Here is a 57,671-nt window from a genome sequence, read left to right on the forward strand (position 1 = left end):
ACGCGTATTATACCGTTCTTCTGCAGGGCCTCGAAGACCTTGTCCAGGGTGCCGTTCTTCGACCATCTGTTCATCCTGGTATAGACCGTGTGCCAGTTCCCGAACCGTTCCGGGAGCGCACGCCACTTGCAACCCTGCTCGGCAACATACAATATGGCGTTCAGGACATCATGGTCCGAAAGTCTCACGTTGCCGCGTTTCACGGGCAAATGAGAGCTGATCGTTTCAAATTGGGTATCCGTCAATTCCATTTAACAAAGATACCTATTTTGTGTTAACACGCCCTAATAATTGTGATCAATGACTCCGTTACGTCGGCTCATTTTAGAAACTAACGGGCCACATTTTCTAAAATCACTGAAAACCATGAAGGCCCCTTGTTTTTACATCCTTACATTTGAAAACGATACGATACCGTTTCAAAGCCAAAGTGGTATAACACAAAACGGGTACTTTACAGATACATATGCCAGTTAACGGAACCATTCCTTACGAACCGTCCCTTTTCGGGACTCAGATAAACATACATCTGGTACTGGAATACGCTGCCTTTTTCGTCGCTTTTCGGTATTATGTATACCTTAGAAAACACCGTACGGACACGATTTCTTCCAACAACCGATTATCGATCATTATAGGAGCCATCTTTGGGGCCTTGTTCCTCTCCCGCTTGGTGGCGTTCATGGAAAATCCCCCCGTACACCTGCAACAGGGATGGATAGCGTTATTAAACAACAAAACGATTATGGGCGGGCTCTTTGGGGGACTTTTGGGCGTAGAACTGGCGAAAAAAGTCATTCGGGAAAAACAATCCTCGGGCGATTTGTTTACGTTTCCCATTATACTTGGCATTATCATCGGGCGTATCGGGTGTTTTTTGAGCGGAACCAAGGAATTTACATATGGTAAGGCCACAACCCTATTTCTCGGCATGGACCTTGGCGATGGCCTGCTCCGACATCCCATTGCTTTGTACGAGGTCGTTTTTCTAATACTACTGTTCGCCGGCTTAAAGCGGTTTGAAAAACGGTTCATCCGTTTTGAAGAAGGATTGCTTTTCAAGGTTTTTATGATCGCCTACTTTCTGTTTCGATTTTGTATCGAGTTTTTGAAACCCAATACATTTTTTATCTCAGGGCTCAGTAGCATCCAAATATTATGTTTAATTTGTTTACTGTATTATCAAAGAACCATACGCAACGCGCTATCCCATGGCTGAAAAAAACTATACCTATTACGATTTTACGTTGAGCCTATGCCCGGAATGCCTGCGTAGGGTGGATGCAAAAATCGTGTTCGAAAACGAAAAGGTGTACATGCTGAAGCATTGCAAGACCCATGGGCGCAGTAAGGTGCTCATTGCGGACGATATTGAATATTACAAGAACATACGCAATTATAACAAAGCTTCCGAATATCCGAAAACCTTCAATACCAAAACACACTATGGGTGCCCTTACGATTGTGGGCTTTGCCCGGACCATGAGCAACATTCCTGCCTTACCGTGGTAGAAGTTACCGACCGCTGTAACCTTACCTGCCCTACCTGCTATGCGGGATCGTCCCCCACTTACGGAAGACACCGGACCTTAGCGGAAATAAAATTGATGCTCGATGCGATCGTAAGAAATGAAGGAGAGCCCGATGTGGTTCAGATCAGCGGGGGGGAGCCTACGATACATCCAGAATTTTTTGAAATTTTGGACTATGCCAAATCGCTTCCGATACGCCATTTGATGGTCAATACCAATGGAATTAAAATAGCCAAGGACCTGGACTTTGCTAAAAAACTGGCGACCTATGCCCCCGATTTTGAAATATACCTGCAGTTCGATTCGTTGGACAATGCCGTGTTGCAAACGCTTCGGGGCGCCAATCTGGCGGAAACAAGGTTGCAAGCTTTGGAACACCTCAACCAACTCAATCTTTCCACCACCTTGGTCGTTACCTTGCAAAAGGGACTGAACGATCTTGAAATGGGGAAAACCATCGATTTTGCGGTCAAACAAAAGTGTGTTCGGGGCGTTACTTTTCAGCCCACACAAATTGCGGGAAGGTTGGAAAATTTCGATGCCGGGGAAAACCGGATCACCCTAACGGAGGTGCGCCGGAAAATTTTGGAGCAGTCCCCTATTTTTGAACCCGACGACCTGATTCCCGTACCCTGTAATCCTGATGCCCTGGTAATGGCCTATGCCCTAAAAATCGGAAACGAAGTGAGCCCCTTGACCCGCTTCATTAACCCGGACGACTTATTGAACGAGGGCAAGAATACCATTATCTATGAGCAAGATCACGAGCTACATGGTAAAATGATAGAGCTGTTCAGCACCGGTAATTCCGTGGAAAAAGCCTCGGAAAACCTGAAAAGCATCATGTGCTGTTTACCGGAAATCGATGCTCCGGAACTGGGGTACGATAATCTGTTCCGAATCATCATCATGCAATTTATAGATGCCCATAATTTTGATGTAAGGGCCATCAAAAAGTCCTGCGTACATATCGTGAACAAAGACTATCAAATTATACCCTTTGAGACCATGAACCTGTTCTACAGGGACGATAAGGTCGCGTACTTAAAACAACTACAGAACGAAATCGTATGAGCGCTATATTTCTTTTGTTGTTCGGACCGGCCTTGATATTTTTTATCGTTGCCCTGGTGAGTTTGGTCAAAAAGAAGAAAAAACGGGCAAAGATTTTTTTTATCCTTACCGGGGTCTACCTATTAATCAGTTTGGGTACCTGTGGCATCATGCTCGCCAACCTTTCGTTGGACGTCAAATAATAAAGATATGCGTATCCATTTGCCATTAGAGCTCTATTTTAGCGATGCCTTCGTTTTTGGAGTAGTAATGTTACTGCCCGGGTTTTTGTTTTTATTGATTGCCATCATCCTGTTGTTCACAAAAGATAAAAAATCGGCAAAAACGTTATTCATTATAGCGGGAATATGTTTTTTGGTATCGCTTGGGCTTTGTAGCATTGGAGGAATGTAGTTTAAGGGACCGATTACCACGCCATGCCCTTCAACTGGGGTTTTTAAAACGCTCGGCTACTGAATCGGTTCGGTAGTAAACTACCCCCCCCGGGGAAGCCCACGAGGCATTCGCAGGAAGCAAACGTTTAATTTCGAGGCAAGCCTTGAGGAATTAAATCCTTTGGCGGTGCCAATAAAATGTTTATTAAAATTGAGAACACATGTATATTGGTATTCCCTTGGAGGTAGGCAACCTTGATGGCTTACTGACCATCATTTTTCTAATCATGCTCGGACCGCCTTTGGTCCTTGTTTTAATAGGGGTTCTCTCCCAAAAAAAGAATAAAAAAATTGCCAAGGTATGCTATATTTTGGCGGGTGTCTATTTAGTGGTCAGCTTGGGAATATGCAGCGGTGCCCTGGGAGGGTTTTAATATATATCGGTTCATGGAAAAGGAATGAGATTCTTTTTAAACATTGAACTCATTTAGACTTTTTGGATTGAAGCGAAAATTATCCATTTTAAGTCCTGTTGAAGACTTTTTTGAGTTTCATAGCAGGGCTACGGGAGGAAAAAAAGACAGGGCCGAAAGAAAAAGCCAATGATTTGGCTTTTGATGAGGAGCCGGCCGGCGCGTCGAGCGAAAAGGGCAATTTTTTAGCCTCCCGACAGTTCGGGGAAAAAAGTCTAAATGAGTTCATTGTATCAGCGTAGTGGTAAAAAGCTGGCAGTAAAATGTTTAGTGATTCGTAAAGGTTGCCGAGGTATTGAAAATTATTTATTCCCAATACTCGTGGAGGAGAGGGTTTCGCTAAAGTGCAGGTTTTTAGCTAACGCCTGTGAACAACGAAGGGGTTTTACCATTTTAACTTTGAAATGGTATTAGATGCGTTTTTGTTCATCTACTTTTTTAGATTTCTTGTTGTTTTTGATGCCCGAGTCCCCAAACCGATACCGGAAGGCCAGCCGTAACAGGCGGTTTTCCCGTCTGATACTGGCGCTGTTATTTTGATCCAAAAATTGCCTGGTATCCAATAGATTGCCCTGATTAAAAATATCGACCACTTCGAGGGAAAAACTTCCTTTTTTGTTCCAAAGTGTCTTTCGAAATCCGATATTCAAGCCACTATACCCGTTTTGGCGGGTGTTTCCGACGATAACGGGAGTCTTATAAAAATAGAGAAGGTCGGCGGTCAAACTGCGATCTTCCAAAAATGAAAATGTATGGTTCGTTCTAAATGTCATAAGAACAATATCATTGTCGACTATCGTTCCCGATGTCAAATCCCGAAATCGGTTCGAATATGACGACCCCGACAGGGTCAGATAGGAACTCAACCGGTTTGTAAAATTCTTATTGATGGAAAAATCCGCCCCATAGGAAATATTGCGGATCAAGTTGGTACTTATAAACCGCAGCAAATTGGTTTCGTTGTCCTGAAAGACCTGGTTTCGAAATTGGTTTTTCTGAACTCTATAAAAAACATCAATGGTATAACTGCGATCAAACGTGTACCCCAGTTGTACATAATTCCGCACCGCGGGCAATAGGTTGGGGTTTCCCTCCTGAACGGAGTTGACGCTCTGAAAATACTGAAAGGGGTTGATAAGATTATATCTAGGCCTATTGATGCGCCGATAGTAGTACAGCAAAATACTGTTCTTTTTGCTGGGTAAAAAGTTTACGGAGAACGAGGGGAAAAGTTCAAAGTAGCTTCTACGATTTGTTTCCATCGCCGTGTTCAACTGCCCAACGGTTTTGGTAAACTCACCCCTAAGACCCATTTTTAGCTTCCATTTTGCCCAACTGGCATTGGTACTTAAATAGGCGGCATAAATATTTTCATCATAGTCAAAAGTGCCCGATTCGGTAGGGTCTATTCCTGGCTGGTCACGATCGAACCCTTCCTGTGAAATGGTACTCTGGGAATAGATTCCCGCATATCGCAAACCGGAAGTAAGCCTCCAAAAGGTATCCAATTTCACATTATAGTTGGACTGAAGGCTCCACAGATCGATCTTTTGCCGTGTTCCGGTCACAAAATTGTCTTGATCTGTAAGGGTACCGTTCGCATCAAAAAAATCGGTATCCAATTCCTGCTCCCGACTATCGTCATAACGGGTATAATGGGAATTCACCGAAATCGTTCCCCCTCCCTCTCCGGTACGGTGTGTCCAATCCAGATAGACCGAGTTATTCGATCTGTCGCCGGGCGTTTCGTTCAGACTGTTAAAGCTACGTTGCAGGTTTCCGTTAGGGTCATCGATCAGCGTTTCCGATTTGGCCATTTGATCTACTTTGGGCGCGTAGGTATTTATGGTAGAAATTCCGATGGTATTGTTTTTATCCACGGTAATGTCCAAAAAAGCGGTCAGGCTATGTTGGTTCTGCCTTCTTATGCGTTCTTGCTCCGTGGTCCAGGTCGACGCCACCGATCCGTTTTCGATAAAGTTGGCAACATCGGTATAGCGGGTCAGTTTCTTTGAGGAACCGTAACTGTAATTGATAGAAAGGTCCGTTTTGTTGCCCTTAAAATAATGGTCGGTACCAAGGGTGTATTTTGGAAAGACACCTTGGTCAAAACGCTTGAAAACAGATCCATTATACCTTGCTGTCAGGTTTTTGCTCATTTTAATGTTGATAAGCAATGCCCCCTCTGCACTATAGTTCGCCGGCGGGTTGGTAATAATTTCAATGGCCTCCACACTACTGGCGGAGGTCCCCGATAGCAGATCGATGAGTTCCTCCTTGGGCAGGTTTACCGGTCTGTCGTTGATCAGGACCTTAATGTCATCTTGCCCTTTCACCACAATTTTGTCCTGTAAGATCACTACCGAAGGAGTCCGTTTCAAAACGTCCCAAACATCGCTGTCCGTTAAGGAAGTATTAGCAATGGTAAAAACCAGGCGATCTACCTTCTGTTCAAAACGGGGCTGTTGCGAAACCACCACCACTTCGTCCAGCACCTGATTTGGCCGTAGCACAATTTCAAGTGCAGCCAAATCCTTTGCAATTTCCAAGATTTCCGGTTCGGATTCGTTTTCAATATAACTCGCTTTAATAAAATAGCTGCCCGGAACAATTTCCCCAATACTAAAAAAACCGTTTTCATCGGCAGCGGTCCCTTTGGCCACGGTGGTGTAACTGCTATCCAAAAGAAATATACTGGCAAAAGGAATGGTCTCCCCAGCTTCATCGACCACCTTACCTGAAATTTGGTGCAGCTGGGCCTGAAGCGAACAGCTTAACAGACCCGTAAAAAAAAGTGTTAATACAAAATTTCTCACATTTCAATATAACATGACATTAAAACTAACGTATTTTATCCGTAATTACCTACGTAAATGGTGGTCATTTTGAAAAATGGGGCTTTGCTCCCAATATTTGATATTATTGAAGAGGCCTAGCAATACCCTTTTGTTTTTGCGCTATCTTTGCAACGCGCATAAGCCCCTGCACTCGAAGCGTATAACATATGAAGCATATTCGTAATTTTTGTATCATCGCCCATATCGACCATGGGAAGAGTACCCTGGCGGACCGACTGTTGGACTTTACCGGTTCGGTGAGCGATCGGGAAAAAAAAGAACAATTGCTCGATAGTATGGATCTCGAGCGCGAACGGGGCATTACCATAAAAAGTCATGCCATTCAAATGGAGTACACCTATCAGGGCGAAGAATACGTTCTTAACCTTATCGATACTCCGGGACACGTAGATTTCTCCTACGAGGTTTCCCGTTCCATTGCGGCATGTGAGGGAGCACTTTTAGTGGTCGACGCGGCACAGAGCATTCAGGCACAGACCATTAGCAATCTTTATTTGGCGCTTGAAAACGACTTGGAAATTATTCCGGTACTCAACAAGGTAGATTTGCCCAGTGCCAGTCCGGAGGAAGTGACCGACGATATTGTGGACCTGCTCGGGTGTAAGGCCGAGGAGGTAATTCCTGCCAGTGCCAAAACGGGTATCGGCATCGAAGAAATATTGCAAGCGATCATTGAACGGATTCCCGCACCGGAAGGTGTTTCCGACGAGCCGTTGCAGGCATTGGTCTTTGATTCGGTCTACAATCCCTTTCGCGGTGTAGAAACCTATTTCAGGGTCATCAATGGCGAAATAAAAAAAGGACAAAAGATAAAGTTCGTTGCCACCGATAAAAGTTACTTTGCCGATGAGGTAGGTACCTTAAAACTGCAACAACACCCCAAACAAAGTATCAAGGCCGGGGATGTTGGTTACCTGATCACCGGTATAAAGGATGCCCGTGAGGTGAAAGTGGGCGATACCATTACCGATGCGGCACAGCCCACGCAAAACGCCATTGCCGGGTTCGAGGATGTAAAACCCATGGTCTTTGCCGGAATTTATCCTGTGGACACTGAGGATTTCGAGGAACTGCGTTCCTCTATGGAAAAACTACAGTTGAACGATGCCTCCTTGGTATTCTCCCCTGAAAGTAGCGCTGCCCTAGGTTTCGGATTCCGATGCGGTTTTTTGGGCATGCTCCATATGGAAATCATCCAAGAACGGCTGGAACGCGAGTTCAATATGACCGTTATCACTACGGTCCCCAACGTTAGCTATCATGCGTATACCCGAAAAGACCCGGACACCGCTTTGATCGTTAACAATCCTTCGGACCTTCCCGACCCTTCAACCATTGATCGCGTAGAGGAACCTTTTATAAAGGCAACGATTATTACCAAGTCTGATTTTGTGGGCAACGTGATGTCCTTATGTATCGATAAAAGAGGGTTGATCACCAACCAAACCTATTTGACCACGGATCGCGTAGAGCTCTCTTTCGATATGCCCTTGGCAGAAATCGTTTTTGATTTTTACGACCGCTTAAAAACGGTTTCAAAAGGGTACGCATCTTTCGATTATGCCCCTATAGGACTTCGGGCTTCCAAATTGGTACGGGTAGATATTTTATTGAACGCGCAGCCCGTAGATGCCCTATCGGCCCTAATCCACTTCGACAATTCGGTAACCATCGGAAAAAAGATGTGCGAAAAGTTAAAGGAACTCATTCCACGGCAACAATTCGATATCCCGATCCAAGCTGCTATTGGATCTAAAATAATTTCGCGGGAAACCATTAAGGCCCTTCGTAAGGACGTTACCGCAAAATGTTATGGTGGGGATATTTCCCGAAAACGAAAACTGTTGGAAAAGCAGAAAAAAGGAAAAAAACGCATGCGCCAAGTGGGCAATGTAGAAATCCCACAGCAGGCATTTATGGCGGTGCTGAAATTGAACGATTAAAAAAAAGGCCACTCTCAATTGAAAAGTGGCCCGAATGCTATTTCTAAAGTGGGTTGGATAGGACGTTTAACGCCTCGCATGTGCTATCGCCCAGCTGTTTTGGCGTTAAGCCTTCCAGTTCCGATTCTTGTAAGGTTTGCCAAACCCCGTCAACCGTTGGGGTGTAGGTGCCGTCTCCATTATCACAAATTTCAACAGAAACTTCCTGTGCCATGCAAGATTCACAACTGTAGCCACCATCAACATCACTGGAACAAGTACTAAAAGCAAAAGTTGCCGCTAGGGCCAAAAACAAAAATGATTTTTTCATAAGAATGGTATAATTGGTTTGAATTTTGCTCCCCATTAACAGGCTCATTACTACTATATTGCTTAAACGATTCCGTTTTTGATAATCCATCCGTAATTTTGAGAGGCTTTAATTAAGGGTCGGGCAATATTTCCTTTCCGAAAAGGTTATATATTGAGTTTTATTTTCCCCGATAGCTATGACATTTTATATTGCCCAGTTTACAGCAAAACATCGTATTATTCAATTGCCACAACATTCCGTTTTTATATGGAAACAAGAAAGTGGCGATGTTGATCTTCCCTTATTAAAAAACAAAATTAAACGGGAGTCCGCCGTTCATTTCTTTCAAATGGTCGCCGGGGAAACCTATCCGATAGCCGATGAGGACATTTCCGTCTCGGTAGAAAAAACCGCTCCTTTCTCGGGGTAAGGATGAGTACTTTACGTTAGCTTCTCTTGTTAAAATAAAGAAGTCCATGAACCAAACATCGGTGGTGTTAAGGATGGTTATTTATGCGTATTTCTGGTAATCTACAAGGCCCTTAATACTGCTATTAGGAGTTTTACGTCAAATTTCACACAAATTCCAACTTTTTGTCCGAAACCGAGAAAACCGACCGATGTTCCGGTATGAAGTCATTTTTAAAACGTTTCGCCGGGAAAGGGGCGTTAAAAAGGATGAAATAAAAAGAACTACCTTTAAACACCAACGCTCAATACGATTTGTAATGGTCTTTCTCAAATATGCTGTGATATGGTGTGTGCCCTTCGCGCTCTTTTCCCAAAACACCGCTCCCAAAATTCCACAGTGGAATACCGTGGAATTGAACTTAAAGGCTGAAAACAACTACAACAACCCCTATACGGATGTAGATGTCTGGGCACAATTTTACAACGCAAAGGGCGACACGCTCGTACGCCCCGCCTTTTGGGACGGTGATAATAGTTGGAAACTCCGCTTTTCGCCACCTGATTCAACAGGACGATGGCAATGGCGCTCGAGTTGTAGTAATGACCAAGATAAAGGCCTACACGGTGTTTCCGGTGCTTTTTTTGCTACAACATATTTGGGTGAAAATAAGCTGTTAAGGGAAGGACCTTTACAAATATCGCCCGGGAAGCGAAACCTGATACATGAATCCGGAAAATCATTTTTAATGACCGCGGACACCCCGTGGGCCCTTCCTTTTAGGGCAACAAAAGAGCAAGCACGCATATACGCAAAAAATAGAAGGGAAAAAGGGTTTAACATGGTGCTTTTAATGACCCTCCAACCCGACACCCAAGCAAAGGGACCAAACAAGAGAAATACGGACCAGGGCTTTAAAAGAGCTTTCAAGGATATTTCCCTAGGGCATCTCAATCAAATAAACGTATCTTATTTTCAGTATTTTGATGGCCTCGTCGATATCCTTATCGCAAACGAACTGGTTCCGGTCTTTCAACCTGTTTTTCAAGGTTTCGGATGGAAGGGGTTAGCCGTCTTGGGCACCAGCGTGCAACCGGAGGAATACGTTCGATATGTAAAGTACCTTCTGGCCAGATACGGCAGTAACCCGGCCCTTTGGTTAATTTCAGCAGATCATGATGGCAACGATCCTGGGGTTGAGCTGAGTGGTGAAATGTTACAGCAATGGGATTGCTACCAACAGCCGGTGGGCCTCCATTATAGCCCATGTGATGATTTTGTGGCCGAATGGTCAAAAAACGACCCCAACAAACGTTGTATGCACTTTAACAAGTCGCATCAGGACAAAGAATGGGTCGATTTTCAATGGGCACAGACCGGCCACGGCAAAACACATCAATACCATAAAGTAGCGGCGATGTACGATAATGTCCCCACAAAGGCCGTTGCCAATGGAGAACCCACTTATGAGGGAATGAACGGCGGCCAAAACGGTTGTGGGTGGTGGCAAGGGCAAGACGCATGGATGCAACTCATGTATGGCGGTACTATGGGCATCGTTTATGGGGCGGCGAGCCTTTGGCAATGGAAAATTACCGGTGCCGAAACCGGATGGGACCCTTGGTCCGATCAAATGGTATCATGGGAAGAGGCTTTGCACCTTGATGGTGCGACTTATGCTGGAACGGTCGGTAAAATTTTAAAAGGTGTCGATTTTACGGACATCCAAAAACGATGGGATATGGCTAACGGAAAACCATTACTCATGAAAGAGGGGGAAGTATACCTGTCATATCTCGAAAACGGAGGGAAGATTACGATAGAAAACGTTCCGCAAAAACTAAATTACCGATGGATCGATCCCAGAACAGGAATTCCCAAAAAAATAGGGAAGGTTACCAGCAACACCTTTAGTGCTCCCAATACCGATCCTTGGGTGCTTTTAATCACGTTCTAGCTGTTTCAAAACTTATTCAGTTTCCCGAAGATTCTTCTACCAAAAGTTCCATGTCGAATACCTTGCCCATATAAACCAATTTAAACCCTTCGGTAATATTGTCGATTTCAGTGGCGTATGAAGGAATAATAATCAAATTGCCATCCGGTGTCTTTAGAAAGATAGGGATGATGTCGTCGTCGTCTTTGGTAAAGGCGATAAGTTCCTCAAAATGTTCCTGATTCTTTAAATCGATTTCATTTATTGCAGGATAGTTCCGTGTAGCCTCCATAAGCTTTATAAAATCATCGGTATGTGAAAAAAGGCCCTCCCTAGGGTTATTTTCCGGATCGTTCATTTCGTCAGCATTGACTAGGCGGAAAAACCCGTTCTCGCCGAATTGTTCCTTGAACCGATCGATAGCGAATTGATTGATATCCGAATTGCCGGTAAGGGCCATCAAATAGCCTACGTTACTAAGCTCGAGGTTGTCCGAAAGATTATCGGAATAAATGTTGGCGTTTACAGCTTGTAATCCCAACTTTTTGGCTTTTTCAATATGGTTCCGGTTGTTATCGATCAACACGACATGTCGTCCGTTCTTATGAAGATATTCCGCTATCAAACGGGAAACTTTGGAAGCCCCGATAATCAATATCCCCTCCGATTTTCTTAAAAACACTCCGATCGCCTTGGCAAACAACCTAGCGGTAGTGGCGTTTAACAGTACCGTTCCCAAAACGATCACGAACACCAAGGGCGTAATATACTCGGCACCGGGTTCCCCGTTGGCAAGCAATTTGGAACCGAACAGGGATGCAATTCCCGCAGCTACGATACCCCTTGGTCCTACCCAACCGATAAACAGTTTTTCATTAAACTTTAAATTCGATCCTGCCGCACTCAAAAAAACGCCCAAAGGTCGGATGACGAACACAATGATCAAAAACAGTCCCAAAGTTTCCCAATTGTAGATCAACTCCAAATCGCTGATATTAATATTGGCCGCCAACAAAATGAACAAAATGGAGATGAGCAACACGCTAAGGGATTCCTTAAAATACAACAGTTCCTTTAGGTTCGGCAAATTCATGTTTCCCATCACCATTCCCATGACCACGACCGCCAAAAGCCCCGATTCGTGTGCAAAAATATCGGACTCCACAAATACCAATAACACTACCGATAACGATACTACGTTCAATAAATAATGCGGAATAAAGTTCTTTTTAATGGCAAAGGCCAAGGCATGGGCAAACGTGAAACCGAAGGTAAAACCGAACAATAAAATTTTTCCAAACTCGATAAGGGCCATTTGAGTATACCCCTGCCCCTCGCCGACACTGATAAACTCGAACACCAGCACGGCCGCCAAGGCCCCGATAGGGTCTATTAGAATACCTTCCCATTTCAAAACCGCCGAAACATCCTTTTTCAAGGGAATATTTCTTAAAATAGGGGTGATGACCGTAGGACCGGTAACAATGATCAATGCGGAAAACAAAAAGGAAATCTGCCAACTGAGTACAAAAATATAATGTGCGGCAAGTCCGGCCCCAAAAAAGGTGACCAAACTGCCCAAGGTGATCAATTTGGTAATTACCGGGCCTACATTACGGATTTCCGACTGCTTTAACGTCAGGCCGCCCTCAAACAGAATAATACTAATGGCCAAGGATACGAAATAATAAAGGCCATCACCGGGGAAAAGTCCGGCGCTCCCGTTCCATATCGGTTCGATCAATTTTTGCCCATCATCCGTGTAGAGCGTGGCGAGCGGCCCTACTAAAAGACCGATCAGTATTAGAGGTAAAATAGCCGGTAATTTCAGCCGCCAAGCGACCCATTGTGCGATAATTCCTAAAATAATGATTCCGGCAAGCTCGAGCATGGTTCCAATTTTAAACTAAAAATAGTGATTTCTGGCCTAGTGTTCACAGCGAAAGTACAGCCAAACAGCCTTTGGGAAAGAAAATAAAAAAGTAGCGCCTGTTCGTTTAGTCCCGCATGGTCAACCGCAATACCGAACAGGCCGATTGTTCGGTAAACCGGTCCTTCCCGGTCCCGAACAGCACGCTAATCCAATTGTCCTTTTGTGGAGTACCCAAAATCAGCAGATCAAAACTTGCCGATTTTTTAGAGATTGTGGCAATAGGATCGTCGTCCTTTTCGATGACGACCTTGCTTTTGGTGTCCACTTTTTTCAATAAGGTAGTGGCATGTTCCTCCATGGCGGTAATTTCCGCATCCGGTGTTTTTTCCGGAACTACATGCAATAAGGTTAAGGAAGCGTTGTAAAAGTGGCAGATACGATCTGCCACGGCAATAAAATTCTTGTCTTTTCGCCCTGGACGCAATGCCAATAAAACTTTACCGATATGCCGTACCCCATCATCCTTAAAAAGGGCAAAATCGGAATTGATATGGGTCAGCAACCAACCGATAGGGTTGCTCACTAAAATACCGCTATGGGCACGACCGTTCCACCCCATGACCAACCAATCGCAATGGGTCTGATTACTAAGCTCATGAATGGTATCGGACATTTCATGGGTTACCGCCGACTCAAAATCGATGGCCACCTCCTTGGCCTCCGCCAATCTGGAAATCCGACGTTCCAACGACACCACTTTGGGGTTCTCCTCTGCCATGGCATCCAAAAAGGTCTGGTTGGGAACCTCGGTGATGTTCACTACCTGAACCGTATCCCGCTTATTGATCGCGGTCGCAATTTCTACCAACATTTCGGGAGAAGCCTCATTCCCGAGCAAGGGCACCACCACCCCGGCATTGGACATCAACTTTCCGTCCAAGTTTTTGTTTTCGTTGTTTTGGTTGCTGCGATAGGTAATCTCCTGTTGTCCCTTTCTTTTGTAAAACAGATACAATGCCGGCCTGTGGCCATATTTTCTTAAAATTCCCGTACGGGTGGCATTCTTTCCAAACTTTAAATAAATGATCGCGCCCAACACAAAAATGGCTACGATGGCCAGCATTGGCCCAAGACCCAGAAAAATAAGGAGCGCCACACCACTAAAGATACCGAACAACTGTACAAAGGGATATAAGGGTGAACGGTACGGAGGGCGATACCATTGCGCGGAGGTTTCCCGGAGCACGATCACACATGCATTTACAAAAATGAACATCATCACCATAAAGGCACTGGCCAATTTTGCGATTTTTTCGACATCCAGAAACAAAATTACCAAAGCCATAACCGTACAGGTCATGATAATGGTCACCACAGGGGTCAAGTATTTGGAATGTATCTTGCCCATCCAATCGGGCAATAACTTGTCTATGGCCATGGCGAATGGAAAGCGCGAAGCTGCTAAAACTCCAGAATTCGCCATAGAAATCAATGTGATCACACCGATCATCGCCGCGGCATATCCGATATAGGTACCTCCCAACATATGGGCTATAGTGTAAATTGGTTTGATATCCGTAGAAAGGGAATCCAAGGGAATATTTCCGACCAGCACAAAGGCCATAAACACATAAATACTGGTCATGATCAATAGCGATAAGATCATGGCCAAAGGCAGGTTCCTGCTCGGGTTCTTAATTTCACCGGCAATGGCAGCAACTTTGGTCACCCCCGCATAGGAAATGTATACGAAGGCCACCGTAGAAAATAGGCCCATTTTTCCTTCCGATAAAAAGGGGTCCAACAGAGATGCCTTTACATTGGGGAGCCCAAAAAGTAAAATTAGGCCAAGGGTAACAATGCTTATGGTAACGATCACCAATTGCACCTTTCCTACTTTTTTAACACCGAGAATGTTCAGAAACAGGATGAGGACCAAAAAAAATACTGCGATATACTTGGTCAGCCCCAACTCAATATTGGCCAATATAGATAAATAGGCCCCAAACCCGACAAGTGCAAAAGCCGATTTTAGCAACAGGGAAAGCCATAGTCCGATGCCGGCAATGGTTCCGAAAAGTGGTCCAAAAGCACGTTCAATATACACATAAGTACCACCCGAAGAGGGCATTGCGGTGGCCAATTCCGATTTTGAAAGGGCGGCAGGTAGAATACATACCGCAGCCAGTAAATAGGCCAGCCAAACCGAAGAACCTGTTTTCGCCGCGGCGAGCCCTGGAAGCACAAAAATACCGCTGCCCAGCATTCCGCCGATACTAATGGCGATAACGGCGGTCAGGGATAGACTACGTTCGAGTTTTTTCAACGGTTTCGTTCGTTTTGCGCTAAAATAGGGCTTTTAAAACGAATACCGTAGCGTTGAAATAAGTGTTAAAGCGGTATCGGATTTTAGGACGGTTTGCCTAATTTGCCGTTTATGCGACTCTACCCTATTGAAACCGGAAATTTTAAGCTCGATGGTGGTGCCATGTTCGGTGTGGTGCCCAAAGCCATTTGGCAGCGCACCAACCCTGCCGATAGCAATAATAGAATTGATATCGCCGCGCGCAGTCTGTTGATCGAAACGGGAAATCGGTTGATCTTGATCGACGCCGGAATGGGAAACAAACAATCCGATAAATTTTTTGGGCATTATGCCAAGTGGGGAAATCATACCTTGGACACGTCACTTGCGCAATATGGGTTTCACCGAAACGATATTACCGACGTGTTTTTGACCCACCTTCACTTCGACCATTGCGGGGGATGTATTCAATGGAACAAGGACCGGACAGGCTATGAGCCTACTTTTAAAAATGCGGCATTTTGGACGAATAAGGACCATTGGCAGTGGGCCACCAAACCCAACGCAAGGGAAAAAGCATCTTTTTTGACCGAAAACCTGATTCCGATGCAAGAAAGTGGACAACTCCAATTTGTGCATAAAGGCGACCAAGCCTTTGTTCCGGAATCGGAATTGGGCTTTGGCATTCTGTTCGTGGATGGCCATACCGATAAACAAATGCTCCCGCACATTTCATACCAAGGGAAAACCATCGTTTTTGTGGCGGACCTCATCCCTACCGTCGGGCACATACCCTTACCCTATGTTATGGGATACGATACCCGACCATTGCTCACTTTGAACGAAAAAGCACTTTTTTTGGAACAAGCTGTGGCACAGGAGTATTTCCTATTTTTCGAACACGACGCCCACAACGAAATTTGTACCTTGCAACATACCGTAAAAGGTGTCCGACTAAACACAACCCTAGCCTTTGATGCGCTTTTCAATTAATTTTCCAAAACGGCCGATTTTCTTTTTTCTATGCAGCCTTCCATTGGTTTCCTGTGGTACGCAACAATTGAAAAGCTCCGATTTTACCGAGGCCTTTGCCTTTACCAAAGGAATTGAGGGGCCCGCGGTGGATGGAAAAGGAAATTTATATGCCGTCAATTTTAAGGAAGAAGGAACTATAGGGATCGTAAACGCCAAAGGGAAAGGACGCATTTTTCTGAAATTACCGAACAATAGCCTAGGCAACGGTATCCGTTTTGATAGGGCCGGAAACATGTTCGTTGCCGACTATGTGAGCCATACCGTTTATAAAGTTCCAAAAGGGACCAACACACCTTTGGTTTGGGTTCGCGAGCCTAAAATGAACCAGCCGAACGACTTGGTCGTAGTAGCCGACGGAACGCTGTATTTATCCGATCCGGACTGGAAAAACAAGAACGGCAAGCTATGGATGGTGGACCCTGAAAAGAAAGTCATTCTTTTAGAAGATAACATGGGCACTACGAATGGTTTGGAGGTGGACCCGTCGGGAAAATTCTTGTACGTAAACGAATCGGTACAACGAACGATATGGCGCTACCAAATCAGGGAAAACGGGCGGTTGTTCGACAAAACCCGCTTCATGACGTTTCCCGATTTTGGACTGGACGGCATGCGTTGCGATGAAAAGGGCAATTTGTATATTACCCGGCATGGAAAGGGAACGGTTCTTATCGTTTCACCAGATAAAGAAATCATAAAAGAAGTAGAATTAAAGGGAAAAAAGCCCTCAAACATTACCTTTGGCGGTAAAAATGGTCGAACATGCTATGTTACCATGGCGGACCGGGGCTGTTTTGAACAATTCAGGGCGCCCTATAAAGGGGCCTACTTTCGAAAAGAATAATTTAAATTTTTAAGGATATGACATTGACGTTTTCAAGAATTCTTGGGCTTTCGGCAACAACATTTTTAATGGGCTGTGGCGCTACCTCCCTGGTATCGACACCGATAGCCAATATCGATTCCACTCCGCTAAAAATAGCCGAACTTTCAGAAACGGAAAAACGAAATTGGGGTCACCTGGACCTCGTTACCGATACCATACCCGGTATGAGTGTCGACAAAGCCTATGCCGAACTTATCGGAAATAAAAAGGGAACCAAGGTCATCGTTGCCATACTGGACTCCGGAATGGACCTAAAACACGAAGATCTGGTTAACGTGCTATGGACAAATACGGACGAAAAACCGGGCAACGGTAAAGATGACGATGGAAATGGCTATGTGGACGATGTTCACGGTTATGATTTTTTGGGACCCAGTTACAATGAACAATTGGAGGCCGCACGTATACTTCGGCTCCAAATCGGTGACGCCGAAATGCAGGCAAAAGCAAAACAAAAGATTGATGCGGACACCCAAAAATACCTTGGATACAAAAACCAGCTCGATCAAATGTATCCCGCCATTGAAAATGCGGACAAGGCCATCGCCGCCCATTTGGGTAAAAAAGACTACACCAAAAAAGAAGTTTCGGCCATAGAAACGCAGGACCAATCGTTATTGCAAAGCAAATCGATCATATCGCAAATGTTCCAATACGGAGATTCCATATCCGATGTTCTAGAAGATATGAAAGGGGATCTCACCAGTATCGGAGAACAATTGAACTATAATCTAAAAGTAGATTTTGATGGTAGAAAAGCCGTTGGCGACGACCCTTACGACTTTAACGATCGTGGTTATGGCGACGGCGATCCTCAAAACACGGTGGACGACGAAAGTCACGGCACCCATGTAGCGGGAATCGTAGGTGCGCAACGCAATAACGGAAAAGGGGCCAACGGAATCGCCAATAATGTTGCCCTAATGAGCATTCGTGCCGTTCCCAATGGTGATGAATACGATAAGGATATCGCCCTTGGTATTCGCTACGCTGTGGACAACGGTGCCAAGATAATCAACGGTAGTTTTGGAAAAGCGTTTTCGCCAAATGCTGAATGGGTGTACGATGCCATCAAATATGCCGCGGAAAAGGATGTGTTGATCGTGCACGCCGCAGGTAACGATGGAAAAGACCTTGATGATACCACAAATACGAATTATCCCAATGATCACAAATACGGTTCGGGCGGTGAAATTGCCAACAACTTTATAGAAGTAGGTGCCCTAACATCAAAATATGGTTCGGAGATGGTCGCTAGTTTCTCTAACTATGGAGGAAAAAATGTGGACGTGTTCGCGCCGGGAGGAAAAATCTATTCCACCATGCCGGGCAGCAAATACGATTTTAACAGTGGTACGTCCATGGCCGCTCCGGGAGTTGCGGGGGTAGCTGCCTTGATCCGTTCGCAATATCCAAAGCTGAGCGCCGCCCAGGTAAAAAAGATCATCCTGCAATCGGGACTGTCCCCAAAGGCGGAAGTAATTTTAGGCGGAGATACGGCCAAGACCGCTTCGCTAAACGAAATTTCAACATCGGGACGTATCGTAAATGCCTACAATGCCCTGATTATGGCCGCGGCAGTGGACTCGGGAAAAATGACCTTGTAATCCATTCGTTTGGTTAAGCCCGGATTATGCATTAAAACTTCGCAATGAAGCTTTTAGCCGCGATAAAATATGACATTTTATGAATGTAAGCATAGCCCCGAAACTTCGGGGCTACGGTTACATTTAAAAATGTAGCGCAGCACCATAGTTTGAAGTAGCTGGAGGCTGTAATAGATTTTCTAATGCACAAAGCGGGTTAAATTCCGTTTTTCATAAATATCCTAATATAATGAAATACAAAATTCTAAAAACCACCTCGTTCCTTGCCTTTGTCATTCAGGTCGGTACCGCCTTTGCACAACCTATCGATGGTTATTGGCAGCAACATGTGGACTACAACATGGAAGTGCAGATAGATGTGGAAACCTACCGCTACGAGGGCACGCAGAAGCTGGTCTATACCAACAATTCCCCAGATGCCTTGAGCCGGGTCTATTTTCATTTGTATTTCAATGCTTTTCAACCGGGCAGTGAAATGGATATGCGCCTGCAAAGCATTACAGATCCCGATAGCCGTATGATCAACGCCGATCGTACTAGCCGGATAGCAAGTCTGTCGGACACTGAAATCGGATTTCTGCATTGCGAATCCCTCACCCAGGATGGGCAAAAAGTGTCCTTTCAAGAAGAAGGCACGGTGCTGGTCGTAGATTTGGCAAAGGCCATTGGCCCCGGTGAAAAAAGCACTTTCGATATGGACTTTAAAGGTCAAGTGCCTTTACAAATTCGCCGATCGGGCCGCAATAGTGCCGAAGGCGTTGCGCTTTCTATGAGCCAATGGTATCCAAAACTTGCCGAATATGACAGGGAAGGGTGGCATGCGAACCCCTATATCGCCCGTGAATTTCATGGGGTTTGGGGCGATTTTGATGTAAAACTCACCCTTGATAAAAATTTTACGGTCGGGGGAAGCGGTTACCTGCAAAACCCACAAGAAATTGGTCATGGCTATGAAGCTCCGGGAACAAGAGTAAAGAAGGCCAAGGGCAAAACGCTGACCTGGCATTTTAAGGCGCCCAAGGTACACGACTTTATGTGGGCGGCGGACCCGGACTATGTACATGATACGCTACAAGTAGTGAATGGGCCCATGCTCCATTTCCTATATAAGAATAACGAGAAAATTGTGGATAACTGGAAAAAGCTACAGCCAAAAACGGCAGAACTCATGCAGTTCTTCAATAGTAACATTGGGGCCTATCCTTACGACCAATATTCCGTAATACAGGGAGGTGACGGTGGAATGGAGTATGCCATGAGTACCTTGATTACCGGAAACCGAAAGTTTGGTAGCTTGGTAGGGGTTACCGCCCATGAAATGGCGCACTCTTGGTTTCAACATATTCTTGCGACCAACGAGGCAAAACACGAATGGATGGATGAAGGGTTTACCACCTTTATTTCTTCCCTGGCCATGAACCAAGTTATGAATCAAGGAAAGCCGAACCCGTTCGAAGACACCTACAATGGGTATTACAATCTTGTAGCTTCAGGGCAGGAACAACCGCAGACCACCCATTCCGATCGCTACGCAAGTAATTTTGCGTATGGAATTTCGGCATATAACAAAGGCTCTGTTTTTTTATCACAACTTGGGTATATCATTGGGCAAAACGAGCTTATGGAAACCCTAAGGCAGTATTATCGGGATTTCAAGTTCAAACATCCGGTGCCCAACGATATCAAACGAACGGCCGAAAAAGTATCGGGCATGGAACTGGATTGGTATCTTACCGATTGGACACAGACCACCAACACCATCGATTACGGAATAAAAAACGTAACCACAAGTGATGGGAAAACCAAAATAACCTTGGAGCGTATCGGTTTGATGCCAATGCCGATCGATGTTCTAGTGGTTTATAAGGACGGTACACAGGAAACCTTTTACGCCCCATTGCAAATGATGCGGGGCGAAAAAGAAAACCCCTATCCGCAGTTGGAGCGTACGGTTTTACCCGACTGGCCGTGGGCGTTTTCAGAATATGTTTTTGAAATCGATACGCCCATGGAGAACGTCGAGGGCATTCTGATCGACCCTTCGCAGCTCATGGCGGACGTAAATGCACAAAATAATTTTTACCCCACCCAAACACCCTGAACAAATCCGTTCCAATCGTTTAAAGAAGTATCGGAAGTATGTCAAAACCCGCCCTTGGTTTTTCCAAGAACGAAAAGTTAAAAAGTAGAAAATCCATTGAACGGCTTTTTGTCGAGGGCAATTCGGTGTCGAAGTATCCCATAAAACTAATGTACATCGCGGCGGACCCTGATCAACAGGCGCCAATAGTGGCCGGGGTCACCGTCCCAAAACGAAACTTTAAGAGCGCCGTAAAGCGAAACCGTATAAAAAGATTGCTTCGGGAAGGCTATCGTTTGAACAAAGCGCTGGTTTTTAACAATACGGAAAGAAGATTTGCGTTCCTATTTTTATACCTTGGTAAAGAGGAACCGACCTTTGAAAGAATATCGGAGGCCATGAAAAAAGTATTGACCCGTTTTATTGATGAAGCGGAGCGGCGCTAATGAGGTGGTTTAACCTTTTTCAATAGTATTGTTCCTATAAATCTGATCAAGTTTCAAAAATGCGTTGTTCCGTACATTCGGAACAGGACATCAAAACCCAGCGAACATGACAAAACCGATCCGCAAAAAAGTTTTCATTTCCATTTTTGCACTATCCATTTTTTTTGCCGGTACCGGCTTTGTTAAAAGTGATTTCTTCGAAATCGCGAAACAGATCGAAATATTTACGACCCTGTTCAAGGAGTTGAACATGAACTATGTGGATGAGACCAATCCGGCCGCTTTAATGGATACCGCCATTAAAAACATGCTCGACGATCTGGACCCCTATACCAAGTTCCTGAACGAACAAGATGTGGAGGCCTATCGTATCAACAACGCAGGGGCTTACTCCGGTATCGGGGCAACGGTACGGTCCTATAAGGATAAGCTCGTCATCATAGAGCCCCATCAAGGATACCCTGCGGACAAGGCCGGTTTAAAAGCGGGAGACGAGATCATAAAGATCGGCGATATCGTAGTGGCCGATTTTGAGGACAATGCCAGTGAGCTGCTAAAAGGCGCGAACAACACCACCCTTGAAGTAACGTACAGAAGGCAGGGGAAAACAAAAACGACAAAAATTTCCAGGGCCGCTGTCGAGGTCGATGCGGTACCTTTTTACGAAATGGTAAACGCACAAACGGGATACATCGTACTATCAAAATTTAACGCAAAAGCTTCAAGTCAGACCAAAGAGGCATTGCTCGATCTAAAGGAAAAAGGCGCGCAAAAAATCGTTTTAGATCTTCGGGGAAATCCCGGAGGGCTGCTGTCCGAAGCCATCAATGTTACCAATCTCTTTATTCCCAAAGGAGAATTGATCGTGACCACAAAAAGTAAGGTGAAAAAATTCAATAGGGAATACAAGACCAAAAACAAGGCTGTTGATACTGAAATTCCATTGGTCGTTTTAGTGGACGGCTCCAGCGCATCGGCCAGCGAAATTGTTTCGGGCAGTCTGCAGGACTTAGATCGTGCGGTGGTCATGGGGGCCAGAAGTTTTGGAAAAGGCTTGGTACAACGCCCTATGAAGCTCACCTATGGCACCCAATTAAAAGTAACCATTAGCCGTTACTACACCCCCTCTGGAAGGTGTATACAATCCTTGGATTACTGGAACCGCGATGCCGACGGAAAAGCGGTCAAAAATACCGCATTCAAAGATTTTAAAACACGTAAAGGTAGAAAGGTACAAGACGGAGGTGGTGTACTTCCCGATGTGGAAATCGCTTCGGTAAAAGCCAATGAACTGACCGTGGCCCTATTGAACAACAGTGTTATCTTCGACTATGCCACTCAGTATTATTACCGCAATCAACTGAGCGATATCGAAAACTTTACATTTACCGATGCCGACTACAAAGCGTTTAAGACCTATGTGTCCGACAGCGATTTTTCGTTTGAGACCAAAACCGAAAAAGCCCTAAAAAACGCGTTGACGGCAAAGGAAAAAGTCATTTTTAACGAGACCATAGAAAGTGATTTTGAAGCATTGCTTACCAATATCGAACAAAGTAAACTTTCGGCCTTGGGTACCTACCAACGTGAAATTCAAAAGAAATTGGAGGACGAAATCGTAAAACGCTATTTTTACCGGGAAGGGCTCTACCAATACTATCTTAAAAATGATGAGGCCATACTGGCCGCCACCGAACTTTTGGCCGACTCCTCTAAATACAATGGCATACTGCAATAAGATTGTCCGTGTTTGGGTTGTCGTAAGGTATCCCTCAAAAAAACAATGGTAATTTTGTTACCCATTGGGCGCCCTGGAGCGCCCAATTTCATTATAGTTTTATCGCGCCGCTTAAACGTTTCAGTAATATCCTCCCCGCTTCTGACAAAATCCGATTTAGAATTTCCGTAACTTAGGTCTATATTGCTCAACATGAAAGGACCCGGTATTTTTTTAGCGCAATTCGCGGACGATATTCCGCCGTTCAATACCATTGCCGATATGGCTAAATGGGCGTCCGATTTAGGGTATAAAGGGGTACAGATACCCACCTGGGACACACGGCTTTTCGATTTGGAAACGGCCGCTTCCTCAAAAACCTATTGCGACGATTACAATGGAATTTTGGCCGAAAACGGGCTTCAAGCCTGCGAACTGGCCTCTTACCTGCAGGGGCAGGTTTTGGCCATGCACCCTGCCTACCAAAAATTGTTTCAGGCATTTTATCCAAAAGGACTAAATGCAAAAGAGGCTATGGTATGGGCCACGGACCAACTTCAAAAAACCATAAGCGCCTCGGTACATTTCGGCACCGATAATATTTCCGTAATGTCCGGTGGCCTCGCTTGGCCCTATATTTATCCTTGGCCGCAGCGTTCGGCGGGCCTGGTAGATGATGCCTTTAAAGAACTGGCCAAACGTTGGTTGCCCATCTTGGATATGGCACAAGAGCATCAAATTACGTTCGGTTACGAACTGCATCCGGGATCGGATCTATATGATGGCGCTACCTATCAACGCTTTTTAGAAGAAACCAATGGGCATCCCGCCGCTTGTTTGACCTATGATGCAAGTCACTTTTTATTGCAACAATTGGACTATATCGAATTCATCAAATATTTCAAGGACCGTATCAAGGCCTTTCATGTAAAGGACGCCGAATTTCGACCCGATGGCATGACCGGTGTCTATGGCGGTTACCAAGATTGGAAAAAACGAGCGGGCCGTTTTCGATCTCTAGGGGACGGACAAGTAGATTTCAAACAGCTATTTACCCTTCTGACCGATGCCGGTTTCGATGGTTGGGCCATTATGGAATGGGAGTGTTGTATCAAAAGCTCCGACCAAGGGGCCTTGGAGGGAGCCCCTTTCATTAAAGCTCATATGATCAAGGCTTCGGAAAGGTCCTTCGATGATTTTGCCAAAAGCGATACCGATACCGACCTGAACAAAACCATTCTGGGCATCTAACGATTCAACACAATACGAACCGGGCAAGCTCCGTAAAAGCAATGAAAAAATCCGTCAACATCGGCATAATAGGTTCTCAGTTTATGGGCAAGGCCCATAGCAACGGTTATTTGAAACTCCCCCATTTCGTTGAATTGGAAGGAAAACCGAACATGCATACCGCTTGTGGCAGAAATGGAGCGGCCCTAGAAGCGTTTTCCAAAAAATACGGATGGCAACACCAAGAGACCGATTGGAAGCGAATGGTACGGAACGATGCCATAGACCTTGTAGACGTATGCACGCCGAACAACCTCCACCGGCCCTGCGTTTTGGAAGCGGTAGCAAATGGCAAACATGTGCTTTGCGAAAAACCCATGGCCATGAACTATGGGGAGGCCCTAGAAATGTACGAGGCCGCAGAAACTGCCGGCGTCGTACATATGATGATATTTAATTACCGGTTTGTCCCGGCATTGGCATTGGCCAAAAAACTGATCGAATCTGGAAAATTAGGAGCCATCCATCATTTTAACGCCGTCTATTATCAGGACTGGTTGGTGGATCCCAAGTTTCCCATGGTTTGGAGGCACGACGCCAAAACCACAGGTTCCGGTGCACATGGCGACATGAATGCGCACATTATTGATCTGGCACGTTTTCTGATCGGTGATTTTGAAGCTGTTACCGGATTGCAGGAAGTTTTTGTAAAAGAGCGTCCCCTTCAAAACGGAAAGGGGACCGGTAAGGTTACGGCCGACGATACCACCCTTTTTATGGCGCGCTTTAAAAATGGAGCATTGGGGTCTTTCAATGCATCACGTTTTGCCAATGGCTTCAAAAATCACTTAAGACTTGAAATTTTCGGTAGTGAGGGCAGTATTTGTTTTAATCTGGAGCGCCTGAACGAACTACAATATTTCAGTTCGTCCGACGACCCTTCACTTCAAGGCTTTAAAACTATTTTGGTCACGGAAAACAGCCATCCCTATATCGACGCCTGGTGGCCTCCCGGCCATATTATCGGTTGGGAACATACCTTCGTACACCAGTTTGCACAACTCATCGACGGCATTGCAAAAAAGGAACAAGTGGTCCCAAATTTTTACGATGGCCTCTGCTGCCAGGAAGTATTGGACGCGGTAACCCTTTCGGCCAAAAAAGAAGCATGGATTTCAATAAATAACAATCAATAACCAGTAGCATAAGAATAAACGACCTATGAGCGAGATCAATAAATACAGTAAACATGTAACGCAAAACGACGAAAGGCCCGGAGCACAATCCATGCTTCACGCGGCCGGACTTTCCACCGACGATCTTAAAAAAGCACAGGTCGGTATCGTCAGTTGTGGTTGGGAGGGAAACCCGTGCAACATGCACCTCAACGCACTGGCCAAAGAAATGAAGCATAACGTGGTCGAAAACGACCTGGTGGGCCTGATCTATCATACCTCCGGGGTAAGTGATGCCATTTCTATGGGGACCACAGGTATGCGCTTTTCACTGCCTTCAAGGGATATTATTGCGGACTCCGTGGAAATGGTTACCTCGGCGCAATGGTATGATGCCACTATCGCTGTAGTCGGTTGTGATAAAAATATGCCCGGTGCCCTAATGGGCATCAACCGGGTAAACCGTCCGGGGATTATCGTGTATGGCGGGACCATAAAAAGTGGGTGCCATAATGATAAAAAGCTGGACATCACCTCTTCTTTCGAAGCGGTAGGGCAAAAAATGTCGGGTCAGATCACACCGGAGGAATTTAAAAATATCGTTCGCAATGCCTGTCCAGGTCCAGGTGCCTGTGGCGGTATGTATACCGCAAATACCATGGCATCTGCCATAGAGGGCTTGGGTATGAGCATGCCCTTTAACTCCTCGTTTCCGGCCGTAAGCCAACAAAAGGCCGATGAGGCCAATAACATCGGTGCCGCCATCAAGAATATTCTTGAAAAGGATATCAGACCAAAAGACATCCAAACCCGTGAAGCGTTCGAAAATGCACTTCGGTTGATCATCGTTTTGGGTGGATCCACCAATGCGGTCATTCATATGATCGCCCTGGCGAAATCGGTAGGCGTACCCTTAAGTATGGACGATTTTCAACAAGCGAGCAATACCACACCATTGTTGTCGGACCTTAAACCCAGCGGCCAGTTTGTAATGGAAGAGCTTAACGATGTCGGTGGTGTTCCAGGGGTAATGAAAATGATGTTAAAAGAAGGCCTGTTGCATGGTGACTGTATGACGGTTACCGGCAAAACCTTGGCAGAAAACCTTGGTGAGGTCGCGCACCTAGAAGAAGGACAAAAAGTTGTAATGCCACTGGACAAACCCCTTAAAAAGGAAGGACACCTGCAGATTCTCTATGGCAATCTGGCGAAAGAAGGGGCCGTAGCAAAAATTACGGGAAAAGAAGGGGAAGTGTTCGAAGGAACCGCCAATATCTTTGATTCGGAAGATGAGGCCAACTCCGCAATTCTTGATGGAAAGGTTTCAGCGGGAGATGTGGTCGTTATCCGGTATTGCGGACCAAAAGGAGGACCGGGAATGCCCGAAATGTTAAAGCCTACGGCGTCCATTATGGGAATGGGGCTCGGTAAAAAAGTGGCCCTTATTACCGACGGTAGGTTTTCCGGTGCCACACATGGTTTTGTTGTAGGCCATGTTACGCCGGAAGCGCAGACCGGTGGTGCATTGGCGCTGATAAAAAATGGGGACATCATTAAAATTGATGGCGTTACGAACAGCTTGGAGGTGAAACTGTCGGAAAATGAGCTGGCACAGCGCCGGGCCGATTGGAAAGCACCAAAAATTAATGCCGAACATGGGCTTTTGCTCAAATATGCGCACTTTGTGGCCACTGCCTCCGAAGGATGCGTTACCGACGAACTGAACAAGGAACTGTAAGCATAGTGTGTGTGGCCAAAGCCATGCTTTGGAACCGCACAACGGTACAGAATCATTAAAGTACTTCAACTAAAAAAATAGTATGATCGACAAAGAAAAACATGAATTTTTGAAAGCCAAAGCTAACGATATCCGAAGGGAAATCGTAGCCATGGTGCACCGTGCGAACTCGGGCCATGTTGGCGGGAGCTTGGGTGCGGCCGATATCGTTACCGCGCTGTATTACCACGTCATGCGGCACGACCCCAACAAACCCGAGTGGGACGACCGCGATCGCTTTATCCTCTCCAAAGGACATTGTACACCGGTCATCTATGCCGCGCTGGCCGATTGTGGTTATTTTCCCAAAGAAGATCTTTTGGAGTTCCGTCGACCGGGATCCCATTTGCAGGGCCATCCCTATCAACCCAAGACCCCAGGTATCGACGCCAGTACGGGCACTTTAGGTATCGGTATCTCAACGGGTGTAGGCATGGCACTTGGCGCAAAACTTAAAAAACAAGAGCACTACTACTATATTCTCTGCGGTGACGGTGAAATTCAAGAAGGGCAGGTTTGGGAAGCGGCCGCTTTTGCCAACAAGTACAAGTTGAACAATGTGATAGGCTTTGTTGATCGAAATTACCTGCAGACCGACGGATATTCCGAAAAAGTAATGCCGATGGACCCTTTGGCCCCAAAGTGGGAGAGTTTCGGATGGAAGGTATTTACCATTGACGGGCATGATTTTGAAGAGATCATATCCACCATCGAAAAAGCAAAAAAAGAGGACCGCCCGGTAATGATCATCGCCAATACCACCAAAGGAAAAGGGGTGTCGTTCATGGAAGGCGAAGCCGAATGGCACGGTAAACCGCCGGCAAAAGAACATTTTGATAAAGCAATGTTAGAACTCAAGTAACTATGGAATACAAAGCAACAAAACAAGGCTATGCCGATGCGTTACGGGAATTGGGACGTGAAAATGAGAACATATTGGTCATGGATGCCGATGTGGCCAAAGCGACCCTTACCGAACAATTTGAGGCCGAATTTCCAGATCGTTTTTTCAATTGTGGCGTACAGGAACAAAACATGTTATCGGCCGCGGCCGGACTGGCGTTGGAAGGTTTTATCCCCTTCGCCTCTACTTTTGGAGTATTTGCCACCTGTCGTGCAGGCGACCAAATGCGCAGCAGTATCGCCTATCCCAAACTGAACGTTAAAATCGGCGTTACCCATTGTGGAATAAGCGTTGGTGGGGATGGGGCATCGCATCAATCCAACGAGGATATTGGTATGGCGCGCACTTTGCCCAACATGACCGTTATTGTCCCCGGTGACTACGAAGAATCACGTTTGGCCACCCATGCGGCCGCCAAAATGAAGGGCCCCGTATACCTCCGCTTTGGAAGGGACAAATACCCGGTCGTTTCCGAAATTCACGGCTCCTTTGAAATCGGAAAGGCCAAAACCATTCGGGAAGGATCGGACCTCACTATTATAACGACCGGTATATTGGTAAACGAAGGCCTGCTTGCGGCAGCCGTTCTGTCCGAACAGGGCTACTCCGTACGTGTGGTACACATGCATACGATCAAACCCATCGATACCGATGCCATTTTAAAAGCGGCAAGGGAAACAAAGGGAATCGTTACGGCCGAAGAACACTCCATTTTGGGCGGTCTTGGCGAGGCGGTAGCGGCCATTGTATCCGAAAATCATCCTTGTCCCGTACAACGTGTCGGCGTAATGGATACCTTTGGAGAATCAGGGCAAAGCCAGGAATTGTTGGACATTTATGGGCTACGTGCACCGAATATTGTTGAAAAGGCCTTAAAAATATTACGCTAATGGAAGCACTGGTCAAATATGACAAAGGGCCGGGCAATGTAAGGCTTCAGGAAATGGCCGAGCCTAAGGTCGAGAACGGCATGGTATTGTTGGAGGTCAATTCCTGTGGTATTTGCGGTACCGACCTTCACGTATACCACGATACCTTTAAAAATTATCCGCCCGTTATTCTCGGACATGAGTTTTCGGGAAGGGTCGTCGACAAAGGGAACCATACGGATGGGATAGCCCTAGGTCAACGGTATTCCGTATTGGGTGCGCTTACCGTTATTTGTAACGACTGTGAGTATTGCCACAGTGGCGAATTTATGTTCTGCAAGGCCAAACGCGGCATGGGACATGGGGTAAACGGAGCGTTTACCAAATACGTAGCGGCCCGGCCCGATCAATTATATGCCACCGAGGACCACGTAAGCGACGATGTTTCAGCGTTGGTGGAGCCTTTTGCCGTGGCCGTGCACGCGGTAGGGGAAATTGCCCATTTGCAGTTTGGCGATACCGTGCTTTTGTCAGGACCTGGACCAATCGGGATGCTGTTGCTCAAAATGCTTTTGGCGCAAGGGATAAAAACGATCGTTGCCGGAACCAGTGAAGATGCCGACAAACTCGAAACGGCAAAAACATGGGGCGCACATACCGTTGTTAAAGTGGATCAAGAAGATCTACAGGCCATAGTGAGAGATGAAACCCGGGGAAAAGGGGTCGATATTGCCTTTGAAACGGCCGGCGCCGCGGCATCGGCGGCCAATTGTTTGCAAGCGATACGGCCTTTAGGGCAATATGTTCAAGTAGGACACTTTGGCAAGGACATCCGCATACCTTTTGATCTATCGGCCTTTCGGCAATTGACCATAAAAGGATCTGTTGGATACACCAGGGCCACATGGGACCGTGCCATAGAGATCATAAACCAGGGAACCATACGGTTGGAAGATGTCATCACGCACCGGATGCCCTTGACCGATTGGAAAAAAGGATTTGAACTTATGGAGCAAAAAAAGGCTTTGAAGATTCTCCTTAGCCCGCAGTAAACAATGTTTCTGGAATAGAACTTCGTTTTGAGAGGCGAAAATGCAATAAAAGCATCTTGAAATAGGGTGCCAGAACAACTAGCGATTCCAATCGATTATGGATCAAAGGACGCGTGCAACAAAAGACTGGAAACGCCATTGGAAATGGATACTTCCCGTGACGGTGCTTTGTTTGGTGTTGTTATATAGCCTTCCAAAGGAAATCGGTACCAACGTACTTCATATCGCTGCGGGTAATGCCGATAAGGAAGTATGTGACAAGGCCTTGGTTTTGGCAAATAAGAACGCTAGGGTAAGGGAACAGCTGGGAGCCTTGGAACCCCTTGGTGCGCTTGCTATTTTTGAAGGCCATGTACGCTATTCAAAGGCGAAGGATTCCGTTTTTATGGCACTTACCATAAAAGGGGCCAAGGGAAAAGGAAAGTTGGACGTACTAGCGTACAAAACGGATACGTTATGGGCGCTTCAAAAAGTCGCCGTTCGTTTAAAAGAACCGAAGTTTAGAAAAGAAACAATAAGCGTATTAGAAAAATAATACCATTTTTGCTTTAAAATTACACCAATAAAATGCCGTCATTTTTTGCTTGGACGAAAACGGAAAAGGGCCATTTTTGACGGGTAATTTTAAGGTAGAAATGGTATAAATGAGGCTTCTAGGAACACATCGACCCTGCCATGTGTCGGCAACCGGTGAACATTGAAGCGATCGTAAAGCGCGAAACCAATACAAATGATGATAAAAGGTACGGCCGAACTATTGTTGGACACAAACGCTGTTTTAGGGGAGGGTCCTGTTTGGGACTGGAAAAAACAACAGCTTTTTTGGGTCGATATCGAGGGCACCAAACTGCATCGGTACGATCCGAAGGATGGGAAACATCGGTTCTGGGATTTTGAACAAATGATCGGTGCCGCGGTTCCCGATGAAAACGGCACATTTTTACTTGCTATGGAGTCCGGTTTGGCCACTTTTGACCCGGACAGCGGAAAGTTGGCCGAACTTCCCGTATTGCAAAATTCGAATACCGCAATGCGTTACAACGATGGTAAGGTAGATCCCCAGGGGCGTTTCTGGATCGGTAGCATGCACAAACAGGTAGCACCCGAAACGGGAGCCTTCTATTGTGTTGACGCGGATTGGAACGTAAGCGAACAAATATCGAAAACGACCATTTCCAACGGTATGGCGTGGACTTCCGACCAACGATGGTTCTACTATATCGATACGGCCAATTATGAAGTTTGGCGTTTTACCTTTCATCCCGAAACAGGGGATATTTCCAATAAAGAAGTCGCGTTTTCGGTACCAAAATCCTATGGCGGACCGGACGGGATGTGTATCGATTCGCACGACATGCTGTGGATCGCACACTGGGGCGGGCACTGTGTTCGTCGGTGGGACCCCAATACCGGCTCCGTTTTAGAACAGGTAACGGTCCCGGCGCCCCACGTTACTTCCTGTTGTTTTGGTGGGGAGCACTTGGATACGCTGTACATTACCACCGCAAAAAGTGGATTGGACAATACGCAACGTACTGCCTATCCAAAAAGTGGCGGACTCTTTACATATGTTCCCAAAACGGGAGGGACTCCTATCCATTATTTTAAAAAAAGTTAATGCAATACAAGGGAATCAAAGATAAGGTCGCTATAGTCACAGGAGCCGCAGATGGTATCGGCTACGCTATTGTAGCGGCGCTTTTGCAAGAAGGCGCAAAAGTGATATTAAACGATGTAGATGCCGACAAAGCGGCCAATGCTATAAAAACTATTTCACAGCAGCATCCCAATTGTTGTATGGCCGTTCCCGGCGACGCAGGGGCCATTTCGACCATCGATTCCATGGTGGATGCTGCCTACGACACCTTTGGAAGGCTTGATTTTGTTGTCCCGAATGCCGGAATCACCTTATTTGGGGATTTCCTGACGTTTACACCGGAAGCCTTTCAAAAAGTGGTCGGACTCAACCTGCAAGGGGCATTTTTTCTGGTACAACGGGCCGCGAAACGTATTATTTCGGAAAAGGGGAAGGGTAAAGTGGTGTTAATGTCATCAACAGTGGGTATTCGCGCCTATAAACACCTGACCACCTATGCAATGACGAAATCGGCCTTGCGGACCATGGCGGTGAACTTGGCATACGAATTGGGTTCCCGGGGCATCAACGTTAATGTAATCGCGCCAGGGGCGACCCTTACCGAAAGAACACGGCAAGAACAACCGGATTATGAAGGGATGTGGCGCCAATTGAACCCTAACGACCGGGTAGGAACCCCACAGGATATCGCGCAAACCTGTCTGTTCCTGCTTTCCGATGCCGCAATCCATATCAATGGCCAAACCATAACCGTGGACGGGGGTTGGATTACCGCCGGAGGATACCCTGAGGACATTGAATAACTGATTTTCGTCCTAAGATACCCTTGTAATGCTTTAACAGGTATTTTCCTTTTCCTTGGTTCTATTTTACGATAGACACACTGCATCTAGAGGGTAATAATTACGGTTCAAATCGATAATTCCCTACAAGGATTTACGTTTAAGGGTCCTAGACCCGCGTTCTTTGTCCTTAAAAAATGGATTCACTTTCTCTAGGTGATGTATTCACGCTTTTCCTTATTACTGCAACTTTTCAAGGCTTTCTGTTGGGCTGTATCGTTCACCGGCAAACGGCCCGAAACAAAAACCCGAATCGCTACCTGGTGCTGCTTTTATACAGCGCCTCCTTCTCACTACTGCTTTATCTGTTGATCATACCTTTACATCTTCTCCCACATAGGGCCATAGTGTTCTTGGATTCATTTGCATTTTTGTTCGCACCTCTGCTATTCTTGTTTGTCCGAAAAACACTTGCTTTTTCAGCCCTAGAACGAACCTGGAGCACGCTTCTTTTTACGCCCGCCTTCCTACATTTTTGTTATGGACTCACGCTCTTTAGGTATTCCGAACAGCAAATGGACCAATTGCTCCAAGCCAAGGCATTCACCGCTGAATGGGCCGTTATATTTATCCTTTTGATTCTTTGGAGCGCATGGCTGTGGTGTTTAACAGTCGGTCTGGTATGTCGGCGGTATACCCAAAACACAAAAAATACCAACCGGTACCAGCTAAGGTTTCTTATTGTTTTTCTAATCGCCTTGCTACTGGGTATCGGTATCAGTGCCTGTTTTGCGTTGGACTTCTTTTTTGGAATTCAAATACTTCCTTTTACAAAAACCTATATCGGATGGATTCTCATTCCATTCGTAATTTACGGGGCTACCTATTCACTTATGGATCGGCCGGAACTTTTAAGGACCGTTCGTCCCCGGGTACGAACCTCTTTAAACGATTCCCCTGAACTGAAACAGATAAAGGCCGCCCTGGAACATGGGATGCGGGCGGAACATTTGTACCGAAACCCGACACTGTCGCTAAAGGAACTCTCGGAAAAACTTCAAATCGGCCAAACCAAACTCTCCAAAACCATCAACCAATGCTATCACTGTAATTTCTATGATTTCGTTAATCGGTACCGGCTTCAAGATTTTGTCGAAAAAATATCCTTGAACGAACATAAAAAAAGCACCTTGATCGGTATCGCCTACGATGTAGGGTTCAACTCTAAAACCACTTTCAACAAATCCTTTAAACGCCGATTCAAAATAACCCCCAAACAGTATATCGACCGCTTTGTAAAGTAGTACGCCTACATGCGCACGAACGACATCACGGATTGCATGTTGTACCCTTGTTCCATGTTTAATTTAAATCGAAAACAATGAAAACAACATCAATGATCCGCAACATCCATTTTCCCATTGCAATCACCTTCCTCATATGGCTTACGGGCTGTATAGCAGATTACAAGGGAGGAGGTCCCTCCAAAACGGAAACCCGTTCCGAACTTCGACAGCTGCTATCCGAATTTGCCGTCAGCGAGGAGGAAAAAAATGCAGAAGCCCATCGAGCCTTGTACCTTTCGGACGCCGCAACCGTTAATTTCGTCTTGAAAAACAATGGCAGCCCAAATACCGCTACCCTGACCAGGGACCAATGGATCGGTTTTTTTACGAGTTGGGACTACGAGTACTTCCCCGTTTATTCCGATATTGAATTTACCATCAAAAAAGGCATGGCACTGGACAGCCATCTTTTCCAAGGATTTCGGGATGGTGAAGAAGATCTGTTCGGTAATGATCTTTTTATGTATGTAAATACCAATGAGGGATGGAAAATTGTAAGCTTGTCCGCTACCATTACCGCACCGGACGACCCTACGGACTATACCGACTTGCAAATCGGTTCAAACCCGGAAACCCTTTTCAAGGAGTTAAAAAACGCCTTCGACTCGAAAGATCAAGATGCGTTCGACCAAAGCTTTATCGCTCCGAACGCACCCTGCTTTCGATTTAAAAACCGTTTTACCGAAAACTTTACCGCGAATGCGCATACAGCAGGGGTTTTCTTGCATCAATTGGATGGCATCGATGCAAACGCCCAAATTGATTTCAGCAACATAAAACTATCGATAAAAGATGGCTATACCGCTAGGGCAAGTGCTTCCTACACCATTGCGCTTGGCAGGCGAACAATCGAAAAAGGGAACCTTTTGGCAACCTTTATCGGCACACTGGAGCAAGGATGGAAACTTTCCGCTATGGTATTTTCCATCGATAAGAGCTTAGCGAGCTATTGACATAGGGTTGACACTTGGTCGCCGTATATTTGGTATAAACTCGCGACGTTTCAAAGTTTTGAACAGGCCTCCAATATAGAATGCTAAGGTATTTTTGTGGCCTGTTCTTTACCTTTGTGCCTTTAGGTTTTGCCATACACCGCCGCAAGTCGGTCAAAAATTTAACCAAGCCGTTGTCCGTTTAAAACGCATAGGCTTATAGGGAAAGAATGAAAATATTTTCCAAAAACCCGGCAAATTAAGGGGTTAAACAGCGCCTAGTAGATTATCTTATGGGTTATAAATCACCAAGTATCAATGGCGACCGACATCTTGTTACGAGTGGTATAAAGTGCTTTTTTTCAACCAACGACCATGACCAATGAACAAAATGTATAAGCGTATCGACATCAAAACAGTATGGCTACCAATGGTCGCGCTTTTGTTCGCTATGGCGCCAGCTAACGCACAATCCCGATCAGCTTGCTCCGATCTGCTTTGGGAACAAGTTGGGGGACGTCCATCTGAAGCGGAATCGGAAGGAAGCCATTTTGAAATTATCGACGAAAGCAGGAAGGGTTTTCTAAAAATAAAAAGAACCGAGGAAGGTTGTGGCTGCTATGGCGAAACGACCGCGGCGGCTTACAAAGGTTCCGACGAATCCTATACCGTATTGAAAACGGATCGGGACGGCTGTGCTTCCAGCAAAACGGTGGCATCGAACAAGGCGCTTCGATCAATTTTACCCGAAGGTTTTGGTATGCACACCTTCGGTCCGAACATCCAAATCGACTCCAGCGTTGTTGCGAATGCCTTATTTTATTTAGACATTGTCCCTCCAAGAACCGGAACGGACACTACAGTAAAACTAGGGTACATACCCGTAGGGATTCGCGTTTCCAATTCGTTGCTTTCGTTAGAGGGGTATGGGTTGATAGAAGGTGAGCACGGCCCCAATTATCGGTTTCAGGACGCATTCCCGTTTTTCTTTGATCAACTTCAAGACAGTACAGCGCTAACACACCTCTTAAACCAAGATTACCGGAACCTCACCCCTGAAGATCAAAACACGATCGAAAAATTTGTAGGAGCCCAAAAAAACTTTAAAAATAGGAAAGCGCTTTCGGCAGCAATTGCGGAACTATGGAAAGCATATAAGGTGTACGAACGGTTATCCTATGATGGGGTCGTTCTTGGTTGGAACAGGGATCAACAGCGCTTTTTTATAAAGGAAAAACTAAAAAAAGTAGGTCCCGAGTTATCCTTTTACGCATTCGTAAAACAACTGCCCTACTTGCATGCAATATGTTGACTTGGGATGGAAGCTAACCTGAAGAAACATCTGGAATACCTGCTGTGCGTTCGTATTTTGAACATACGTACCCTTTCCGGTAGTGCGCTGTCCGAGACGTATCTTTTGGAAACGGAAACCGAACGTTTCTTCTGTAAAATACACCGTGGCCCACAGGCATTGGATATGTTTCGCTCCGAACAAAGCGCGCTAAAGGCCATTGCCGCCACAAAGACCGTTGCAACCCCTACCGTACGGCTTTGCGAGGGTTTGGAAAAGGGTGCGCTACTGCTGATGGACTTTGTGGCCCCCAAACGACCGGAACCCAACGAAATGGTAGCTTTGGGCCATCAGTTGGCGGCCCAGCACAAACTGTCCCATGCCCCTACTTTCGGATGGGAAGCGGACAATTTTATCGGAAGTTTGCCACAATCCAATACAAGGGATAAAAACTGGGCGGCTTTTTATGTTCGGGAAAGGTTACTACCACAACTGCGTAGGGCCTTGGATGCACAACTTCTAAAAACAAACGACATCCCAAGCGAAGCCGTACTCCTAAAAACCTGCGAAAACGTGTTTCCAGAAGCCGTCCCCTGCTTGCTGCACGGAGATCTTTGGTCGGGCAATGTTATCATCTCGAACACGGGAACGCCCTATCTTATCGATCCAGCGGTATACTATGGCCACTATGAGGTAGATTTGGCAATGACACGCCTTTTTGGCGGGTTTCCCGAAGTATTCTACCGGGCCCATGCTTCGCATTTCCCTGTAGCGCCCTACGCAAAAGAACGGAACGAACTCTATCAGCTCTATTATCTTTTGGTCCATTTAAATTTGTTCGGGAGTTCCTATTATACACAAGTATCCCATATTTTAAAACGCTATTTCAACTAGATATGGAAAATTTTGAAAACGCCCTGATGGGAGGACATCCCAATTCCTTGGGAAATACGGTGGAAGTCGTGGCCACTGTCCTAAAACATCCCGAACGTTTTGAAGAATTGTTTAACTGTTACTTCAGTGAGGATGAAGTGGTGCGCCTTCGCGTTTCCAATGCGATGAAACGCATCGGCAAAGAACAAAAAGCGCTATTGGTCCCTTATATCGATCGTTTTCTCGACGTTATTTCAACAATTGAACAGGCATCCACCCAATGGACCTTGGCCCAGTTGTTTTTGCTGTTAGAACGCGATTTAAACGCGCTACAACTACGGAAGGCAAAAGAGCTCCTGATAAAAAACCTTGGCCGCCATGACGATTGGATCGTACTCAATACCACTATGGAAACCCTGGGACGTTGGGCCAAAAAAGATGCCAAACTAAAGCAATGGTTGATTCCCCAGTTGGAACGTTTAAGCAAAGATTCGCGAAAATCCGTTCATGGAAGGGCAAAAAAAATACTCCTTAAAATCCAGTAGAATTTCCGTAATTTTAAGAAAAAAGTCATGAAGAAGGTTCCGAATACGAGAGCTATTACCGTGTTCTTCAATAGTTTGGCATTGCTGCTTATCCTTTTCGGCTGTGAAAGCCCCGAAAAAGAGAGCCCTTCGCGATCCATGTACACCACGTGGAGCTCGTACTTGGGCGATCCGGGAAGAACCCACTACTCCACATTGTCACAGATTACAAAAAAGAATGTTGGTCGGTTAAAAGTCGCCTGGTCCTACGAGGCTAGCGATTGGGGCCAAATGCAGATGAACCCCTTGGTCGTCGACAGTATGCTCTACGGTGTTACCGCTGCATTGCGCGTAGTGGCCCTTCATGCGGGAACCGGCAAGGAAATTTGGCAATTCGGAGATTCGGTAAAAGTTTGGCATTCCACCAGTCGAGGGGTTTCCTATTGGGAAAAGGGGAACGACAAACGCATTTTATGCACCCGCGGTAGCGACCTTTACGCTTTGGACGCCCTTACCGGAAAACCCGTTCCCGGTTTTGGGGAAAACGGCCGTGTAGATATGCGCTCGGGCCTTTCCGAAAAAGCCAAAAACAAGTTTGTAATTTCCAATACACCGGGCACCGTTTATAAAGATTTGATCGTGATGCCCATACGGGTTTCCGAGGGGCCCGGCGCACCTCCGGGCGATGTTATGGCGTTCAACATCCTGACCGGGGAAGTGGAGTGGGTTTTTCATACGATACCGGCTACCGGTGAAGCGGGCGCCGACACCTGGGGAAATCCAGAAATCAGAACGCATGAGCTTGTTGGTGCTGCCAATAGTTGGGCGGGTATGGCCGTAGATGACGAGGCTGGAATCCTTTTTGTACCCACTGGCTCCGCAGCTCCCGATTTTTATGGGGGTCCCCGCAAGGGAAGTAATCTCTATGCCAACAGTTTGGTAGCCCTGAACGCGGCTACCGGGGCCTATTTGTGGCATTTTCAATTTACCCATCACGATATTTGGGACCGCGATCTGCCCGCTCCGCCAAATTTATTGATGGTGGAAAGGAATGGAAAAAAAGTACCCGCGGTCGCTCAGGTTACCAAACAGGGATATGTGTATGTTTTTGACCGAAAAACAGGTGTTCCCCTCTTCGATATCGAGGAAATACCGGTGCCGGCATCTACCCTTGAAGGGGAAACCGCCTGGCCAACACAACCTTTTCCGGTTGCTCCCAAACCCTTTGCACGCCAGTCGACCGACCTCGGCGAAGACCAATTGAGTCCGTTTGCCAAAAACAAGGAGGAACTGCTTAGCATGTTCCGAAAAGCGGATAAACGCATTTATGCACCACCAAGCCTATCGCCCGTTCTTTTACTTCCAGGATATGACGGTGCGGCGGAATGGGGGGGTGCGGCCGTAGATCCACAGGAGGGGATACTTTATGTAAACAGCAACGAAATGCCGAGAATACTGCAAATGGGAAAGGCAACGGAAAAACCCATTGGCCTGCCCTTGGGGGAAGCGGTATATGGCCAATATTGTGCCAGCTGCCATCAAGCGGGCCGACAAGGTATGGAGGCCAGTGGGTTTCCGTCATTGCTCGATCTAGAGCTTCGCAAGGAGAAAAGCGAGGTCTCCGATATTATTGCGCACGGCAGGGGAATGATGACTGGTTTTCCGGACATTCCAAAGGAAGAAAAAGAGGCGTTGTTACGCTTTCTTTTTAATGAAGAGGTAAAACATAGCGTTACCGAAAGTAGTGCGACATCAACTGCCGAAAAAGTCCCATACGACCATAAGGGATACAACAAATTTTTGGATAGCGACGGATTGCCCGCGATAGCACCACCTTGGGGTACCTTACATGCTATCAATTTAAATACTGGAGAGTATATTTGGTCCGTTCCTTTCGGGAATACCCCGGAGTTAGGAGAAAAAGGCATCGGTACCGGTACCGAAAACTATGGCGGGCCCGTAGTTACCGAAAACGGATTGCTCTACATTGCGGCTACCCGCGATGGATATTTTAGGGTGTATGACAAGCAAAACGCCACCCTCTTGTGGGAGTACAAATTGCCGGCTCCGGCCTTCGCCACACCGGCCATGTACGAGCTGGACGGAAAACAATACATCGCCATCGCTTGTGGGGGCGAAAAATTAGGTACCAAAAAAGGAAATCAGATCATCGCTTTTGCCCTATCGGAATGAAAAATATACTGATCGTTTTTTTATTGCTTTTCATGTTTGGCTTAACGGCCCAACAACCCTATCAAAAGGGGGTAATCATCGATTCTCTTCCCGTTAACGGTTCGGACGTAGAGCTGTTTGCCCTGTACTTGCCCAAAACCATGAAGGCGGGCGAAAAGGCACCTATCGTCTTCTTGTTCGACCCTCAAGCCCAAGGCAAGACCGCCATAGCACACTTTATTTCCTCCGCTGAAAGTCATGGACTTATTGTGGTCTGCGCAAATCACATTCGAAACGGTCCCTATGAGCAAAATTTTGCCAAAGCGGAGCGATTGTTCGCACATGTACTTTCCAATTTTTCTATTGCGGAAAATCAAATCTATCTAGCGGGGTTTTCGGGAGGTTCGCGTTTGGCCACCGCAATCGCCGTACTTACCGATCAAATGGCAGGGGTCATCGCCTGTGGTGCCGGTTTCTCCCAACACCCAATGCACGGCCCTAGCGACCAACACTTTTCATACGTAGGGGTCTGCGGCACCAGGGATGTCAACCTTACGGAAATGTTCGGGGTGGTCTCCTACCTGGATACTATTGATTTTGATCATACGCTATTGACCTTTGAAGGTGGACATCGGTGGCCCCCTTCGGAAGTGTTGCATCGCGCTTTCGACTGGTTGGTTATCCGCAATCAAGACAAAACGGGCGGGACATTGCCAAAAACGTTTTTGGAAACCGCCTACTCCCGCGCCCAGGAAGGGATTCGCACAGCGGCCAAAAACGGACTTTTATTACAGCAAGCAAACGCTTATGAGCATACCATCGCCACCTTCGGTCCTTTTTTCCAAACGGACAGTATTGCCGACGCCATGGGCGTACTCAAGGCCAGCAAGGAGTACAAAAGCCAGAAAAAAGCCAGAAAAACAGCGCTTGCAAAAGAAACACAATTGGTGAGCACGATTTCCGACCGTTTTTATCAGGATTACCAAAAACCGGAAAAGGCCCGCCTTTCGTGGTGGCAGAAACAACTCGATAATTTAAACGGGGACGCATTGCGAAATACGGAAATGGAACGAATGGCCGATCGTATAAAAAACAGGATCTATATCATGACCATTGAACGCGCGCGAGCAGAAAACCCGAAACCTTCAGAAGCGCAAATCAACCTCTGTAAAAACATCAATCGTTTGGTATATGCCGAATAGGCCTTCCCCTATTCGAATCCTTCAATCGTCGGAACACGGAATTTCCATAAAGCCTCCCTTATCGCGCAACAACATGCGATAAGCGTTCACGCTATCCCCAACGTTAACATTCGACCTTTGATAATCCGGGGTATATTCCACGTTGTCCCAATAATCGGTCCTAGGCTTTTTTGCACGCAAGTCTCCCGTAGCTTCCATCCAGGCGTTGAGCGCGTTTCGCAAACGCTTAAGCGCTACTTCATGTTCGGGGTTCTCCACTTCGTTTTGGAGGTTATACGGATCTTTCGCTAAAACATATAGCTCCTCGGCCGGGCGTTTTCCGAAAGAAAGGTCAAAATAGTCCCTATCGTCAGCTTTTCCCTCCATTTGCATGATCAAAAACTTGGAAATGGAATTGTCAACATCCCCATACTGACCTACCGATTGGTGTACCTTAGGGTCCCCTGCCGGCCAGCGGTCGGGCTCAAAATTTTTGATGTACAGGTATTCCTGTGTTCTAACCGCACGGGCGGGATAGCTCAAATCTCCTTTGCGGACATTGGCATGCCTCTCGCGTTCCAAAAACACGGTGTCCCGTTGCTGGGCCATGTCCGTTTCTCCCTCAAAAAGCGGTAACAATGTTTGCCCTACGAACGATTTTGGGACTTCGATACCGGCGGCTTCTAAAAAAGTAGGTGCAAAGTCGATAAAATTCACAAATTCCGAAATCCTTTTTCCTCCTTCAATACGCCCTTTCCAGTACATGGCGAGCGGCATTCTTGTCCCATAATCGTAAAGGTTCGCTTTCGCTCGGGGGAAAGGCATGCCATTATCGCTGGTCATTACTACAATAGTATTGTCCAGAAGACCTTCCTTTCGCAGCCTATTGAGTATTGCGCCCGATTCCCTATCAAAACGCTCTACTTCAAAATAATAATCCAACATATCGCTACGTACACAGGGTACGTCCGGCAAAAAATCCGGAACGATTACCTCATCGATATCCATTCCGGTTTTGGCGCCCGAATTCCTTTCATACCTTCTGTGAGGGTCGTTACTCCCAAACCAAAAGGCAAAAGGCGTATCCCTTTGGGCATTTTCCAAAAAGCTTTTAAAACTATCGTATTCCTTCCCCGCGGGATTATGTTGGTAACCACCGGCCTTATAATCTCCCGGACCCCATCCTTTTCTGCTCCTTCCGGTATAATAGCCGGACTCTTGTAATAGCGACATCCAATTTTTAAACTTTTTTGGAATCACCGACCACAGGTTACCGGCACTTTCCATCTGATGCGGATAACGTCCCAATAAAATACTGGCACGCGAAGGGGAACAAGAAGGGGATGCGCAATAGGCGTTATCAAAAACAGCGCCTTCCGAGGCCAACCAGTCGAAGGTGGGCGTGCGAACCAAAGCGTCCCCATAATATCCCGCATGGGGATACGACCAATCGTCAGCAATAAGAAAAATGATGTTGGGACGCGTTTTCTGAAAGCTTTCCATAGCTGTCTTTTTTGTATGGCCCGACATTAGTAACAAGGGAAACATAATGCCAAGGAGCAAAAAACGACCGAACGTTCTAAAATGGCTACTTTTTAATTTCATAATTGAGGTATTTTAGACAAGCTAGATTCCAAAATGACCAAGGGAAATAGCGTAGTGGACAATGGATCTACTAAAAGTACTAAAAATGCCCAATACCGTATTTAAACCCGGATTATGCATTAGAACTTTGTAATGAAGCTTTTAGCCGCGATAAAATATGACATTTTATGAATGTAAGCATAGCACCGCTACGGTTACATTTAAAAATGTAGCGCAGCGCCATATTTTGAAGTAGCTGGAAGCTGTAATAGATTTTCTAATGCATAAAGCGGGTTAAATAGCGATACCGGGCTTTTGGGACAAATTTGTTGTAGCATTTGTCCTATATTGTTGTTCAAATGTTTAAAATACACCTTAGTTTTAAAACATGATAGAACTTCTGAACAGGGCCGTTTCCTTTGCCGAAAGAACAGCGCTCGTTTCCAACGGGAAACAGTATACCTATCAACACCTATTGGATGCATCGCAAAATGTAGCGGGAAACTTGCTGAATGGAGCAGCGGATTTGAACGAGGCCAGAATCACCTTTTTGGTACCGCCCTCTTTCGAGTACACCGCCGTGCAATGGGGCATATGGGCCGCCGGAGGTATTGCGGTGCCACTTTGCGTGCTGCACCCGTTACCTTCCATACAATATGTTGTGGAAGACACCCGAACCAATGTGGTTGTCGCACATACCGATTTTATCGATTTTCTAAAGCCTTTGGAAAAAGAAACCGGTATTGCCATAATACCCTTATCCGAACTGCTCAAAAAAAACACGGCATCACTTCCCGATATTTCCTTGGAGAGACGTGCCATGATCTTATACACCAGTGGTACCACCAGTAAACCAAAGGGGGTGGTAACCACCCATGCCAATATTGAAGCCCAGATCGTTACGCTTGTAAGTGCTTGGGAATGGCGAAAGGAGGACGCCATCTTGAATATTTTGCCCCTACACCATGTACACGGCATCATCAATGTAATGAGCTGTGCGCTCTGGAGTGGAGCATCCTGCGAATTTTTGCCCAAATTTGATGCAAAACAGGTGTGGGATGCCATTGCGTCGGGACGACTAACACTTTTTATGGCGGTACCGACCATTTATTACAAACTGATCTCCTTTTGGGAGAGCGCCTCGCGAGAAGTAAGGGAACGACTATCAAAAACGAGTTCCGAGTTGCGGTTAATGGTTTCAGGTTCGGCCGCCCTGCCGGTTCCCGTTTTGGAAAAGTGGCGGAGCATCACCGGGCAAACCTTACTGGAACGGTATGGTATGACCGAAATCGGCATGGGGCTTTCCAATGCCTATTCCGGTGAGCGCAGGCCGGGGCATGTAGGCCTTCCCTTGCCCGGGGTAAAAATGCGCTTGGTCAACAGCGACAACAAAACGGTCAAAGAAGGGGAGCCGGGTGAATTTCAATTCCAAGGGCCCAGTGTGTTTCAGGAGTATTGGAAAAAGCCGGAGGCGACCAAAAAGGCCTTTACCGATGATGGATGGTTTATTACCGGAGACATCGGAATGTACCATAACGGCATGTATAAGATTCTCGGCCGCGATAGTGTCGACATCATTAAATCCGGAGGGTACAAAATCTCCGCATTGGAAATTGAGGATGTTCTACGAAAATACGAGGGTATAGCGGATTGCGCCGTGGTGGGGCTACCGGACGAGGAGTGGGGCGAAATTATCGGAGCCTGTGTCGTATCCAACGCAAAAACCATTGATGCGGAAGCGGTGAAACACTGGCTCAAAGAGCGGCTGCCGGGTTACAAAATACCCAGGAAGTTCGTGCAGCGGCCGTCCTTGCCCAGAAATGTGCTGGGCAAAGTCACCAAAAATGAATTAAAAAAGAACTGGCCCAACGACAATTAGGCAAACCCAGTTTGCTTCGTAAAAGCCCATGAACACCATCTTTCGGCGCTAAATGTTGAAGATGAAAACATCAGATCTATGGATTTTCTTACCGTATTCCCCTATGTGGGTATTTTGGTTCTTGTGCTGCTCAATGCCATTTTGGTATTGAAAAGGGATATTACCGTGGATGATAGCGACCATAATCCAGAACATTGATGGACTATTTTAACGAACATTGGGTCACACTCGTACTTACGGCATTTTACGTTGGGGGTTGCCTCTATATCGGATGGTTTTTTAAAAAGAAGGCGTCGCAAGGGGTAGAGGGATATTATGTTGCCAAAAGGGAAATCCCGGGTTGGGTGATTTCGCTCGCTTTCTTTTCCACCTCTGCCAGTACCAACACCTATATCGGCCAAGCGGGAAAATCCTTTCAATATGGTCTTTCCTGGGCCTGGATGGGTTTGATATGGACATTTTTCTGTATCGTTTCCTGGCAGCTACTCGGGCCAAAAATGCGATCACAGACCGCACGGTTAAAATCATTTACCATTCCCGATTATTTTCATTTACGGTACAAGAGCAATATGGCCAAAAGCATCCGGGTGCTTTCGGCATTGATCATCTTGTTCGCCACAATTTGGTATATGGTAGGCATCGCAAAGGGTTGTGCCCATGTATTGACCTCGGTACTCGATATTCCCTACGAATACGGAGCCTTTGCCATTATTGCCGTTACCTGTGCCTATACGATATGGGGCGGCATGTATAGTGTGCTATGGACGGACGCCATACAGGGAATTATCATGTTCGGAGTAGCTATTTTGATGTTGGCCATTCCCTTCATGTATGCCGGTGGAACAGCCAATTTGATGGAGGCCATTGGCAATACCGAACATGTAACACAACAGGGCGAACCCATGAGATTGGGCCTGGTCACCTTTGGGGAGCTGGTTTCCTTTTTATACATCCTCGGCATTGGTTTGGCCGTAGGCATGAAACAGATTTCCGAACCAAAAAATTTAATCCGGTTTTACTCGATCAACAATGCCAAAAGCATGCGTTTTGCCATGATTTGGACACCGATTTTCCTAGGTATTTCCTTAGTTTGCGTAATGGGGCTCGGTGCTTTGGTCCACGGTATGGTCAACGCCGAGGAAGCGGGGTATTTGATCCACCACACCGATGAGGTGGTCGGTTTTATGCTGGACAAGTACGATAACAAATTTGTGAACGGTATCTGTGTCGCCGGTCTGTTCGCCGCGGGAATGTCTTCCCTGGCTTCCGTCATCATCATTATCGGAACCGCTTTTGTAAAAGATATTTGGCATGTGGTGCGCCCCATGGATACGTCAAAAATTATTCCCAGAACAAAATGGTTTATGGCAGGCTATTGTGTGCTGGTGTATGTATTAACGCTATATCCGATGGCAGGTATTGTTGAGCTTACGGCTTTCGCCGGCGCCGTATTTGCCGCTAGCTTTTTTCCGGCTATTTTCGGGGGGCTATACTTAAAATGGGGTACCGACCTGGGCGCTTTGGCCTCCATGGTGATGGGAATGCTCGTCAATGTAGTATGGCGCTTCGGGTTTCGTTTCGAATATGCGGCGCTCAAAGATATCCATGAGGTCATCCCCGCCTTTTTAATGGCCATGCTCACCTACATCTTGGTAAGCTTGTGGAGCGGTAAAAGAAAGCCCGACGACGCCCATTTAAAACTGGTTTTTGGTACTCCCAAAGAATAGACCATCTCTGAAAAATGGTATTAATCCCTAAAGACCGAAGCTTGGGACAGTTGTAACAACCCTTGACCCTCCTGTTTCCACAAACGCTTGGTCCGTAGGTAGCGGTCTTTGTTGAAAGCATCAAAATTTTCGGCCGTGTCGTCCATACTGCTCACGTGCACCTTGCCGGACGAATGGATAAACTCGTTGTTTCCGATCCACATACCTACATGCACTACTTTCTCGGCCGTCGAATCGGTCGCTTTTCTTCCAAAAAACAGCAAGTCGCCTTTTTGCAAGGCATCAAAGTTTTTGAGGGTATCGACCAGCGTTCCCGTATGCACTTGCTGCGAAGCGTCGCGTGGGATTACCATTCCGTTCAGAAAAAATATTGTTTTCGTGTAGCCGCTACAATCAACGCCCTTGGACGAGGTGCCGCCCCACAGATAGGGCAGTCCCATAAACCTTTTTGATGTCCGTACCAACCCCTCAACACCATTGTCCGCTCCTTTCAGCCATTCTTCGTACAAAACCGCTGCCACCATATTGATATACCCGATACGCGCATCGGGAAACTGTACTTTATAATACCCTTCTTGCTCTTCGAGCAATTGCAGAACGTTCCCCGCAACGAGGTCGGATATTGGCTTGGTGTTATCTGCCGGGGTTTCATACGCCTGTCCGTAAGTTTCCGTAAACATCACTTTAGGGCCGGTCTTCCAACCCTTCCATTGGTTTTCATCCATCAATACAATTCCACCATGATCGACCCAGGCCAAATACCGGTCAGGTGTCTGGATCAAATACCATTCGCCATCTCTTTTAAGAACGTTTACCGGGGTTCCCAAAGTTGCTTGGGTAGCCAGTTCGGCAGAATGCTTGGGGTTGCTGCGCAGGTTCGCTACCGAAATGGTAATAAGCCCTTTCGTCTTTCCGGCTAAATCGGCATTTGGCAATAACTGAACGCTGTCGACATATGAAATGTTTTTGGCAGTCAATTTTTCCTTTAAGGCGCTTACTGCTTCGGGTAGGTTGCTTTCTCCTTTCAACACATAGATTTTTCCTTGTTTTTCAGGGGCTATCTGAAACAGGGCTACCTGTTTATCGGGGGCGTACGCTTCCTTTATTTCAGAAATTTCATCTTTGAAATGTGCTTGTTCCGGTTCACCATCAAGGGGCCTACAGGAAACGAAACAAAAGCCAAACGAAACGAAAAAGCACAAAAGAACGATAATGGCGCGCATAATAAGTGGGTTTATACCGGTTTATATCATTTTAACTCTGAAATGGTATTACCACAAAAGTAAAGAAATTAACCCCTGGTTTTTCCAGTTCACAAGGCTAACCAAGCCATAAGCGGTCGGGCTTAGGGCTTATCGGCCCACATTGTTTTCATCGGAGAACAAAGCTTTATCCGACTATTTGCCGTTGCGAAACAAAAGGTTGGTGGTAGTACCGTTGTCCCGTAGCCTGGTACAACGCGTTGGCCAACGCCCCGATTATCGGTGGCAATGACGGCTCTCCCAGCCCGGTAGGGTCGATTCCGTTATCTACAAAAAATGTGGCGATTTCCTTTGGGGCCTGCCGGTGACGGATCAACGAATAGGTATCAAAGTTCTGTTGCTCCGGTTTCCCGTCCTTAAAGGTCAGTTGACTATAGGTAGCATGTCCTATTCCATCGATAATACCGCCTTCGATCTGATTTTTTGCACTCAATGGGTTTACGACTATTCCGCAATCTACGGCACACCAAACTTTTTTGATGACAGGCGTGTCGCCATCCATCTCAATATCCAATACTTGGGCCACATAGGAGTTATGGCAAAAATAAGCGGACACGCCCCTTGCGGAGCTGCCTTTTACGCCAGGCTTCCAATTGGCTTTTTCCCGCACCAGCTCTAACACCCCTGCGTAACGTTTCGCATCGTAATCGTTATTCTCAATGGCGCCAACGGGATCTTTCGCGGCCCTTTCCAACAGTTCCAGCCGAAATGCTATAGGGTCTTTGCCCGCGAGTTCCGCAACCTCGTCCATAAACGATTGTTCCGCACCGGCAATAAAATTGGATCGCGGAGCCCGCCAGGCACCGGTAGTGACGTTTGATTCGAACGACTGTTTTTCCGCCAAATAATTATCGACGGCACCGGCGGGAAAGCGGTTTTCGAATACCAGATCATCGTTTGTTCCCACACCTTTCACATGCCATGCGATCAATGCCCCATTTTCATCCAAGCCCGCTTTGTAATGTACTTTGTACGCCGGCCGGTACGTGCCCTGCGTCATATCGTCCTCTCTGCTATACACTAATTTTACGGGAGCCTTTATTTTTTTGGAAATTAGCGCCGCTTCTATACCGAAATGACCGTAGAGCCGTCGTCCAAAACCACCGCCCATCCGCGTCATCATAATATCGATCTGCTCCACCGGCATTTTCAAGACCGATGCCAGGGTCAATTCTAAAAATTCCGGGGTCTGGATGGGTCCTTTTAAAATGGCTTTTTCGGCAGTGACATCTGCGAAAAAATTCATCGGCTCCATAGTATTGTGCGCCAGAAAAGGGGCGCTATAGCTGCGTTCGATAACTTTTGCGGCCTTTTTGAACGCGCTTGCAACATTTCCATCCTCACGGGCGGGCGCCACGCCGTTCAAATTCAATTTTCCGTCCAGACCATCGTTGTGATCGCCGGTACTTTCCGCTTGCGACGCTTCCTCCCATTGTACCTCCACCGCTTTTTTGGCTTGCATACATTGCCATGTAGATTCGCCCACTACCGCGACCAATTTTGCAATGCCACCACCATCGGACCATTGCTTTTCCACGCCTTCCGGGTATACCTCTATAGGAAATACATCCTTAATACCGGGCATGGCCTTTGCTTTACTCGCGTCCATTCCCTTGAACTGCATACCGAACGCGGGCGGATGGATGATCATGGCCGTAAGCATGCCCTCCTCCGCGATGTCCAGTCCGAACAAGGGCTGGCCCGTAACGATTTTTGGTCCGTCCACATTTTTTTTATCCGTTCCGATAAGGTTAAAATCCGCTGTTTCCTTTAAAGCGACCTCTTCGGGCACTTCGACCGTTGCGGCCGCGGAGGCCATTTCCCCATACCCGGCCGATCGGTTACTGCCCTCATGGGCAAGTATCCCGTTTTTTGCAACAATTTCGCCCACCGGAACCTGCCATTGTGCCGCCGCGGCGGTCATCAGCATTTGTTTGGCGGTGGCGCCGGCCATACGCAATGCCTCCCATCCTTGGCGTATCGATTGGCTTCCTCCTGCCAATTGTCTTGTAAAAATAGCCGTGTTCAAAGGGGCCTGTTCAATGATTACATCTTTCCAGTCGACATCCAACTCTTCGGCAATGATCATCGGCATGGCCGTTTTTACATTTTGTCCGATTTCGGGATTTGGCGACATAATAGTTACTAGACCATTATCCGCAATTTTCAAAAAACCATTGATATTGAACCATTCTTTGGGTAAATTCTTGATCTGTTCGGGCGAGGGTTTGCAAGAGGCCAGCCAGCTAAAGCCCAAGAGCATTCCGCCCCCGGCAAGGGCCGACCCTTTTAAAAAAGAGCGTCTGTTGTATGAAGTTTTTACGAGTGTCATTTGGCGTTTTTTTAAAGTTTACTCGATAATCGAGATTTAAAATGCTCCGACGCTTGCGTCGAAATCAATATTAATTTTCATTCTAATGCCTCCTGGGCTTGCCCCGAGGTTATTTACTAGGAATTTTCGGAATTAGCCGCTCTTTTTATCGCTTTTTTGATTCGGGTATAGGTACCACAACGACAGATATTTCCGTTCATGGCGGTCTCTATTTCTTCGTCGGTAGGTTTGGGGTTGCTTTTTAAAAATGCGCTGGCATTCATGATCTGTCCCGCTTGACAATAACCACATTGGTATACATCTTCCTCCAACCAGGCCTCTTGTACGGGATGATCTCCATTTTCCGAAAGCCCTTCAATGGTCGTAATCTCTTGGTCACCTACGGCGGATATCGGCAATTGGCAGGAACGTACCGCGGTATCCCCTAAATGTACGGTACAAGCGCCACATTGGGCAATACCGCAACCATACTTGGTGCCTACCAGTTTTAAATGATCTCGAAGCACCCATAACATTGGTGTGGTGGCATCTACCGCTACGTTTTGGGTCTGTCCGTTTACTGTAATTTCAAAAGTCGTCATGCTGGAAATAAAATTGCTGTTCTTGCTGAAATTACAAAATTTTGAGGTCGGTTGGTTGTGTTTAACAAAATAGAAATATCCATGCTTAACATTTTTATGGGGAATGTCGGTATTGTCCCGCTCGGTTTTAATAATTCCGGGAAAGTTTCAAAAGAAGCATCGATATTGATTAAATTCGTCAGCAATGAAAAAAGTAAGCGTTATCGAACTCTTTGCCGGAGTGGGCGGGTTTCGTTTGGGCCTGGAGAAAACCGACAAGTACAAGGTGGTTTGGAGCAATCAGTGGGAGCCCGCGACCAAAAAACAACACGCTTCCATGGTATATGAAGCACGCTTCGGAACAGCGGGACACAGCAATTGTGACATTGCCTCCGTTGCTGTTGCCTCCATTCCCGATGCCGATATGCTGGTGGGCGGATTTCCCTGTCAAGACTATTCCGTCGCGACCACGCTACAGAACTCCAAAGGGCTTATCGGAAAAAAAGGCGTGCTGTGGTGGAGCGTACACCGTATCTTATCTGAAAAGAAGAATAGACCGAAATACCTTTTTCTAGAAAATGTCGATCGTCTTTTAAAATCGCCATCGACCCAAAGGGGCAGGGATTTTGCCATTATTTTAAAAAGTTTGGAGAACTTGGGGTATGCCGTGGAGTGGCGGGTCATCAATGCGGCCGATTATGGTATGCCTCAACGGAGAAGGCGGGTATTCATACTCGCATATCACCAAAGTACTTCCTTATACAACAAACTGAACGCGCAGCGGCCAAACCAATGGATGCATGACCTTGGGCCAATGGCAAATGCCTTTCCCATATCGGAAAAGGTAATGGGCGAGCATTCCTTTCCTATTGAGGGCGATTTGGTTTCCCTTTCGGAAACCTTTAATAGTGGCGAAAAAAAATCGCCATTTGAGAACACCGGCCTATATTTTGAAGGACGGGTACATACCCTAAAATCCATGGCGCGGTATCATGGACCAAAAACGGTGCTCGAAGATATTTTGGAAGACGGCGAGGTACCTGATGTTTTTTACATCCCCGAAAAAGAAATGCCAAAATGGAAATATTTAAAGGGATCCAAAAAAGAAATGCGTACCGCAAAAAACGGATTTGCATACCATTATAGTGAAGGAGCAATGGTTTTTCCCGATGCAATGGACAATGCCTCCAGGACCATAATTACCGGAGAAGGGGGAAGCAGTGCTTCTCGATTCAAACATGTTATCGCGACCGAAAAAGGACTAAGAAGGCTTACTCCCATAGAATTGGAACGTCTGAATATGTTTCCCGACGACCATACCCTGTTGCCCGGTATACCGGACGCCAAAAGGGCTTTTTTTATGGGAAACGCTTTGGTCGTGGGCGTTGTGGAAAAGCTGGCAACGTCGCTTTACGAGCAGTTTTAAACGCTATTAAAATTTGAGTCAATCCACTGATTATAATTACTTTACATTAGAAACAGACTAAGTGGTCGGTTCGTATAAATTTCACTGTTGCCCTCTAAATTATCACGATAAATTCACCGTATATTATGTATCAGACTACTATTTAAAAATCGTCGACCGACTACTCGGTCTGTTGATGTCTCTTTTTAGGAATCCGCTTAAGATGCATCTATATGGCCCGGTGTTTCCGTATATCTTATAAACGGTGTTATGAAACCATTTACATATGCCCTACTCTTACTATTTTTGGTGACCGCCTGCGGGGGTAAAGATGATACGCCTTTTGAAGAGGCCCAACCACGGACACAAACGGATGAGCCTTCGGAACCGGAAAATCCGAACGGTCAAGAAAATTCCGAAAACCCCTTGCTTCAGTTATCGGGAACCCAACTAGTGGATGCCGATCAAAATCCCATTTATTTACAAGGTGTTGCCTTTTCCAACTTTATTTGGGACAACGGGCCGCTGCCTCCCGAGCATCATACCGAAGAAGATTTTAAACGGGTCGCCGATATGGGCATGAACAGCATACGCTTCTACTTAAACTATACCTACTTTGAGGACGATGCCGACCCGTATACCTACCGCCAAAGCGGTTGGGATTGGTTGGACCAAAATATCGCCTGGGCCAAAAAACACGGTGTTTATCTTATACTGAACATGCATGCCCCACAAGGAGGCTACCAATCGCAAGGTGAAGGCGACGCCCTTTGGAACGATATGGCCAACCAAGATAGGCTGATCGCGCTATGGAAAGCCATTGCCGAACGCTACGCGGATGAAGTTCAAATCGCCGGATTTGGGCCTTTGAACGAGCCTGTTCCTACAAGGTCGATCACGCAATGGAGTGTACTCGCGCAAAAACTCGTAGATGGCATTCGTTCGGTGAACCAACACCACCTTCTTTTTATGGAGAAGGCCATTTATGTAAAAAATGCCGACCCAGATACCAACTTTAATTTTCCGGATATCAGCGGAACCAATATCGTTTATGAATTTCATGGTTACGAGCCTTTCTTTTATACCCATCAGCTTATGGAATTTTCCGGTTTAGGGGACGGAGGTACCTATCCCGATGAGGAGAAACTCGAGGTGGCCTACCCTACTTGGTATACCACGTCTTTTGACAATCCACAATTGCCTGCCAATACCACCCCTTGGCGCTATTTTGAAGGGGTTCCCTTTAAAGTTACCGACACCAACATAAAAATGGCCATTCCGGCACTGGTAGCCAAAAATGTTTCCGGACGTGTGTATTTTGATGATCTTGTAATATCGGAGTATGATGCCGATGGTGTTTTTATCCGAAACATTTATGAAACAGACCTCAGCGACTCGGACGGATGGAGTTATTGGAGCCGCAATCAAAGCGGTACCGCTGGGATATCGACCACGGAAGGGCACAACGATCAAAAAAGCCTTTACATAGAAGGAGCCACCGACGACGCCAATTTCAGCAACTATTCGGTACTTTTTGAGACCACACAAAACCATTCCTATCAAATTAGCGGCTGGATGAAAGGGAATAATGTCGCGGTTTCCGCGGAATGTAAAATACGGCTCGACTATTATACCACCGACGGACCCGTTTATAAAAGAAACAAGGCCTATTTAGAAAGTGTAATCAATGAATTGGATGCTTGGGCCAAGGCCAAAAACGTGCCCTTGTACATGGGCGAATTCGGTGCGGGATATCCCTGCTTTGAAAACAACAAGGGTGGATTAAATTATGTAAAGGATATGGTTTCCATTGCCAAGGCGAAAAATATTCATTTTACCTATCACACCTATCATGAGGATAATTTTGGACTTTACCGCGGTTATGGTATTCCCGATGCAACAAATGTAAACCAGCCCTTGATCGATTTGTTTACCGAAATTCTAAACTAAGGCTTTGTTTCGATACTAAATGTGAACAAAATTTGGAATTTCAATTATTTCTGCTAGCTTGCTTGTTATGATAGAACTAGATAAATTAGAAAATCAGGCATTTATACAAAAATCGATCAATTATCTAGAAACGAGCGGTTTTGAAGACATCAAAGCCGATACCGAGGGATACGAAAAACCCAAGTCGTATCTGAGAAAAGAAAGCGGTTCAAAAATAACTCCGGACATTGTAGCCGTTAAAAATGGCAGAAAATACTATTTTGACATCAGCTTGAAGTCGGAAAAACCGCATCTACTAAAGTCGAAATGGCTCTTTTTGGATACGATGAGCCGAATGAATTCCCACCGTTTTCGTATTATCACCACCAAGGGACATTATAAGTTTACCGATTCGATGTTAGAGGATATCAACCTCTCCAACAAGACGCCCATAAAAATCTAACTTCCCCTTTTTAGCATGCCCATGTGTGGGAGTCCGTCTTCCAAATAGGGTGCTCCAACCTGTTCAAAACCTAAGGAATTGTAAAATTTTTGAAGGTAGGTCTGTGCGGAAACGTGTATGGTCTTTGTTTTAAAATGCGCATCGATAGCGTTAATGGAAGCTATCATGATATCCCTGCCGTAACCGTGCTGTCTTTCCGAATCGGCTACCACTACCCTACCGATACTGGACTCCTTAAAATAATCCCCAGCAGCAAAAATTCTGGTATAGGCTACCAAAGTACCATCTTTTGATCCAATGACATGTAAGGCCTTTTGGTCCTTATCGTCCACATCTTGATAAATACAGGCTTGCTCTACCACGAATACCGCACTGCGCAATCGCAAAATGGCATATAGTTCCATAACGGTAAGCGCATCGAAAGATTTTACCTGGACTTCCATAAATCAGGTACATGGTATTTTCTCGACCCGTCGTTCGTGTCTTCCTCCCTCAAAATCGGTATTTAAAAAAGTACGTACCATGTCCAAAGCTTGCGGCAACGAAATGTACCGTGCCGGTAAACTTAGTATATTTGCATCGTTGTGCTCACGTGCCAAGGCAACAATTTCCTTTGTCCAGCAAAGGGCGCAACGTACTTTTTGATGTTTGTTGGCCGTCATGGACGCACCGTTACCGCTACCACAAATAATGATACCGTATGCTACGCTACCTTCCGACACCATTTCGGCTACGGGATGCACAAAATCGGGATAATCTACGCTGTCGGTACCATCGGTACCATGGTTGACGACGGAAATGTCCATGGATTTCAATAGTCCTACGATAGCAAGTTTATATTCGGTACCCGCATGGTCGTTTCCAATCGCTATTTTCATCTTTACGTGTTTAACGTTTGCCGTAAAAATACAAATTGTTGTTTATAACCACCGGCTCACATCAAAAAGTAGTACGTTCACAACATATTTTATAAACTGTCAAAAAAACATCGTTAATTAGTGGTCTGAAGAATACCCATAAGTTGTTCATAACACAACATAAAAAAGTAACTTTCCTTTTTGGTAATTCCATAAATTTCTTAGTTTACAAAATCCAAAGTGAAAAAAAGAATTATGTTTTTAGAACTTGATATCAACATATCAAAAAGAGAATACCTTTAAGTTAACATAGTATTTACAATTACTTATCAAAAAAAAATGTTGATACGCACTATCAACCAATAGTGATAATAGTTTCAAAACACTCATTTTCAACTTACTTTTGTAAAATATTCTGTGAATAAGTCTTAACATCTGTTATAGACAAGTCTTCGACCATTTTTTTATCAGAACTATCAACACCCCATCATAATCACCAAAATTTATTTAAAATTTAAAAGAAAAAAAGAATTGATATACTAGTTGTTGATAACTGTCTTCATACTTCATAAAACGAGCATGAAAAGACCGTTACCAATGGCTAAAGATTATAATTCGTAATTTTCGAATCAAATTAACTAGAATACATGTCCAAAAAGAAAAGGAAAGCGAATAACAATAGAAAAAACGAAATCACTAAAGGAATTTTTACCGTTCTTGAAAAAGAACCCCAAAAGAGCTTCAATTATAAACAAATAGCCGCTAAAATAGGCGTTTCAGAAGCCCACGACCGAAATCAATTGATAAAACGGTTGGTGCAGTTAAAAGAAAAAAAGCGCATTATAGAGGAGAGCCGGGGTCAGTATAAGGCTGTTTCGGTTCCCAAAACAGAGAAAACCTACCATACCGGTATTGTTGACATTACCGGAAAAGGCAATGCCTATATCGTTGTGGAAGGTTTGGACGACGATGTTTTTGTCCCCTTCAACAAACTCAAAAAAGCGTTTCACAAGGATACCGTTGAAATTTACATCTACCCTCGAAGAAAAGGGAAAAAATTGGAAGGCGAAATCACCAAGGTGGTCGAGCGTAAAAAAACAAGTTTTGTGGGAATTGTGGATATGCAGGAGAAATTTGCTTTTGTACGACCTTCCGATTTTCGCATGTATACCGATATTTTTGTTTCCAAGGATAATGTAGGAGCGGCCAAGGACGGCGACAAGGTTGTGGTAACCCTTACGGAATGGCCCGACAAGGCGGACTCGCCCTATGGAAAGGTAACCGAAGTATTGGGTAAACCGGGAGAACACGACACCGAAATACATTCCATTTTAGCGGAATACGGACTACCGTACAGTTTTCCCACGGAAGTACAACGGTTTGCCGATGCATTGGATACTAGCATTAAGGCAGACGAAATCGCCAAACGAAGGGATATGCGAAACGAACTGACGTTTACCATAGACCCAAAAGATGCCAAGGATTTTGATGATGCATTGTCGTTCAAGGTACTGGAAAACGGTAATTACGAGATTGGCATCCATATTGCCGATGTGTCGCATTATTTGGAAACAGGTACCGTTTTAGATGACGAGGCCTATGAGCGGGCCACTTCGGTATATCTTGTAGACCGTGTGGTGCCCATGTTGCCCGAAGTATTATCGAACAATGCTTGTTCGCTTCGCCCTAACGAGGAAAAGTATACCTTTTCCGCAGTTTTTGAGCTTGACGACAAGGCAACGGTCAAAAACGAGTGGTTTGGCCGTACTGTGATCAACTCTAACGAACGTTTTGCCTATGAAGAGGCACAATATATCATTGAAAATGAAAATGGCCTTATTCCAGAGGAAATTTCCATTCGTGGAAAGCAATATGAAGTGTCGGATGCGGTAGTGAACGCTACGCTGACGATGGACCGATTGGCAAAGATCATGCGCGAAAGACGTATGGGCAAGGGGGCCATATCTTTCGATTCCATAGAAGTCCGTTTTCATTTGAACGACAATAACGAACCGGAAGGGGTCTATTTCAAAGAATCGAAAGACGCCAATAAACTGATCGAGGAATTTATGTTGTTGGCCAACCGAAAGGTGGCCGCGTTTATCGGGAAACAAAAACCTGAAAAAACCTTTGTGTACCGAATTCACGATGAACCCAATGAGGAAAAACTGCAAGCGTTGAACGGCATCGTTTCAAAGTTCGGGCATCGCTTGGACTTCAAGGACAAAAATTCCATAAGCAGTTCCTTGAACAAACTTTTGGCCGACGTAAAAGGGCAGAAAGAACAGAATTTGGTGGATACCCTTGCTGTACGGAGTATGAGCAAGGCGGTATATACTACCCAAAATATCGGTCATTACGGATTGGCCTTTGAGTATTATACCCATTTTACCTCCCCGATCAGAAGGTACCCCGACGTAATGGTACACCGTTTGTTACAACATTATTTGGATGGTGGCAAAACGGCGAAGACGGCCATTTATGACGAAAAATGCAAACATAGTTCGGATATGGAGTATCTGGCATCAAGCGCTGAACGGGATTCCATCAAATATATGCAGATCAAATTTATGCAGGACCATCAGGACCAAGAATTTGTAGGCGTAATTTCCGGGGTCACCGAGTGGGGCATGTACGTGGAGATTATAGCGAACAAATGTGAGGGGATGGTGCGTATTCGGGATATCAAAGGGGATTATTATATCTTTGACGAAAAGCAGTACGCCATTGTAGGAGAACGCACAAAAAAAACGTATACTTTGGGAGACGAAGTGGTCGTTATGGTCAAAAGTACCGATTTGGTGAAACGTCATTTGGATTTTTCGCTTATCGGTAAGCATGAATAGCTAATTTTTGGGAATACCATTTGTTTATAATATTGGGGCTGTTTAAAAAGCGATATGAAACAAATTATCCTGTTGTGTATTGTAGTGTTTACCAACCTTTTTGGTTCGTTTGCACAGGATGAAAAGATTACCAAGGAACTGCAGCGTTTTACGGAAGTAAAGGCGTTCGACGGACTTTCGGTGAATCTGATCCGATCTGATGAAAATAAGGCCGTTATTACAGGGGCGAATACGCAAAAAGTGGCCGTTGTCAATAACAACGGTGTGCTAAAGCTCCGTATG

Annotated in this window: 48 protein-coding genes (1 of these 48 running past the window's edge); 37 read left to right on the top strand and 11 right to left on the bottom strand. The window is 45.8% G+C overall.

Annotated elements, in window-relative coordinates:
• Positions 1-251, bottom strand: a 251-nt coding sequence (locus ACRD7P_RS08250; RefSeq protein ID WP_430907071.1) for a transposase, incomplete at its 3' end; no start/stop codon positions are given.
• Between the two features lie 215 nt (positions 252-466).
• Between ACRD7P_RS08250 and ACRD7P_RS08255 the strand changes: the two genes are divergently transcribed.
• The 5 genes from ACRD7P_RS08255 to ACRD7P_RS08275 all read left to right on the top strand — a co-directional run bounded on the left by ACRD7P_RS08255 (position 467) and on the right by ACRD7P_RS08275 (position 3,414).
• On the top strand, positions 467-1,219 hold the full coding sequence (locus ACRD7P_RS08255; RefSeq protein WP_430907072.1) for a prolipoprotein diacylglyceryl transferase family protein: 753 nt from the start codon (positions 467-469) through the stop codon (positions 1,217-1,219).
• Positions 1,212-2,606, top strand: coding sequence for a radical SAM protein (locus ACRD7P_RS08260; RefSeq protein ID WP_430907073.1), 1,395 nt, complete (start codon positions 1,212-1,214; stop codon positions 2,604-2,606). Before ACRD7P_RS08255 ends, ACRD7P_RS08260 begins: the two co-directional genes overlap by 8 nt.
• The gene (locus ACRD7P_RS08265; protein WP_430907074.1) at positions 2,603-2,788 is read left to right on the top strand and encodes a hypothetical protein; all 186 of its coding nucleotides are present in this window, start codon (positions 2,603-2,605) and stop codon (positions 2,786-2,788) included. Before ACRD7P_RS08260 ends, ACRD7P_RS08265 begins: the two co-directional genes overlap by 4 nt.
• A gap of 7 nt (positions 2,789-2,795) precedes the next feature.
• Positions 2,796-2,999, top strand: coding sequence for a hypothetical protein (locus ACRD7P_RS08270; RefSeq protein WP_430907075.1), 204 nt, complete (start codon positions 2,796-2,798; stop codon positions 2,997-2,999).
• A 202-nt stretch (positions 3,000-3,201) separates the two neighbouring features.
• Positions 3,202-3,414: a hypothetical protein gene (locus ACRD7P_RS08275; RefSeq protein ID WP_430907076.1), complete on the top strand. Its 213-nt coding sequence runs from the start codon at positions 3,202-3,204 to the stop codon at positions 3,412-3,414.
• Between the two features lie 449 nt (positions 3,415-3,863).
• On the opposite strand, the gene ACRD7P_RS08280 is transcribed toward ACRD7P_RS08275, so the two are convergent.
• Entirely contained in the window at positions 3,864-6,269 is a 2,406-nt protein-coding gene (locus tag ACRD7P_RS08280; protein ID WP_430907077.1) for an outer membrane beta-barrel family protein, read from the bottom strand.
• Between the two features lie 188 nt (positions 6,270-6,457).
• Here ACRD7P_RS08280 and lepA point away from each other — a divergent pair, with 188 nt between their 5' ends.
• Positions 6,458-8,254: a translation elongation factor 4 gene (gene lepA / locus ACRD7P_RS08285; protein WP_430907078.1), complete on the top strand. Its 1,797-nt coding sequence runs from the start codon at positions 6,458-6,460 to the stop codon at positions 8,252-8,254.
• 43 nt (positions 8,255-8,297) lie between these two features.
• On the opposite strand, the gene ACRD7P_RS08290 is transcribed toward lepA, so the two are convergent.
• Entirely contained in the window at positions 8,298-8,564 is a 267-nt protein-coding gene (locus ACRD7P_RS08290) for a hypothetical protein (RefSeq protein ID WP_430907079.1), read from the bottom strand.
• A gap of 178 nt (positions 8,565-8,742) precedes the next feature.
• Here ACRD7P_RS08290 and ACRD7P_RS08295 point away from each other — a divergent pair, with 178 nt between their 5' ends.
• Together ACRD7P_RS08295 and ACRD7P_RS08300 are read left to right on the top strand one after the other, a co-directional pair.
• On the top strand, positions 8,743-8,976 hold the full coding sequence (locus tag ACRD7P_RS08295; protein WP_430907080.1) for a GTP-binding protein LepA: 234 nt from the start codon (positions 8,743-8,745) through the stop codon (positions 8,974-8,976).
• Between the two features lie 298 nt (positions 8,977-9,274).
• Positions 9,275-10,912, top strand: a complete 1,638-nt coding sequence (locus ACRD7P_RS08300; RefSeq protein WP_430907081.1) for a DUF4038 domain-containing protein — start codon at positions 9,275-9,277, stop codon at positions 10,910-10,912.
• Positions 10,913-10,928: 16 nt separating this feature from the next.
• Here ACRD7P_RS08300 and ACRD7P_RS08305 read toward each other — a convergent pair whose 3' ends face one another.
• Both ACRD7P_RS08305 and ACRD7P_RS08310 read right to left on the bottom strand, forming a co-directional pair.
• Complete coding sequence (locus ACRD7P_RS08305) at positions 10,929-12,782, bottom strand: cation:proton antiporter (RefSeq protein ID WP_430907082.1); 1,854 nt, start codon at positions 12,780-12,782, stop codon at positions 10,929-10,931.
• Positions 12,783-12,888: 106 nt separating this feature from the next.
• Positions 12,889-15,090 carry an amino acid permease gene (locus ACRD7P_RS08310; protein ID WP_430907083.1) on the bottom strand — a complete coding sequence of 734 codons (2,202 nt, stop codon included), beginning with the start codon at positions 15,088-15,090 and terminating at the stop codon, positions 12,889-12,891.
• Between the two features lie 111 nt (positions 15,091-15,201).
• On the opposite strand from ACRD7P_RS08310, the gene ACRD7P_RS08315 reads away from it, so the two are divergent.
• From ACRD7P_RS08315 to ACRD7P_RS08420, 22 genes are all read left to right on the top strand, one after another.
• Positions 15,202-16,062 carry an MBL fold metallo-hydrolase gene (locus ACRD7P_RS08315; protein WP_430907084.1) on the top strand — a complete coding sequence of 287 codons (861 nt, stop codon included), beginning with the start codon at positions 15,202-15,204 and terminating at the stop codon, positions 16,060-16,062.
• A complete protein-coding gene (locus tag ACRD7P_RS08320; RefSeq protein ID WP_430907085.1) occupies positions 16,046-16,948 on the top strand; it encodes an SMP-30/gluconolactonase/LRE family protein in 903 nt (300 codons plus the stop codon). Before ACRD7P_RS08315 ends, ACRD7P_RS08320 begins: the two co-directional genes overlap by 17 nt.
• 17 nt (positions 16,949-16,965) lie before the next feature.
• Positions 16,966-18,597, top strand: coding sequence for a S8 family peptidase (locus tag ACRD7P_RS08325; RefSeq protein WP_430907086.1), 1,632 nt, complete (start codon positions 16,966-16,968; stop codon positions 18,595-18,597).
• Positions 18,598-18,826: 229 nt separating this feature from the next.
• Positions 18,827-20,698 (top strand): M1 family metallopeptidase, encoded by a 1,872-nt coding sequence (locus ACRD7P_RS08330; protein ID WP_430907087.1) that lies wholly within the window; start codon positions 18,827-18,829, stop codon positions 20,696-20,698.
• A 38-nt stretch (positions 20,699-20,736) separates the two neighbouring features.
• Complete coding sequence (rnpA, locus tag ACRD7P_RS08335) at positions 20,737-21,123, top strand: ribonuclease P protein component (protein ID WP_430907088.1); 387 nt, start codon at positions 20,737-20,739, stop codon at positions 21,121-21,123.
• Between the two features lie 106 nt (positions 21,124-21,229).
• Positions 21,230-22,861, top strand: coding sequence for a S41 family peptidase (locus ACRD7P_RS08340; RefSeq protein ID WP_430907089.1), 1,632 nt, complete (start codon positions 21,230-21,232; stop codon positions 22,859-22,861).
• A gap of 192 nt (positions 22,862-23,053) precedes the next feature.
• The gene (locus tag ACRD7P_RS08345; protein WP_430907090.1) at positions 23,054-24,091 is read left to right on the top strand and encodes a sugar phosphate isomerase/epimerase family protein; all 1,038 of its coding nucleotides are present in this window, start codon (positions 23,054-23,056) and stop codon (positions 24,089-24,091) included.
• A 41-nt stretch (positions 24,092-24,132) separates the two neighbouring features.
• The gene (locus tag ACRD7P_RS08350) at positions 24,133-25,266 is read left to right on the top strand and encodes a Gfo/Idh/MocA family protein (protein ID WP_430907091.1); all 1,134 of its coding nucleotides are present in this window, start codon (positions 24,133-24,135) and stop codon (positions 25,264-25,266) included.
• 25 nt (positions 25,267-25,291) lie between these two features.
• Positions 25,292-26,983: a dihydroxy-acid dehydratase gene (ilvD, locus tag ACRD7P_RS08355; RefSeq protein ID WP_430907092.1), complete on the top strand. Its 1,692-nt coding sequence runs from the start codon at positions 25,292-25,294 to the stop codon at positions 26,981-26,983.
• A gap of 82 nt (positions 26,984-27,065) precedes the next feature.
• Positions 27,066-27,884 (top strand): transketolase, encoded by an 819-nt coding sequence (locus ACRD7P_RS08360; RefSeq protein ID WP_430907093.1) that lies wholly within the window; start codon positions 27,066-27,068, stop codon positions 27,882-27,884.
• A 2-nt stretch (positions 27,885-27,886) separates the two neighbouring features.
• Complete coding sequence (locus tag ACRD7P_RS08365; RefSeq protein WP_430907094.1) at positions 27,887-28,816, top strand: transketolase family protein; 930 nt, start codon at positions 27,887-27,889, stop codon at positions 28,814-28,816.
• On the top strand, positions 28,816-29,847 hold the full coding sequence (locus ACRD7P_RS08370) for a zinc-dependent alcohol dehydrogenase (RefSeq protein ID WP_430907095.1): 1,032 nt from the start codon (positions 28,816-28,818) through the stop codon (positions 29,845-29,847). The genes ACRD7P_RS08365 and ACRD7P_RS08370 overlap by 1 nt, the downstream gene beginning before the upstream one ends.
• A gap of 97 nt (positions 29,848-29,944) precedes the next feature.
• Positions 29,945-30,382 (top strand): cytochrome c oxidase assembly factor Coa1 family protein, encoded by a 438-nt coding sequence (locus ACRD7P_RS08375; protein ID WP_430907096.1) that lies wholly within the window; start codon positions 29,945-29,947, stop codon positions 30,380-30,382.
• Positions 30,383-30,577: 195 nt separating this feature from the next.
• Positions 30,578-31,465, top strand: coding sequence for an SMP-30/gluconolactonase/LRE family protein (locus ACRD7P_RS08380; RefSeq protein ID WP_430907097.1), 888 nt, complete (start codon positions 30,578-30,580; stop codon positions 31,463-31,465).
• Positions 31,465-32,247, top strand: coding sequence for an SDR family NAD(P)-dependent oxidoreductase (locus ACRD7P_RS08385; protein WP_430907098.1), 783 nt, complete (start codon positions 31,465-31,467; stop codon positions 32,245-32,247). The genes ACRD7P_RS08380 and ACRD7P_RS08385 overlap by 1 nt, the downstream gene beginning before the upstream one ends.
• A 176-nt stretch (positions 32,248-32,423) precedes the next feature.
• Complete coding sequence (locus ACRD7P_RS08390; protein WP_430907099.1) at positions 32,424-33,530, top strand: helix-turn-helix domain-containing protein; 1,107 nt, start codon at positions 32,424-32,426, stop codon at positions 33,528-33,530.
• A gap of 77 nt (positions 33,531-33,607) precedes the next feature.
• Positions 33,608-34,525, top strand: a complete 918-nt coding sequence (locus tag ACRD7P_RS08395) for a hypothetical protein (protein WP_430907100.1) — start codon at positions 33,608-33,610, stop codon at positions 34,523-34,525.
• Positions 34,526-34,886: 361 nt separating this feature from the next.
• On the top strand, positions 34,887-35,816 hold the full coding sequence (locus tag ACRD7P_RS08400; protein ID WP_430907101.1) for a hypothetical protein: 930 nt from the start codon (positions 34,887-34,889) through the stop codon (positions 35,814-35,816).
• Between the two features lie 6 nt (positions 35,817-35,822).
• Positions 35,823-36,689: a fructosamine kinase family protein gene (locus tag ACRD7P_RS08405; protein WP_430907102.1), complete on the top strand. Its 867-nt coding sequence runs from the start codon at positions 35,823-35,825 to the stop codon at positions 36,687-36,689.
• A gap of 2 nt (positions 36,690-36,691) precedes the next feature.
• Positions 36,692-37,213, top strand: a complete 522-nt coding sequence (locus ACRD7P_RS08410; RefSeq protein ID WP_430907103.1) for a hypothetical protein — start codon at positions 36,692-36,694, stop codon at positions 37,211-37,213.
• 27 nt (positions 37,214-37,240) lie between these two features.
• Positions 37,241-39,385 (top strand): PQQ-binding-like beta-propeller repeat protein, encoded by a 2,145-nt coding sequence (locus ACRD7P_RS08415; protein ID WP_430907104.1) that lies wholly within the window; start codon positions 37,241-37,243, stop codon positions 39,383-39,385.
• Entirely contained in the window at positions 39,382-40,566 is a 1,185-nt protein-coding gene (locus ACRD7P_RS08420; RefSeq protein WP_430907105.1) for a hypothetical protein, read from the top strand. The genes ACRD7P_RS08415 and ACRD7P_RS08420 overlap by 4 nt, the downstream gene beginning before the upstream one ends.
• A 21-nt stretch (positions 40,567-40,587) precedes the next feature.
• Here ACRD7P_RS08420 and ACRD7P_RS08425 read toward each other — a convergent pair whose 3' ends face one another.
• A complete protein-coding gene (locus tag ACRD7P_RS08425; protein WP_430907106.1) occupies positions 40,588-42,150 on the bottom strand; it encodes a sulfatase family protein in 1,563 nt (520 codons plus the stop codon).
• Positions 42,151-42,517: 367 nt separating this feature from the next.
• Here ACRD7P_RS08425 and ACRD7P_RS08430 point away from each other — a divergent pair, with 367 nt between their 5' ends.
• Together ACRD7P_RS08430 and ACRD7P_RS08435 are read left to right on the top strand one after the other, a co-directional pair.
• Positions 42,518-44,008 carry an acyl-CoA synthetase gene (locus ACRD7P_RS08430; RefSeq protein WP_430907107.1) on the top strand — a complete coding sequence of 497 codons (1,491 nt, stop codon included), beginning with the start codon at positions 42,518-42,520 and terminating at the stop codon, positions 44,006-44,008.
• Between the two features lie 197 nt (positions 44,009-44,205).
• Entirely contained in the window at positions 44,206-45,735 is a 1,530-nt protein-coding gene (locus tag ACRD7P_RS08435) for a sodium:solute symporter family protein (protein WP_430907108.1), read from the top strand.
• A gap of 20 nt (positions 45,736-45,755) precedes the next feature.
• Here the strand turns inward: ACRD7P_RS08435 and ACRD7P_RS08440 are convergent, their stop codons facing one another.
• The 3 genes from ACRD7P_RS08440 to ACRD7P_RS08450 form a co-directional block, all read right to left on the bottom strand.
• Positions 45,756-46,958 carry an NlpC/P60 family protein gene (locus ACRD7P_RS08440; RefSeq protein WP_430907109.1) on the bottom strand — a complete coding sequence of 401 codons (1,203 nt, stop codon included), beginning with the start codon at positions 46,956-46,958 and terminating at the stop codon, positions 45,756-45,758.
• A 166-nt stretch (positions 46,959-47,124) separates the two neighbouring features.
• Positions 47,125-49,329: a molybdopterin cofactor-binding domain-containing protein gene (locus ACRD7P_RS08445; RefSeq protein ID WP_430907110.1), complete on the bottom strand. Its 2,205-nt coding sequence runs from the start codon at positions 49,327-49,329 to the stop codon at positions 47,125-47,127.
• A gap of 116 nt (positions 49,330-49,445) precedes the next feature.
• Positions 49,446-49,910: a (2Fe-2S)-binding protein gene (locus tag ACRD7P_RS08450; RefSeq protein ID WP_430907111.1), complete on the bottom strand. Its 465-nt coding sequence runs from the start codon at positions 49,908-49,910 to the stop codon at positions 49,446-49,448.
• A gap of 184 nt (positions 49,911-50,094) precedes the next feature.
• Between ACRD7P_RS08450 and dcm the strand changes: the two genes are divergently transcribed.
• The 3 genes from dcm to ACRD7P_RS08465 all read left to right on the top strand — a co-directional run bounded on the left by dcm (position 50,095) and on the right by ACRD7P_RS08465 (position 53,686).
• Entirely contained in the window at positions 50,095-51,315 is a 1,221-nt protein-coding gene (dcm, locus tag ACRD7P_RS08455; RefSeq protein WP_430907112.1) for a DNA (cytosine-5-)-methyltransferase, read from the top strand.
• Positions 51,316-51,564: 249 nt separating this feature from the next.
• Positions 51,565-53,244 (top strand): cellulase family glycosylhydrolase, encoded by a 1,680-nt coding sequence (locus tag ACRD7P_RS08460; RefSeq protein WP_430907113.1) that lies wholly within the window; start codon positions 51,565-51,567, stop codon positions 53,242-53,244.
• Positions 53,245-53,311: 67 nt separating this feature from the next.
• Positions 53,312-53,686, top strand: coding sequence for a hypothetical protein (locus tag ACRD7P_RS08465; RefSeq protein WP_430907114.1), 375 nt, complete (start codon positions 53,312-53,314; stop codon positions 53,684-53,686).
• Here ACRD7P_RS08465 and ACRD7P_RS08470 read toward each other — a convergent pair.
• Positions 53,683-54,129 (bottom strand): GNAT family N-acetyltransferase, encoded by a 447-nt coding sequence (locus ACRD7P_RS08470; protein WP_430907115.1) that lies wholly within the window; start codon positions 54,127-54,129, stop codon positions 53,683-53,685. The genes ACRD7P_RS08465 and ACRD7P_RS08470 overlap by 4 nt on opposite strands.
• Before the next feature lie 3 nt (positions 54,130-54,132).
• Positions 54,133-54,564 (bottom strand): RpiB/LacA/LacB family sugar-phosphate isomerase, encoded by a 432-nt coding sequence (locus ACRD7P_RS08475; protein WP_430907116.1) that lies wholly within the window; start codon positions 54,562-54,564, stop codon positions 54,133-54,135.
• Positions 54,565-55,190: 626 nt separating this feature from the next.
• Between ACRD7P_RS08475 and rnr the strand changes: the two genes are divergently transcribed.
• A complete protein-coding gene (gene rnr, locus ACRD7P_RS08480) occupies positions 55,191-57,389 on the top strand; it encodes a ribonuclease R (protein WP_430907117.1) in 2,199 nt (732 codons plus the stop codon).
• A gap of 54 nt (positions 57,390-57,443) precedes the next feature.
• A protein-coding gene (locus ACRD7P_RS08485) for a head GIN domain-containing protein (RefSeq protein ID WP_430907118.1) crosses the window boundary here: on the top strand, positions 57,444-57,671 show its 5' portion. Its footprint extends 456 nt past the window's final position; the window shows 228 of its 684 coding nt (coding positions 1-228); the start codon lies at positions 57,444-57,446; its stop codon lies beyond the right edge, outside the window.

This window comes from Maribacter sp. 2-571, from assembly GCF_050589625.1.
Classification (GTDB): Bacteria; Bacteroidota; Bacteroidia; order Flavobacteriales; family Flavobacteriaceae; genus Pelagihabitans.

Coding starts and splice junctions, on each gene's coding strand:
- ACRD7P_RS08255 (WP_430907072.1), top strand. CDS start 467: ATGCCAGTTAACGGAACCATTCCTTACGAACCGTCCCTTTTCGGGACT.
- ACRD7P_RS08260 (WP_430907073.1), top strand. CDS start 1,212: ATGGCTGAAAAAAACTATACCTATTACGATTTTACGTTGAGCCTATGC.
- ACRD7P_RS08265 (WP_430907074.1), top strand. CDS start 2,603: ATGAGCGCTATATTTCTTTTGTTGTTCGGACCGGCCTTGATATTTTTT.
- ACRD7P_RS08270 (WP_430907075.1), top strand. CDS start 2,796: ATGCGTATCCATTTGCCATTAGAGCTCTATTTTAGCGATGCCTTCGTT.
- ACRD7P_RS08275 (WP_430907076.1), top strand. CDS start 3,202: ATGTATATTGGTATTCCCTTGGAGGTAGGCAACCTTGATGGCTTACTG.
- lepA (WP_430907078.1), top strand. CDS start 6,458: ATGAAGCATATTCGTAATTTTTGTATCATCGCCCATATCGACCATGGG.
- ACRD7P_RS08290 (WP_430907079.1), bottom strand. CDS start 8,564: ATGAAAAAATCATTTTTGTTTTTGGCCCTAGCGGCAACTTTTGCTTTT.
- ACRD7P_RS08295 (WP_430907080.1), top strand. CDS start 8,743: ATGACATTTTATATTGCCCAGTTTACAGCAAAACATCGTATTATTCAA.
- ACRD7P_RS08300 (WP_430907081.1), top strand. CDS start 9,275: ATGGTCTTTCTCAAATATGCTGTGATATGGTGTGTGCCCTTCGCGCTC.
- ACRD7P_RS08305 (WP_430907082.1), bottom strand. CDS start 12,782: ATGCTCGAGCTTGCCGGAATCATTATTTTAGGAATTATCGCACAATGG.
- ACRD7P_RS08315 (WP_430907084.1), top strand. CDS start 15,202: ATGCGACTCTACCCTATTGAAACCGGAAATTTTAAGCTCGATGGTGGT.
- ACRD7P_RS08320 (WP_430907085.1), top strand. CDS start 16,046: ATGCGCTTTTCAATTAATTTTCCAAAACGGCCGATTTTCTTTTTTCTA.
- ACRD7P_RS08325 (WP_430907086.1), top strand. CDS start 16,966: ATGACATTGACGTTTTCAAGAATTCTTGGGCTTTCGGCAACAACATTT.
- ACRD7P_RS08330 (WP_430907087.1), top strand. CDS start 18,827: ATGAAATACAAAATTCTAAAAACCACCTCGTTCCTTGCCTTTGTCATT.
- rnpA (WP_430907088.1), top strand. CDS start 20,737: ATGTCAAAACCCGCCCTTGGTTTTTCCAAGAACGAAAAGTTAAAAAGT.
- ACRD7P_RS08340 (WP_430907089.1), top strand. CDS start 21,230: ATGACAAAACCGATCCGCAAAAAAGTTTTCATTTCCATTTTTGCACTA.
- ACRD7P_RS08345 (WP_430907090.1), top strand. CDS start 23,054: ATGAAAGGACCCGGTATTTTTTTAGCGCAATTCGCGGACGATATTCCG.
- ACRD7P_RS08350 (WP_430907091.1), top strand. CDS start 24,133: ATGAAAAAATCCGTCAACATCGGCATAATAGGTTCTCAGTTTATGGGC.
- ilvD (WP_430907092.1), top strand. CDS start 25,292: ATGAGCGAGATCAATAAATACAGTAAACATGTAACGCAAAACGACGAA.
- ACRD7P_RS08360 (WP_430907093.1), top strand. CDS start 27,066: ATGATCGACAAAGAAAAACATGAATTTTTGAAAGCCAAAGCTAACGAT.
- ACRD7P_RS08365 (WP_430907094.1), top strand. CDS start 27,887: ATGGAATACAAAGCAACAAAACAAGGCTATGCCGATGCGTTACGGGAA.
- ACRD7P_RS08370 (WP_430907095.1), top strand. CDS start 28,816: ATGGAAGCACTGGTCAAATATGACAAAGGGCCGGGCAATGTAAGGCTT.
- ACRD7P_RS08375 (WP_430907096.1), top strand. CDS start 29,945: ATGGATCAAAGGACGCGTGCAACAAAAGACTGGAAACGCCATTGGAAA.
- ACRD7P_RS08380 (WP_430907097.1), top strand. CDS start 30,578: ATGATGATAAAAGGTACGGCCGAACTATTGTTGGACACAAACGCTGTT.
- ACRD7P_RS08385 (WP_430907098.1), top strand. CDS start 31,465: ATGCAATACAAGGGAATCAAAGATAAGGTCGCTATAGTCACAGGAGCC.
- ACRD7P_RS08390 (WP_430907099.1), top strand. CDS start 32,424: ATGGATTCACTTTCTCTAGGTGATGTATTCACGCTTTTCCTTATTACT.
- ACRD7P_RS08395 (WP_430907100.1), top strand. CDS start 33,608: ATGAAAACAACATCAATGATCCGCAACATCCATTTTCCCATTGCAATC.
- ACRD7P_RS08400 (WP_430907101.1), top strand. CDS start 34,887: ATGAACAAAATGTATAAGCGTATCGACATCAAAACAGTATGGCTACCA.
- ACRD7P_RS08405 (WP_430907102.1), top strand. CDS start 35,823: ATGGAAGCTAACCTGAAGAAACATCTGGAATACCTGCTGTGCGTTCGT.
- ACRD7P_RS08410 (WP_430907103.1), top strand. CDS start 36,692: ATGGAAAATTTTGAAAACGCCCTGATGGGAGGACATCCCAATTCCTTG.
- ACRD7P_RS08415 (WP_430907104.1), top strand. CDS start 37,241: ATGAAGAAGGTTCCGAATACGAGAGCTATTACCGTGTTCTTCAATAGT.
- ACRD7P_RS08420 (WP_430907105.1), top strand. CDS start 39,382: ATGAAAAATATACTGATCGTTTTTTTATTGCTTTTCATGTTTGGCTTA.
- ACRD7P_RS08425 (WP_430907106.1), bottom strand. CDS start 42,150: ATGAAATTAAAAAGTAGCCATTTTAGAACGTTCGGTCGTTTTTTGCTC.
- ACRD7P_RS08430 (WP_430907107.1), top strand. CDS start 42,518: ATGATAGAACTTCTGAACAGGGCCGTTTCCTTTGCCGAAAGAACAGCG.
- ACRD7P_RS08435 (WP_430907108.1), top strand. CDS start 44,206: ATGGACTATTTTAACGAACATTGGGTCACACTCGTACTTACGGCATTT.
- ACRD7P_RS08440 (WP_430907109.1), bottom strand. CDS start 46,958: ATGCGCGCCATTATCGTTCTTTTGTGCTTTTTCGTTTCGTTTGGCTTT.
- ACRD7P_RS08445 (WP_430907110.1), bottom strand. CDS start 49,329: ATGACACTCGTAAAAACTTCATACAACAGACGCTCTTTTTTAAAAGGG.
- ACRD7P_RS08450 (WP_430907111.1), bottom strand. CDS start 49,910: ATGACGACTTTTGAAATTACAGTAAACGGACAGACCCAAAACGTAGCG.
- dcm (WP_430907112.1), top strand. CDS start 50,095: ATGAAAAAAGTAAGCGTTATCGAACTCTTTGCCGGAGTGGGCGGGTTT.
- ACRD7P_RS08460 (WP_430907113.1), top strand. CDS start 51,565: ATGAAACCATTTACATATGCCCTACTCTTACTATTTTTGGTGACCGCC.
- ACRD7P_RS08465 (WP_430907114.1), top strand. CDS start 53,312: ATGATAGAACTAGATAAATTAGAAAATCAGGCATTTATACAAAAATCG.
- ACRD7P_RS08470 (WP_430907115.1), bottom strand. CDS start 54,129: ATGGAAGTCCAGGTAAAATCTTTCGATGCGCTTACCGTTATGGAACTA.
- ACRD7P_RS08475 (WP_430907116.1), bottom strand. CDS start 54,564: ATGAAAATAGCGATTGGAAACGACCATGCGGGTACCGAATATAAACTT.
- rnr (WP_430907117.1), top strand. CDS start 55,191: ATGTCCAAAAAGAAAAGGAAAGCGAATAACAATAGAAAAAACGAAATC.